Genomic DNA, 57,671 nt, shown 5'->3' on the forward strand with positions numbered 1-57,671 from the left:
GCTGGCCGTGCTACTGCTACTTGGCTGGTTTGGCCTGCGCAAGCGTGCCGCACAGGTGAAACTGGAACAACAGGCTCACGAGCAACAGATCGGCCAATAAAGGTTAACTTATCGGGTTTACCCAGCACTTTCGCTGGGTAAACCTGACGACGACACGTCACAGATCTACCAGTAGCATCGTTATTTAGGCAAAGCGTGATTTCATCCATTCGCGCAGCCGTTGAATATGCAGGTACAGCGCAGGAATAAAGAAGATCCCGACCAGCGTTGCCAGTAACATCCCGCCAAACACGGTAATACCGATGATTTGGCGGCTCATCGCCCCGGCTCCGGTGGCAAACACCAGCGGCATCACCCCGAGAATAAAGGAAATGGCCGTCATCATCACCGCCCGGAAACGTTGCCGGGCACCGTCCTGCGCGGCTTCGCGAATGCTGGCTCCCTCTTCACGCCGCACCTTGGAGAACTCAACGATCAGGATGGCATTCTTGGCCGCCAGGCCGATCAACAGGACCAGCCCGATTTGGGCGTAAACGTCGTTGGCGAACCCCATCATGCGTAACCCCGCGACCGCCCCCGCCACCGCGAATATCACCGACAGCATCACCACCAGCGGGACGCTCCAGCTTTCATACTGTGCCACCAGGAACAGATAGGCGAACACCAGCGCCGCCAGATAGATCAGCAAGGCTTGGTCACCGGTTTGTTGTTCCTGCCAGGACAGGCCGCTCCAACTGTAGCCGTAACCCTTTGGCAACTGCTCGGCCAATAAAGACTCCATGGTTTTCATCGCCTGCCCAGAGCTAACCCCCTCAGCAGCAGAACCGTTCACCGATACCGCCGGAAACTGGTTGAACTGGCTGATAAAAGGCGCGCCGATAGAAGGCGTGAGCCGCACCAGATTGGCAAGGCTCACCAAAGCACCGGTGTCGCTGCGCACGTTCAGGCGATTAATTTGTTCGGTGCGTTGCCGGAAATCCATATCGTTTTGCAACTGCACCCGGAACATGCGGTTATTAACCGAAAAATCCCCCACGTTCAGGCCGCCAAGCGAAACTTGCAGCGTATTGAAGATCCGGCTGACCGGCACCTGCAACAGCGCGGCCCGTTCACGATCGACCGCCAGGTCGATATCCGGCACCACGGCACTGAAAGTAGTAAATACCCGGCTCAGCTCTGGCCGCTGGTTGGCCGCAAAAATAATCCCCTGGGCCACCTGAGCCATCTGCTGCGGCGTTTGCCCCTCCAGCGCCAGCAGGCGTAAATCAAAACCGGCGGCGTTGCCTAGCCCGGCGATGGCCGGTGGATTAACCACCATGATCATCGCCGAGGGGATCGCCGCCAGCCTGCCCTGAAGATCGGCTAACACCCGGTCAACATGCTCGCGTTGGCCCCAGGGTTTGAGCATCACGATGGCGAACCCCGCATTAGGTGAATTCCCCCCGCTCAGCAGACTGAAGCCGGTAATTTTGATCACATCTTCCACCGCCGGGTTTTGTATCACCTGCTGATGCATCTGATCCATCACCGCTTGGGTACGTTCAAGGGAAGCCCCATCCGGCAGTTGTACGTTGACGAAGAAGTAGCCCTGATCCTCCTCCGGCAGGAAAGAGGTTGGCAGGCGGCTGTAGCCATACCAGGTGGCCAAGCCAACGACTAAAAGTGCAATCACCGTGGTTAATGCCCGCTTGCTGGCCAATGCGGCCAAGCGAACATAGCCATCGCGCATCCGGTCCATACCCCGGTTGAAACCACCAAAAAAACCGGTTTGCGCCAGCTCACGCCGCCGGATCAGCGTGGCACAAAGCGCCGGGGACAGCGTCAGCGCGTTGATGCTCGACAGGATCACCGCCGCCGATAGGGTCACGGCAAACTGACGATACAGCTCACCGGTAATGCCCGGCAGCACCGCAATCGGCACAAACACCGCCATCAGCACTAACGTCGTGGCGACGATCGGCCCGGCAATCTGGCTAATCGCCTTGCGGGTCGCTTCTGCCGGGCTAAGAGAGGGATCTTGAGCCAGCAGACGCTCTACGTTTTCCACCACCACGATGGCGTCGTCCACCACAATGGTCAGCGCCAGGATAATGGCGAACAGGCTCAAGGTGTTGGCGGAGTAGCCGAAAGCGTACAGCACGGCGAAGGTACCGAGCAGCGATACTGGAATGGTCAGCGCCACGATAAAGGTGGCCCGCAGGCTCTGTAAGAACAGATAAACCACCAGCAACACCACCGCCAAGGTTAACGCCAGCGAGAGGGCAATTTCATGCAGCGTTGCCGTTACCGGGCGGGTGGAGTCATATTTGATGTCATAGCTCATATCGCTGGGGAAGGATTGCGACAAACGTGCCATCTCCTGGCGTACCGCATTGGCAACATTCAGTGCGTTAGCTCCCGGCGTGGGGTAAACCACCAAAAATGCCGATTCCTGTTGGTTAATCGAAGCATTAACCTGGTAGTTTTGCGCTCCCAACTCGACCCGCGCCACGTCGCCCACCCGCACCGTGCCCCCATTGGCACCGCTGCGGATAATCACTCTGGCGAACTCCTGCGGATCGGTTAAACGCCCCTGCCCGCTGATGGTCAAGGTTTGCTGCTGTCGGGAAGGAGAAGGCGCGGAACCGATCTGGCCTGCTGCGGCCTGCACGTTCTGCTGCTGCAACGCCTGTACGATGTCCTGCACGCTGATATTGAGCGACTCCATACGCTGCGGATCGAGCCAGACACGCATGCTGTAATCGCGGGCACCAAACACCTGCACATCCCCCACACCGCTGATGCGGGCCAAGGCATCACGCAGTTGGATACTGGTGTAATTGCTCAAAAACAGCGTGTCACGGCTGCCCTTGGGAGAGAACACGCTTACGCCCAACAGCAGATTCGAGGCCCGCTTGCGCACCGAAACCCCGTTGTTATTCACCTCCGCCGGTAGCTGCGCGCTAACCTGTGAAATACGGTTTTGCACCTCCACGGCGGCCATATCCGGATCGGTGCCGCTGGCAAAGGTAATGCTCAGTTGATAACCGCCGTTGTTGGCGCTGGTCGATTCCATGTACAGCATGTTGCTGACGCCGTTGACCTGAGCCTCGATGGGCGATGCCACCGCCTGAGCCACGTCGCGGGCGCTGGCTCCAGGGTAGAGCGCGCTGACGGAAACGACCGGTGGTGTGATATCGGGGTACTGTTCCACCGGGATCACCTTGAGGGAAACGATCCCCACCAGAGTGATCACCAGAGCAATCACGATGGCGAATTTTGGCCGCCGGATAAAGAAATGCAGCATCAACGTCCCCTTATGGTTGCGCGTTGGCGCTGGAGAGAATGGCGTTCACCTGCATACCGGGCCTGACGTGCTGTACACCGGCGATAATCACCCTTTCGCCAGCGCTGAGCCCGGCGTTCACCTGATAATATTGTTGATGTTGTTCACCCAGCGTCACCGCTCGGACTTCCACAATATTCTCAGGCGTGACCACCAGCACAAAGTGGCCCTGCTGGTTTTGCTGAAGCGCAGCAATGGGCACCAGCGTGACCGTCTGCGGTTGCTCGGCGGTCAGGATCACGTTCACCACGCCCCCGGGCAGCAGTAGATGATTTGGATTGGCAAAACGGGTGCGCAACGTAACGGTACCAGTATGGGCATCAATCTGGTTATCTACCGATTCAAAACTGCCCAGCTCTGGGTAGGACTTGCCGTTGGCCAGTTCAAGACGGGCGGAAAACTGCCCTTCGGCGAGCTTCCCCTCCCCACGCTGACGCTGATAGGCGGCGGTAATATAGTCCCGCTCATTGATAGAGATCGCCACGCGGATCGGATCGAGCTGCACAATGTTGACCAGTGCACCACTTGCCGCGTTGACCAGGCTACCCACATGAAAGCGGCTGTGGCCGATGCGCCCGGCAATCGGCGCATAAATACGGGTATAGCTGAGCTGTAGCTGCTGCGTATTTAGCGCTGCCCGAGCTTGGGCCACTGCTGCCCGGGTGGTATCCCGTTCGGCTGCCGCAGCGTCAATATCCGCTCTGCTGACCGCACGGTTATTACCTAGCTGTTGCAGACGCGTCAGGTTTACCTGCGCCAGATTTGCCGCTGCAGTGGCGCTATCCAGCTGCGCCTGAGCCTGTGCCACGGCAGAATGGTGTAAGGACGGCTCAATTTCGTACAGCAGGTCACCGGCCTTGACCATCTGCCCTTCGGTAAACGGCCGTTTGGCGATAAACCCTTCGGTACGGGTTTTCACCTCCACGGTTTGAATGGCCTCGATGCGGCCAAGATAGTGCAATGCGCGTTCGGGTTGGCTTTGTTCAATCATCGCCACGGTCACCGCAGGCAGCGGTGCAGCAACGCTCGGAGTGGCTATGGCCAGCAGCCACAGTGCCATACAACGGGATAGCGAAGGTTTAGTCATCGACGGCAGGACCACTCATTAATTAGTTACCAAGCTAAATTAATGAAAATTATAGTTCACCTATAGCAAGTCAGAATGGGCTCTGTTAACGATTTCTTGCAAGGACGCAAGCCCGCCCACCAGCGGTTTACTGCGCCGTATAGCCGCCATCAATGCTGTAAAAAGCCCCGGTGGTGAAACTGCTGTCTGTAGAAAGCAAAAAAACCACCGTTTTCGCCACCTCCTCACGCGTAGCCATACGCCCCATCGGGTGGGAAGCGGCCATTTTTTCCCGCACCTGGGTGGGTAATCTGGCCATCGAAGGCGTATCGACATAGCCAGGCCCGACAGCGTTGATGCGTATCCCTTTATTGGCAAACTCTAGAGCTGCGGCCCGCGTCAAACCGATAATGCCGTGCTTGGCCGCAGTATAAGGCGCAATACCGGCAATGCCGACTATGCCATTGGCGGAAGAGAGGTTCACTACCGCGCCACCGCCTGCTGCCACAATAGCGGGCAACCCGTACTTCATCCCATAGAAAGTGCCGCTGAGATCGGTTTCAATCACCGCGTGCCAATCATCAATGGAATATTCATTCAGCGGCACATCGTGCGGCCCGGTAATACCGGCATTGTTGACCAGCAGATGCAATTGCCCGCCAAGGGCCAGCGTCTGCGCTACCGCACTGCGCACCGATTCAGGATCGCGAGCATCCATAACCAACGGAAATACCGATTTGCCTGTCGGATCGATACGTTGCGCCGTTGCTGCCAACCTTGCGCGATTTCTGGCGGTTATCGCTACCTTCGCCCCTCGTTCGACCAACTCTTGAGCAATAGCTTCACCAATACCGGTGGAAGCACCGGTCACCAATGCCACTTTACCCGTAAAATCTTGCATAACGCCTCCCGATCGCTTTGAGTTAGGCGTTCAGGCTAAGGCTTGGGCATGACAGTTTCTGGCAGTGGCTATCCTCCAAAAATGCTGAAGCATCACCCCAATGGCAAAAGGATAAAACGAAAAAGCCCTGACAATATTTGCCAGGGCTTTTAGGTTACTGCATATTTAAAATTCAACATTAATCAACTTACTAACTGGGTACTACTTTCGATACTGCTTAAAATGTACTTGTTTATCACAGATAATATTGGGTATTAAAAAGCTAACTACATCCTCCCCTATACTGACTGATTTACAAATTCTGACTCACCTACCTCATAATAATTAGCCAAGGTAAAGCAAGCTAAACTGGTACATTCCCCCTCGCGATATAAACTATTGACGCATGGCTTTACTTTCATTGCAACAAACTTACAGGATAAAATTAACAAGTTGCAACATTAACACTTGAGAAACAGAGCCTTACATCATCGCGTATGGTACACACCCTGCGATCGTCGGTACTGACTACGTGGCCTTAAATCGTTGTCCTTGAGTCCGAACTGGCTACTCAACGACGACTTCCCCATACAACATAACTTCGTGGCCTTTATCGCAATATCACTAAACAACTTATTAAAGATAACCTTTTAATCTGTTATTTAGCTAAGCAGCTAACTATCAATTTCCTGCTGCTGGATACTAATCTACGACTTTTTCAAACTATGTCAATACTGTTTTTAACAACATACGTTTATTGGCTAAATCGCTAATTTTAAACGGACTGAAATCGATACGCATTTGTCTTTCTGGTTAATTACAGACGGCTTTCACATGCTTGCAAGCTCGGTGGCCACGACCAGTCAGGAAGACGAGTGTAATGCATTTGCACAAGCGGCTTTACACCAGCGATTTTCAGCACCGCACATATTGCTTCCCCGACGGCCACAATTCCCGCTAATTTATGCAAAATTTCCCGTATAGCGAGAATTCTGGTGGACATACCACGCTATCTGCAACACATCGGTTTCACAGGCACACCACAGGCCGATCTGCAAACGCTGCAACAGCTGCATCGCTGCCATATGCTGGCGGTGCCCTTCGAGAATTTAAGCATTATCTATCATCAGGGGATCGATCTTAGCGAGGGCGGGCTGTTCAGCAAAATCGTCGAGCATAATCGCGGGGGGTTTTGTTATGAATTGAACCGGATATTCGCCCTGCTGTTGCAGCAGATCGGCTTTAAGGTGGCGTTTATATCCGGGGAAGTCCACGCCAGAGACGGCTCTTTTGGCCCGCCGTTTGACCATATGGCGCTAATGGTGACCTTGGATCAGCCGTATCTGGTCGATGTAGGTTTTGGCGATTCTTTCCTCGCCCCGCTGAAAATCACCACTACCGAGCAACAACCACAGGCCAGCGGCACCTTTCATCTTGAGCAAGATGGCGAGTGGTATCATCTGGAGCGCCGCAACGGCGATCGGACCTCCCACGCCAAGACGCTGTATCGCTTTACCCTGCAACCCCGGCAGCCGGAAGAATTTAACGACATGTGCCACTATCACAGCACTTCGCCACAGTCGCACTTTACCCAAAAGCTGGTGTGCTCCCGCCCCACAGAGGATGGCCGCATCACCCTCAGCGAGTTAAAGCTGATCGTGACCCAAAACCATCACCGTAAGGAGTCGACGCTGCATTCAGAAGAAGAACGGCTGGAAGCGTTGCGGCACTATTTTGCTATTGAACTCAGTAGTTAGCGGCAAATCACCCGCGCAATATCCTTGGAGTTGTTTAACGTGCGGATCTCGGTAAACAGCTCCGTGGCTTCCTGATACTCTTTGCGCAAGTAACTGAGCCACTGTTTGATGCGGGCGACGTGGTATAAACCGGTATCGCCCTGCTTTTCCAGATGCACGTACTTTTGCAATAGCTGTACCACCTGCGGCCAAGGCATACGCGGTTCGTTATATTTCACCACCCGGCTCAGGTTGGGGATGTTCAACGCGCCACGCCCCAGCATTACCGCGTCGCAGCCGGTGGCCTGCATACACGCCTGCGCACTTTGATAGTCCCAGATTTCCCCGTTGGCGATCACCGGGATGCTCAAACGTTGGCGGATCTCACCGATCGCCTGCCAGTTGATGCGATCGGCTTTATAACCGTCCTCTTTGGTACGGCCATGGATGGTGATTTCGGTCGCGCCCGCTTGCTGCACCGCATCGGCAATTTCAAAGCTGCGGGAATCTGAATCCCAACCCAAGCGCACTTTTACCGTCACTGGCAGATACGCTGGCACCGCAGCGCGCATCGCTTTGGCCCCCTGATAAATCAGTTCGGGATCTTTGAGCAAGGTGGCCCCGCCGCCGCTGCCGTTGACATGTTTGGACGGGCAACCGCAGTTCAGATCGACACCGTAAGAACCCAGTTCGACCGCTTGAGCGGCGTTCTCCGCCAGCCATTCGGGATACTGGCCAAGCAGTTGCACCCGCACCTGGGTGCCAGATGGCGTTTTGCTGGCATGGTGCAGTTCCGGGCACAGCCGGTAGAAGGATTTGGCCGGCAACCGTTGATCGACGACCCGCAGGAATTCGGTGATGCAGAGATCGTAATCGTTCACCTCGGTGAGCAATTCCCGCACCAGAGAGTCGAGTACCCCCTCCATTGGAGCCAATAATACGCGCATGCCTACCCCTGCAATCAAAGAGGGCGCAATGATACGGGCGAAAGGCGGTGCCAACAAGCCTCCCGCCGATAAAATTACCCCAGCTTACGCACCGGCTCACCGGCAATAAACGCCTGGATATCGGCAATCGCTTCCCGGAAATAGGTGCGGTAGTTATCATCCGCGACGTAACCCACATGCGGCGTAGCCAGCACGTTGGGCAAGCGGCGCAATGGGTGATCGGCGGGCAGTGGCTCTACTTCAAACACGTCCAGCCCAGCACCGGCGATCTGCCCGGTTTGCAGCGCTTCAACCAGCGCTTGCTGATCGACAATCGCTGCGCGCGAGGTGTTAATCAGGAAGGCGCTGTTTTTCATCTGCGCCAACGCCTGGCGGTCGATCAGCCCACGGCTGCGATCGCTTAACACCAGATGCACCGAAACAAAGTCACTCGCTGCCAACAGCGCCTGTTTTGACTCGGCAAGTTGCACACCGAATTCCTGTGCCCTTTCAGCCGTCAGATTTTGGCTCCAGGCCACGACGTTCATGCCAAATGCCTGAGCCACCTTCGCCATCTGGCCGCCGATCTTGCCCAGCCCCAGTAAGCCTAACGTTTTGCCATGCAAGGTGATGCCAACATGTTGCTGCCAAGGTCCGTTGGCACGTAATCCGCTGCTTTCAGCCAGCAGATGCTTGGCCAAACCGAGGATGAGCGCCCAGGTCAGTTCCATCGGCGCTTCAGAACCGCTGGCGGTGCCGCAAACGGTGACGCCTTGCCGGGTTGCCGCTGGCAAGTCGATCGAAGCGTTACGCATGCCTGAGGTGATCAGCAGTTGCAGTTTCGGCAAGCGAGCAAGCAATGCGGCGGTGAACGGCGTGCGCTCTCGCATTATCACCACGATCTCGCAGTCTTTGATGCGGCTCACCAGTTGGTCTTCATCGTCAATATGATCACGCAGGGAGAAAACCTCAACCTGCTCGCCTAGGACGGACCAATCCGCCATCTTCAGCGCTACACCTTGGTAATCATCAAGAATTGCACACTTCAATTTCATCTGGATCTCCTGAAACAGGCGAAAAAAAACCGCCAATAAATGGCGGTTCAGTATAGATCATCAATCGAGGATCACTCAGACGGTTTACGGCTATGCGGACGGCGCGATGGAGCACCTGAACGTGGTTTGCCTTCACCCTGTGGGCGAGCACTGCCGCCGCCGCGATTTTCACGCTGACCGCCACCATTGCCACTACGCTGGCCGCCACCGTTACCGGTACGCGGAGCGCCGCCGCCGTTGCCACGTGGAGCACCACGGCCACCACCAGCCTGACGGCCATTGATGATCGGTTCGGCTTTGATGCTTGGGTCCGGCTCATAGCCTGGCAGGGCAATGCGTGGAATCTCACGCTTGAGCAGGCGCTCAATATCACGCAGCAGTTTGTGTTCATCCACACAGACCAACGAGATCGCCTCGCCGGTACGTTCGGCACGGCCGGTACGGCCAATGCGGTGGACGTAATCTTCCGGTACGTTTGGCAGTTCGTAGTTCACTACGTGTGGCAACTGATCAATATCCAGGCCACGTGCAGCGATATCAGTAGCTACCAGCACGCGGATTTTGCCGTCTTTAAAGTCTGCCAATGCGCGGGTACGTGCGCCCTGGCTTTTGTTGCCGTGGATAGCCGCAGCGGTGATGCCATCTTTATTCAGCTGTTCGGCCAAATGGTTGGCACCGTGCTTGGTACGGTTAAATACCAGCACCTGCTTCCAGTCACCTTCGCCGATCATCTGGGAAAGCAGTTCACGCTTGCGCTTCTTATCGACAAAGTGAACGCTCTGTTCAATTTGCTCGGAAGCGGTGTTGCGGCGAGCCACTTCTACCGAGGCCGGGTTGGTCAGCAGTTTACTGGCCAGCCCTTTGATCTCATCGGAGAAGGTCGCGGAGAACAGCAGGTTCTGACGCTTGGCAGGCAGCTTGGACAGCACGCGGCGGATATCATGGATAAAGCCCATATCCAGCATGCGGTCGGCTTCGTCCAGCACCAGAATTTCAATTTTAGACAGATCAACCGCGTTCTGATGTTCCAGATCCAGCAGGCGACCCGGCGTTGCCACCAGGATATCGACTCCGCCGCGCAGCTTCATCATCTGCGGGTTGATGCTCACACCACCAAACACCACCAGCGAACGCAGGCGCAGATGTTTGCTGTAAGCCTCAACGTTTTCACCGATTTGCGCAGCCAGTTCACGGGTTGGCGTCAGGATCAACGCGCGCACCGGGCGGCGACCTTTGATTGGGTGATCGTGTTTGCTCAGCAGCTGCAATAGCGGCAAGGTAAAACCAGCTGTTTTACCGGTACCGGTCTGGGCGCTGGCCATCAGGTCACGGCCTGCCAATACCACCGGGATTGCCTGGCGTTGAATTGGCGTAGGTTCGCGATAGCCCTGTTCTTCAACAGCGCGCAGAATTTCAGCACTTAAGCCGAGGGTTTCAAATGACATAGTAGAGAAAAACTCCAGATCCCCCCTAACCTAAACAAATGTTCGGTGCAGTTTCCGGGAGGATTATCAGACGGGGCATAAGGAAGTGCTCGCACTTTTTTGCGGCAGATCCTCGGCATGACCTCGAGGGATTGGCACAAACTGCAGTGCACCAAGCGCGAGAGTGTAGCAGAAATCGAACAAGAATAGGCAATTTTACGTGTTCACCGCACTTTTCGCCGAGCAAGCTCACGGAAAAGCAAAATGTTCTGGCCTGTGGTTTACATTTTAGCCCGCCCGGCCTAAAGTTAATCATATGATTGATTAACTTATTGGGTCAACCTATGTCCACTGCAGAAAATCCGCCGCTAAGCCCTCTCAAACGGGGTGAGCAAGCGCGCCAACAACTGCTCACCTCCGCGATTGAAGTGTTCGGCGAATATGGCCTTTCGGGCGCCACCACGCGGCAAATCGCCCAGCGTGCGGGGCAAAACATTGCCGCCATCACCTATTATTTCAACTCGAAAGAGGGGTTATATCTGGCGGTAGCCCAGTGGATTGCCGACTTTATCCAACAAAACTTCCGCCCACTGAGCGAAGAAATCGAACGTTTCTACCTGCTGCCCGCGGAGCAACGCCAGCCAGAACACTACCTATACCATCTCAAAAGCGGGTTGCTGGCCTTCAGCCAACTGATGACTCAACCCCACACGCTCAACCTGAGCAAGATCATGTCTCGCGAACAGCTTTCGCCAACGGATGCCTATCCGCTGATCCACCAGCAGGTGATAGCCCCGCTGCATCACGTACTTTGTCGCCTGTTAGCGGGCTACACCGGCATCGATGAGCGCTCCACCAAAATCGTCTTGCATACCCATGCGCTGATCGGTGAGGTACTGGCATTCCGCGTTGGCCGTGAAACCTTGCTACGACAGGCAGGCTGGCATCAGATCGCGGCAGAAGAAGCCCAGCAGATTAGCGAGGTGCTGGCCGAACATATCGACATTCTGGTTAACGGGCTACGCCAGCGTTATGCCGTCTAACTTTCCGTCTTGCAGTCAAGGAATATTATGAACAAGAAAAGAGTTGCCATTGTGGGTGTAGCGATCGTGCTGATCGCCGCTGCGACCTATGGTTTCTGGTCTTATCAACGCCAGCAGGACAAGCCTTTGACGCTGTATGGCAATGTGGATATCCGCACGGTGAACCTGGGCTTCCGCGTTAATGGCCGGTTGGCCTCGCTGGCGGTAGACGAAGGGGACAGCGTGCAACAGGGGCAGTTGCTGGGTAAACTGGACGATGCGCCTTACCAGAACGCGTTGCTACAGGCACAGGCCAACGTTGCCAGCGCCAAAGCCAAGCTGGATTTATTGCAGGCAGGCTACCGCAACGAGGAGATTGCCCAGGTGCGATCCGAAGTTGCGCAACGCCAGTCGGCCTTCAGTTATGCCGACAGCTTCTTCCAACGCCAGCAGGGGCTATGGGCGAAAAAGGCCACCTCAGCCGACGCCCTGGAAGATGCCCGCACCGCGCGTAATCAGGCGCAGGCAAATTTGCAGGCGTCGAAAGACAAACTGTCGCAATACCTGACCGGTAACCGCCCGCAGGAAATCGAAGAGGCTAATGCCAATCTGGCACTAGCCGAGGCGGCACTGGCGCAAGCCCAGTTGGATCTGCATGACACCACCCTGCTCTCTCCGTCCGTTGGTACGGTTATGACGCGGGCCGTGGAGCCAGGCACCATGCTCAGCGCTGGCAGCACAGTGTTTACCCTATCGTTGACCCGGCCGGTATGGGTTCGTGCCTACATCAATGAAACCAGCCTGGGTAGCGCTACGCCAGGTACCGAAGTCTTGATCGAGACCGACAGCCGCCCTGGCAAGCCTTATCACGGCAAGATCGGCTTTGTTTCCCCCACTGCGGAGTTCACCCCCAAAAGCGTAGAAACGCCGGATCTGCGTACCGACCTAGTCTACCGCTTGCGGATCATTGTCAACGATGCCGATGACGCCTTGCGTCAGGGGATGCCGGTAACCGTCCATTTCACAAAACCGTAAGGAACCGTGATGGCACAGGCACATACGATTGAACTGGTGGCGTTGGAAAAACGCTTTCCATCACTCGATAAACCGGCGGTGGCCAGCTTGACGACCACGTTGCGCAGTGGCGCGGTGACCGGACTGGTTGGCCCCGATGGCGCAGGCAAAACTACCCTGCTGCGCATGTTGGCAGGTTTGCTGCTCCCCAGCAGCGGCAAGCTGACCGTCGCGGGGTTGGATCCGATCGCACAAGATCGCCAGTTGCACGCCATTCTCGGTTACATGCCGCAAAAGTTTGGGCTGTATGAAGATCTGACGGTAATGGAAAATCTCACGCTGTATGCCGATCTGCGCGGAGTCACCGGCGATCTGCGTAAGCAAACCTTTGAGCGGTTGCTGACGTTTACCGATCTGACCCGCTTTACCGAACGGCTGGCGGGCAAGCTTTCCGGCGGGATGAAACAAAAGCTCGGGCTGGCCTGTACGCTGCTTGGCCAACCCCAGGTATTGCTGCTGGATGAGCCCGGCGTCGGCGTCGATCCCATTTCACGTCGTGAACTCTGGCGAATGGTGCATGAGCTGGCCAACGACGGCATGCTGATCCTGTGGAGTACCTCCTATCTTGACGAAGCCGAGCAGTGCCGCGAAGTGCTGCTGATGAACGAAGGCGAACTGCTATTTAGCGGTGCGCCACAGGATCTTACCCAGCGTATGGCTGGCCGTACCATCTTGATCGATACCCCAGCGGGTAGCCACCGGGCGCTGTTGCAACGGGCGATCTGTCTGCCTGCGGTTAGCGACGGTGTGATCCAGGGGAAATATCTGCGGTTGATCCTCAAACAGGGCGAAGATCATCAGCAAGTATTGCGGGATCTGGATCTGCCTCAGGCCGAATTAACCGAGGCCGATCCGCGTTTTGAGGATGCGTTTATCGATCTGCTGGGCGGTGGCCCGAACAGCAAATCCGCCCTGGCCGAGATCATGCCCACGGTAACGGGCGACAGCTCGGAAACGGTGATCGAAGCGCAGGGGTTGACCAAAAAATTCGGTGACTTTGCGGCTACCGACCATGTGGATTTCAAGGTGCAGCGCGGCGAGATTTTTGGCCTGCTTGGCCCCAACGGCGCGGGCAAATCCACCACCTTCAAGATGATGTGTGGCCTGCTGGTGCCTAGCGATGGCAAAGCGCTGGTGCTCGGTATGGATCTAAAAACCAGCTCGGGCAAGGCGCGCCAGCATCTGGGCTATATGGCCCAGAAATTTTCGCTGTATGGCAACCTGACGGTGGCGCAGAACCTGAAGTTTTTCTCCGGTGTTTATGGGCTGAGTGGCAAGAACCAGCGCGATAAAATCGACGAGATGTCTCGCGCCTTCAACTTCGCCCCGATCCTCAACCAAACGCCGGATTCGCTACCGCTCGGTTTCAAACAGCGGCTGGCGCTGGCCTGCGCGCTGATGCATGAGCCAGACATTCTGTTTCTTGATGAGCCCACCTCGGGCGTCGATCCGCTGACCCGGCGCGAGTTCTGGCTGCATATCAACGGCATGGTGGATAAAGGCGTGACGGTGATGGTCACCACCCACTTTATGGATGAAGCGGAATACTGCGATCGCATCGGCCTGGTATATCGCGGCAAAATTATCGCCGCCGGTACACCGGACGATCTCAAACAGCAGATAGCCAGCGAGCAAAACCCCAACCCTTCGATGGAAGAGGCGTTTATCGAACTGGTGCAGGGCTACGATCGGGAGGAGACAACATGAGCAGCGACAACGGCTTTTCCTGGCGGCGACTGCGGGCGTTATGCCTGAAAGAAACCCGGCAGATCCTGCGTGATCCCAGCAGCGGGCTGATTGCTTTTGTCATTCCACTGATGCTGCTGTTTATCTTTGGCTACGGCATCAACCTGGATTCCAGCAAGCTGCGGCTGGGTATCCTGATGGAACAGCAAAGCGAAGAGGCACGAGATCTGGCCAATGCCTTTATCGGCTCGCCCTATATCGAACCCACCGTCAGCGATAATCGCCAGCAACTGATCCAGATGATGCAGGCTGGCAGTATCCGTGGTCTGGTGGTGATCCCTAATGATTTTGCCGAGCATCTGGCAAGACCCAACGACCGCGCTCCGTTGCAGGTGATTACCGATGGCAGCGAACCCAATACCGCCAACTTTGTGCAAGGCTATACCCAAGGGATCTGGCAAATCTGGCAGCAACAGCGCGCCACCGATCTGGGGCGTGATGACAAGCCGCTGATTGAAGTCCAGATGCGCTACTGGTTTAACCCGGCGGCCATCAGCCAGCACTTTATTATTCCAGGGGCCATCACCATTATCATGACGGTCATCGGTGCCATTCTTACCTCGTTGGTCATCGCCCGCGAATGGGAGCGTGGCACCATGGAGGCGCTGCTTTCCACCCAGGTCACGCGCAGCGAGCTGCTGCTGTCCAAACTGGTGCCGTACTATTTCCTGGGCATGATCGCCATGGTGCTGTGTATGGTGGTTTCGGTATTTGTACTCGGCGTGCCCTACCGTGGCTCCCTGCTGCTGTTGTTCGTGATCAGCAGCCTGTTCCTGGCCAGCACGCTCGGCATGGGGCTGTTAATCTCGACCATTACCCGCAACCAGTTTAACGCGGCAATGGTGGCCCTGAACGCCGCCTTTTTACCTTCAATTATGCTGTCTGGGTTTATCTTCCAGATCGACAGCATGCCCGCCGTGGTACGTGCGGTGACCTATATCATTCCGGCGCGCTACTTTGTCAGTACGCTGCAAACGCTGTTCCTGGCAGGCAACATCGGCACCGTGCTGGTGATTAACCTGCTGTTTTTGATCGCTTCGGCGGTGGTGTTTATCGGCCTGACGGCCTGGAAAACCCAGCGGCGGCTGGATTAAGGGGAAGCCATGTTTCACCGTCTCTGGACGTTGATCGTTAAAGAAATGCAGTCTCTACTGCGCGATCCGCAGACCCGCGCGATCCTGATTATGCCAGTGTTGTTGCAGGTGGTGCTGTTCCCGTTCGCCGCCACGCTGGAAGTCACCAACGCCACCATCGCGGTGTACAGTGAGGACAGCGGCCAGCACTCTATTGAACTGACTCAACGCCTTGCCAAGGCCAAAGCCTTTTCTCACGTGCTGTTGTTGCGCAGCCCGCAGGAGATAAGAACCACTATTGATAATCAGAAAGCGCTGCTGCTGGTCCGCTTCCCGGCCAACTTCTCACGGGATATCGCCAGCGGTAATACCGCGCCGTTGCAGTTGATCCTCGATGGCCGTAACTCCAACAGCGCGCAGATCGCCGCCAACTATGTGCAGCAGATCGTACAGGACTACCAGAATGAGCTGATTGGGCAGCGTACCAAGCCCAACAACAGCGAACTGGTGGTACGCAACTGGTATAACCCGAATCTGGATTACAAATGGTTCGTCGTGCCTTCGCTGATCGCGATGATCACCACCATCGGCGTGTTGATCGTTACCTCGCTTTCCGTCGCGCGTGAACGTGAGCAAGGCACGTTAGAGCAGTTGTTGGTTTCGCCTTTAACCACCTGGCAGATTTTTATCGGCAAGGCGGTACCGGCCCTGATCATTGCCACCTTCCAGGCTTCGATCGTGCTGTTTATCGGTATCTTTGCCTACCAGATCCCGTTTGCCGGTTCGTTGCTGCTGTTCTACGGCACCATGCTGGTTTACGGGTTGTCTTTGGTGGGCTTCGGGCTGCTGATTTCTTCGCTGTGCGCGACGCAGCAGCAGGCGTTTATCGGGGTGTTTGTGTTTATGATGCCGGCGATATTGCTTTCTGGCTATGTCTCGCCGGTGGAAAACATGCCGGTTTGGCTTCAGCATCTCACCTGGGCCAACCCTATCCGCCACTTCACCGATATCACCAAGCAGATCTACCTCAAGGATGCCGGTTTCAGCATCATCTGGCACAGCCTATGGCCACTGTTGGTGATTACCGCCACCACCGGTAGCGCGGCCTATGCCATGTTCAGACGGAAGATTGCCTGAACGGATCCGCCGGTTCATCGATTGATGATGGTGGAAACGTAGCTAAGGCCGGGGAGTTAACCACTCTCCGGCTTTTAATATTTGCGTCTGGGGGATCGCGTTTTATTGGTGATCCAGCCCGTTTTATCCCTCACCCCAACCCTCTCCCAAAGGGCGAGGGAGCTAGTACAGCGCTAGAGCTAACTACGAGAGTAAAACTGAGGCACCTTCGGTTCCCTCTCCTGAGGGAGAGGGTTAGGGCGAGGACACCGACTTTCCGCTTTTAGCGGCGGTTGCCGAAGATACGCAACAGCATCAGGAACAGGTTGATAAAGTCGAGATACAGCGTCAATGCGCCAACGATGGCGTATTTGCGGAAGCTGTCTTTATCATCGGCATTCAGCTGTTCACCCATCGCTTTCAGTTTCTGGGTGTCATACGCCGTCAGGCCCACAAATACCAGCACGCCGATATAGGTGATTGCCCACATCAGCGCCGGGCTTTTCAGCCAGATGTTCACCAGTGACGCCAGCACAATACCAATCAGCCCCATAAACAGCATGCTGCCGAAACCGCTCAAATCGCGTTTGGTGGTGTAGCCGTACAGGCTCATCGCACCGAACATCCCCGCAGTGACCACGAAGGTGCTGGCGATAGAGCTATAGGTGTAAGCAATGAAGATGCTCGATAGCGTTAGCCCGGTCAGCGCCGAGTAGAGCATAAATAGCCCAGTGGCCATGGTTCCGCTCAGGCGGTTAACCATGCCGGAAATCACAAACACCAGGCCCAACTGCAGGATAATCAACCCAAAGAAGGTGATCTGGCTAGAGAAAATAAAGTTGATGATCGCAGGCGTATGCGCTGCATACCAGGAAACAAATGCGGTCAACAGCAAGCCACAGGTCATCCAGCCATACACCTGCGCCATATAAGCCTGAATGCCGCTGTTGGCACGTTCAACGATCGAACCATTACGTGGATATCGGTCCATGACGGTTACCTTTTACATGTGAGCCAAGTTTCGGGGAACTTCCCCTGCCAACAGTAAGCGTATCACAGAAAACGCTACGCGAAACGGGCAAAGGTATTGATTTATTTCCGCTGTTGAAGCTCGATTTACCAACGTTTGGCGGCTTGTTTATCCGTATCACGAGCCTCTACCCAGCGCTCTCCCTGCCCGGTCGCCTCACGTTTCCAGAAGGGAGCTCGGGTTTTCAGGTAATCCATAATAAATTGTGCCGCCTCGAAGGCCATGCTGCGGTGGGCGCTGGTCACGCCGACAAACACAATTTCATCACCAGGGAAGAGATCACCGATGCGATGGATCACCGTTGCCCGCTGCAATGGCCAACGGGCCCGCGCTTGTGCAACAATCTCTTCAAGGGCTTTTTCAGTCATGCCAGGGTAATGCTCCAACGACAGCGCGCTGACCTCATCCCCCAGATTGTGATTACGTACCTTGCCGGTAAAAGTCACCACTGCGCCGTCATCATCACACTGTGCCAGCCACTGGTATTCTTCACCTACGCTAAAGGTTGCCTGGCCAACGCGGATACGAGTATTTTCCACTGTTAACCTCCGGTTACCGGTGGAAAGAAAGCCACTTCATCACCGGCTTGCAGCGGATGCTCTGCGGCCACCAGCGATTGGTTGACCGCCGTCAGCAATTTACCGGGCTCCAGCGCCAGCGCCCAACGATCGCCACGCTCGCACAGCGATTTACGCAACTCTTCAACCGTAAGGTACTGCGCCGGCAGGCTCAGCATATTGGTACCGACCAGTTCACGCACCTGCGCGAAAAACAGAATAGTGATCATGATTCCACCTTAAAATCACCGGACTTGCCGCCGCTTTTTGCCAGCAGCCGCACCGGGCCAATTACCATATCTTTCTGCACCGCTTTGCACATGTCGTAGATGGTGAGTGCGGCCACCGAAGCGGCAGTCAACGCCTCCATTTCAACCCCGGTTTTACCGGTCAAACGGCAGCAGGTTTCGATACGCACGCGGTTAAATTCCGGCTGCGCTTCGAGCTGTACTTCCACCTTGCTTAACATCAACGGATGGCAAAGAGGGATCAGTTCCCAGGTGCGCTTCGCCGCTTGAATTCCGGCAATACGTGCCGTGGCAAATACGTCGCCTTTATGGTGGCTGCCGTCGATAATCATCGCCAGCGTTGCCGCCTGCATTTCTACAAAAGCCTCGGCACGGGCTTCACGTACCGTCTCCGCTTTGGCAGAGACATCGACCATATGGGCCTCGCCAGCGGCGTTAATGTGGGTTAGCTGCGTCATAGATTATTTCTTTAAATGGGGTAAGAAGTTGCACGGGCGATGGCGCGCGTCCAACTGTTCTTCAATAATACGTTCCCAGGCGGTGCGACAGGCGCGGGTGGAACCCGGCATGGCGAAGATCACCGTCTGATTGGCAATACCGGCCAAAGCGCGGGACTGGATGGTCGCGGTGCCGATCTCTTCGTATGACACCATGCGGAACAGTTCGCCAAACCCTTCCACTTCACGGTCAAACAGCGGCAATAACGCTTCTGGCGTATTGTCCCCGGAGGTAAAGCCGGTGCCGCCGTTAATCAACACGGCCTGCACGTCATCGCTGGCAATCCATGCGGAAACCTGCGCACGGATCTGATAAATATTGTCTTTGACCAGGGCACGTGCCACCACCTGATGGCCGGTTTCCTGCGCGGCTTCTTGTAGATATTGCCCGGAGGTATCTTCCGCTTCAGTGCGGCGATCCGAAACGGTCAAAATGGCAATCTTTGCCGCAATAAATTCACTGCTGGTTTGGCTCATTGTGTGTTGTGCTCCTGATTGTCGATGGCCCCTCACCCTAACCCTCTCCTTTAGTGAGAGGGGGACCGTTCGAGCTGGTATTCATCATCTGACGTTCCCCATTGCTACAGGAAATCGTATCAACCGCCGATAAACGAGAGGTTCTGCGTGAGACCGCTATTGCCCTGATGCAGGAAGTGGGTCTGCTTTTTGGTTTGCAGCCCGCTTTGAATGCGCATTTTCAGCTGTTCCAACTGGCCGTCATCCGCCAGCAGATCGCGCAGGGTAATCCCTTGCTCACCAAACAGGCACAAATGCAGATTGCCAATGGCGGAAACCCGCAGGCGGTTGCAACTGGCGCAGAAATCTTTTTCGTACGGCATGATCAGCCCTATCTCGCCCTGATAATCCGGGTGGCTGAATACCTGCGCCGGGCCATCACTGCGGCCACGAACTTGGCGCTGCCAACCCTGCTGCTCCAACTGCAGGCGGATCACTTCGCCAGACACATGGTGCTTGCGGAACAGATCGCTGCCATCACCGGTTTCCATCAGTTCGATAAACCGCAGTTGGATTGGCCGATCCTTGATCCAGTTAAGGAAGCTGCCCAGTTGCTGGTGATTGACATCACGCATCAGCACCGCATTCACCTTTACCTTGCTGTAACCGGCGGTAAAGGCGGCATCGATGCCCTCCATCACCTGGCGGAACTTGTCCTGGCCGGTGATGGCATGAAACTGGCGCGCATCAAGGCTGTCTACGCTGACGTTAATCGCCGTGAGGCCCGCATCACGCCAACTGGCAACATCACGTGCCAGGCGATAGCCGTTGGTGGTCACAGCCAGGGTTCGGATCGCCGGGTTTTCGCGCACGGCGGCAATGATGTCGGTAAAATCGCGGCGTAAAGAAGGCTCACCGCCGGTCAGGCGGACCTTTTCGGTACCCAGTTCGGCAAAGGCACGGCTGACGCGCCGAATTTCATCCAGAGAGAGAAAGGCCTTGGGGCTGCCGCTCGGTTTATAGCCATCCGGCAGACAGTAGGTGCAACGAAAGTTACACACGTCGGTGATCGATAGGCGCAAATAGTAAAAATTGCGCTCAAAAGCATCAATAAGTTGCGGCACCTGTAACACCTTCCAAATACGGGAGATGCGAGCGTTTCCACTCTGCACCCTGGTGGCTGACTTCGCCACGGCCAAGATACCCTATCGCTCCAAAGAACAACGTAGGTACCAAGGCTAGGAGTTTTGATCCCATCCCCGCTACCTCAAGTAGCCGGAACGAAACCGTGGTTTTCCTGAGAATTCTAGCGCTAAACAGCCGCGATAGCCAATGTGGATTAACGCTATATAGTTGTGTATACAGCGTTTTTTCACCTTCTCAAGTCTGGATAACCATAATAAACAACCGTTATGCCAGCGAATTGACCAGAATCACGCAAATCGCACTCTTTATCGCGTTTTTGTGCCAAATCCGCTACTTTATGCAGGCAGTCTACCTACCCTGAGTTAAGGAATTTTATGCGCAACCGTACCCTGGCCGATCTTGATCGCGTCGTGGCATTAGGTGGTGGTCACGGTCTTGGCCGTGTGATGTCTTCACTGTCCTCGTTGGGTTCTCGCCTGACCGGCATTGTCACCACCACCGATAACGGCGGTTCTACCGGCCGTATCCGCCGTTCTGAAGGCGGCATTGCCTGGGGTGACACCCGTAATTGCCTCAATCAGCTGATTACCGAGCCTAGCGTCGCCTCGGCGATGTTTGAATACCGTTTTAGCGGCAACGGGGAGTTGGCAGGGCATAACCTGGGAAACCTGATGCTAAAGGCCTTGGATCACCTGAGCGTACGCCCGTTGGAGGCGATCAATCTGGTACGTAGCCTGCTGAAAGTGGACGCTGCGCTGATCCCGATGTCGGAACAGCCGGTCGATCTGATGGCCCACGATCATGAAGGGCACCAGGTCTACGGTGAAGTGAATATCGACCAGCTAAGGATCATGCCGCAAGAGCTGATGCTCTCCCCGCCGGTACACGCCACCCGTGAAGCGGTTGAGGCGATCGCGCAGGCCGATCTGATCCTGATCGGGCCAGGCAGTTTTCTTACCAGCCTGATGCCACTGTTGCTGCTTGAGGATCTGACTCAGGCCCTGCGACGCAGCAGCGCCAATATGGTGTATATCGGTAACCTGGGCCGCGAACTGAGCGTCGCCGCAGCCGCACTGACGCTGCAAGACAAACTGACGCTGATGGAAGAAAAGATTGGCCGTAAAATGATTGACGCGGTGATCGTTGGCCCGGCGGTGGATACCAGCGCCATGCGGGATCGCATTGTGGTGCAACAACCGCTGGAAGCCAGCGATATCCCGTATCGCCACGATCGCCAGCTATTACGCCAGGCGCTGGATACCGCGTTGGTGCAGCTAGCTAGCCGCGATTAATCTTGACCACGGAGCCAAGGATTATCGCTAACGCTGTCGATGTAGAGATCTTCCACCTGCTTGCGTGCCCACGGGGTGCGGCGCAAGAACTTGAGGCTGGATTTGATGCTCGGATCGCTGCTGAAGCAGTTAATGCGAATACGCTCTGCCAGCCCGTTCCAGCCATATTGGGCTACCAGCTTGTTCAGCAATTGCTCCAGCGTAATGCCGTGTAACGGGTCTTTGGATGGGGTTGCGGTCATGGCGGCTACTCATCTCAATACTTGGGGCGCACACCTTAATCAGCAAACGGGCATACGGCAAGAAAATTTACCGGGGCGCGCATACCACGCCCCTTGGGTTCACTATGATAGCGCGATAAACTGCTCGCGCAGTTGGTGGATTTCATCACGCACCGCAGCGGCCTGTTCGAACTCCAGATTCTGCGCATGAGAATACATCTGTGCCTCCAATTCCTGGATTTTTTGCTCCAGCGCTTTGGGGGTGAGCAGTTTGTATTGCGCCGCGCTCTCTGCCGCTTTACCCTTCCCTTTGTGCTTGCCACGGCTGCTTGGTTGCCCAAGTTGCAGAATATCCGAAACCTTCTTGTTCAGGCCCTGAGGTACGATACCGTTGGCTTCGTTATGCGCCTGCTGCTTGGCGCGGCGGCGTTCGGTTTCACCGATCGCCTTGGCCATGGAGTCGGTGATCCTGTCGCCATACAGGATCGCTTTACCGTTGAGGTTACGCGCCGCTCGGCCAATGGTCTGGATCAGTGAGCGCTCAGAACGCAGGAACCCTTCCTTGTCCGCGTCCAGGATCGCCACCAGCGATACCTCTGGCATGTCCAGGCCTTCCCTTAACAGGTTGATACCCACCAGCACGTCAAACTCGCCCAGGCGCAAATCACGGATGATTTCGACACGTTCTACCGTATCGATGTCCGAGTGCAGATAACGCACCCGCTCCCCGTGCTCTTCCAGGTATTCCGTCAGGTCTTCTGCCATACGCTTGGTCAACGTGGTGACCAGTACGCGCTCGTTGATGGCCACGCGCTTGCGGATCTCGGAAAGCAGATCGTCCACCTGAGTAGTGACCGGGCGCACTTCGACGATCGGATCCAGCAGGCCGGTTGGGCGCACCACCTGATCGATAATATCGCCGCCGGATTTCTCCAGCTCATATTTGCCCGGCGTGGCGGACACGTAGATAGTTTGCGGTGCCGCAGCGGCAAACTCTTCAAAACGCATCGGCCGGTTATCCAGCGCCGAAGGCAAACGGAAGCCGTACTCCACCAGCGTCTCTTTACGCGAGCGGTCGCCTTTGAACATACCGCCGATCTGCGGGATGGTGACGTGGGATTCATCCACCACCAGCAATCCGTCTGCGGGCAGGTAGTCGAACAGGGTTGGCGGTGGCTCGCCCTCACCGCGCCCGGAAAGATAGCGCGAGTAGTTTTCGATACCGGAGCAGTAACCCAGCTCGTTCATCATTTCCAGATCGAACTGGGTACGCTGCGTCAACCGCTGTTCTTCCAACAGCTTGTTGTTTTCCAGCAGCACTTTACGCCGCTGGGCCAGTTCCACCTTGATCTCTTCCATCGCCTGCACGATACGTTCACGCGGGGTAACGTAGTGAGATTTGGGGTAAATGGTAAAGCGTGGCACCACCTGCTCAATCTGGCCGGTTAGCGGATCGAACAGCGACAGGCGTTCGACCTCTTCGTCGAACAGCTCAACGCGCAGCGCCAACTCGTCCGATTCTGCCGGGAAAATGTCGATCACTTCGCCACGCACGCGGAAGGTGGCACGCTGGAAGGCCTGATCGTTGCGGGTATATTGCAGCTCGGCCAGACGGCGCAGGATCGAACGCTGATCGATGATCATGCCCTTGGTCAGGTGCAACATCATTTTCAGGTACAGATCCGGATCGCCCAGGCCGTAGATCGCGGAAACCGAAGCCACCACCACTACGTCACGCCGCTCCAGCAGCGCTTTGGTGGCCGACAGGCGCATCTGCTCGATATGTTCGTTGACCGAGGCATCTTTCTCGATAAAGGTATCGGAGCTAGGCACATAGGCTTCTGGCTGGTAGTAATCGTAGTAGGAGACAAAATATTCCACCGCATTCTCGGGAAAGAACTCTTTCATCTCGCCATACAGCTGCGCCGCCAGGGTCTTGTTGGGCGCCAGCACCATGGTGGGCCGGTTGAGGTCGGCGATCACATTGGCGATGGTAAAGGTTTTACCCGAGCCGGTAACCCCCAGCAGCGTTTGATGCGCCAGGCCGTCTTCCAGGCCCTCTTCCAGCTTTTGGATGGCTTGTGGCTGATCGCCGGCCGGTTTGAATTCGGAATGCAGTTTGAAATGTTTGCTCATATCCCCATCATCTTTCAGGTTTGCGGCCAGACGGTAGCGGCCTAATTATGGAAAGACCGGAAGATTTCCGCCAGTGCCCATGATACTGGATATAAAACCAGCTTCAAGCGGATTTACTCTATTGCGTCCGTTAACGGGGCGCGAACGCACCGGCAAGGTGACAATACCATGACATTTTTATTGTCAATCACTCTGTTATCCCCAGATTGCGTCACGAATTAACTTTTGGCCGTCAATACGCTAAAAAATCGCCCATCGGTACGTTAACGGTATCCGTTGGCTTGATTTTAATTAACTTATTGATATTAAATATTTTTAATAAAAAGACGAGAATGCGGACAACCTGCATACAACCCGCGCCCGCTCTCTGTTCACACCGCTTTTCTAAGTATAATGCACAAGGTTATCCACAGGAATAGTGGATAACTCTCACTACCCCACGGGGGGCGGGAGTTGCGGAAAGAACGCTTTTCCCAATGAAACGTCAACGGAGCCGGTTTTTTAGTTATTTTTTGACAATATTATCGCTTTGGTTATGCCGATTAATGCTAAAAGCCGTGATAACAAAATTCTTCTTTTACCTATTTCGCTTGCCAGGGGTTGCAAGTTGCGGCAACAACCTTTAGGGCTTGCACCAACAGCTTGCCCTGCCGCACGGTAACGGTGCAAAAAACGCCCAAGTTAACCTTCAGGCCCTGGCAGAGCCCTCGCTCACCGGGCTCAATTCAATTAACAAAACAGTAACAAACTGACTTTTTCGTTGCGCAACGCCTGATGGCCTGGTAATTGCATTTACTTATTCAGGGGCGTGACCTTGCGGAAGAACTGGCAAATTTTGGCCAAAACCGGCTGGAGCCTACAAGGTTATCTTCGGCGAAAAAGTTCATTGCATACCAAAAAGCCCCCCTAGAGCCGCCAAACGACCGGTAGCGGCCATTTTTCAATTTTTTAGCCTGAGCCGCGATTAAGGTAATCAGCACAGCATTTGCCACACCCGGGAGAGACACCGCTTGCTGCGGTCAACGTTATCCATACGTGAATATCGGTCTTGGAGGAGATGCCAAATGTTAAGCTTACGGGCGGTAAACCAATATTATGGACAACAGCATACGCTGTGGGATGTCAGCCTTGAGTTGCCTCGTGGGCAATGCACCCTGTTGCTTGGCCGTAATGGGGTGGGCAAAACCACGCTGATCAATTGCATCATGGGACACCTGCCGATCGTCAGCGGCAGTATGACCTGGCAGTTGGCGGATGAGCCACCGCAAAACCTGTTGCCACAGCCGGTAGAAAACCGGGCATTACTGGGCATTGGTTACGTGCCACAAGGGCGGCAAATCTTTTCCCAACTGAGCGTAGAAGAGAACCTGCAGGTAGCCTTGCTGGCCGGGCGTGGCAAGGTCCGCCGTATGCCCCCTATTATTTACAATCTGTTCCCACGGCTGCAGGCGATGCGTATGCGCCGTGCGGGCGACCTGTGCCAAAGTGAACAACAGCAGTTGGCGTTAGGCCGCGCTCTGATGCTGGAACCGGAACTGCTGATCCTGGATGAACCCACCGCCGGTATGTCACCTTCCCTGGCGACGGAGATCGGCCTGGTGCTCCGTAAGCTGAATCAGGAGCTGGGCATGACCATTTTGCTGGTTGAGCACCAACTCCCCTTTGCCCGCCATCTGGCTGACCGCTTCTGTCTGATGGATAAAGGCCGTAACGTGGCCAATGGCACGCTGGGGCAGTTGGATGAGGGGCTGATTGATGCCTATCTGACGGACTGATTCTGGCCCCTCCGTGGGCCATCAGGTTAAGGGTTCAACCTGGTTAAATCGAGATACTGTCCCAATGCCTGCTGCTCTACCTGCGGTAAATGTGGGATCTCGCCCAACAGGGGCGCGGGCAATAGGCGGCAAAGAGTGGCAAGGTACTCTTGATGTCGTTTTCCCGGCGGGGTGACGTCATTGGCGATCCAGCCTGCCAGGGTCAGACCTGACTGTTGGATCGCCAGCGCAGTCAATAGAGCATGATTGATGCAGCCCAGTTTGATGCCCACCACCAGGATCACCGGCAGTTGCTCCTGCTGCACCCAGTCGGCAAAGGTTTCATGCTCAGAAAGCGGGGTAAACCAACCGCCTGCGCCCTCGACTAAAAGCCAGTCTGCACGTTGCTCAAGATGACGTAAACCGGTGGAAAGCCGTGTCAGCGAGATGGGCCGCCCTTCGGCCTGGCTGACGATATGCGGCGAGGTCGGTTCTGCAAAGGTGTAAGGGTTCACTACGGCGTAATCCAGCGCTACACTGCTGTTTCTCTGCAGTGCCAACGCATCGCTGTTACGTAACCCTTCATCGGTCATCTCACTGCCTGACGCTACCGGTTTATAACCAGCACAGCGCCATCCTGCCGCGCGGGCGGCCTGTAGCAAGGCACTGCTGGCCACGGTTTTGCCCACTTCGGTGTCGGTTCCGGTGACGAACCAGCGCTTAATCACGATAAATCACTCCATAAGCCAGATGATAACTGAGAGGAAACTGCCCATCCCGGCAAGGATAAGCAGCCTGCAACGCGGCAAGCCGTTGGCGTGAAAGCAGGCCAGCCTCGCGCCCTTGATGCAGGTGAGTCGCACCGATGCCCTTTAGCGATCGCATCAGCGTCATCACGTCGGGATAATTAAGCGTTTGCCAATCTGCCGTAAGCTGGTGCCGGTAGGGATGACAGGCGGCAGAGATGTGAGCTGGCGGCAGGAAGTTATTAACATGACGCTCACCATCGACTTGCTGCCAGGCGTCGCCTAACTCGTGTAAAGCCCCTTCAGCCAAAGTAGAAAACAGGATCAGTCCGCCGGGCCGCGTCACCCGATACAACTCTGCCAGCGCAAGAGGCAGATCGCTGCACCACTGCACCACCAGGCTGCTAAAACAGATATCCACCGAGGCGGTCGGCAAAGGGATGTGTTCGATATCCCCCAGCAGATAGCGATCCGCCGCTTGCTGCTGACGGGCAAAAGCCAGCATCCCCGGAGCCAAATCCAGTGCGCTGACCTGCTTGCCCAGCTCGCGCCAACGACGGCTGAAATACCCCGTGCCGCAACCGGCATCCAATACCTGCTGGCCTGGATGAGACAGCCCCATCCCCAGTAAGCGTTCACCAACCTCCCGTTGCAGCACCGCTGCGGTATCGTAGCTCGCCGCTGCCCGGCTGAAGGCCGCCGCCACCGCCTGCTTGTTCACCGTATCAATGGCAGACGTCATACAGTACCTCCAGCAAGCGATCGATATCCTGTGGCTGGTGGGCCGCAGTGAGCGTAATGCGTAACCGTGCGCCCCCCGGCGGTACCGTAGGCGGACGGATGGCGCTGACCCACAATCCCTGCTCTCGCAGGCGCTGCGCCAAATCCAGCGCCTGTTGGTTATCCCCCACCAGCAACGGTTGGATAGCGGTATCCGACGCGGTTAGCGTTAACGGCAGACCCACCACTCCGGCACGAAAATGCTGAATGTGTTTTTGCAGCCGACTACGTAATTCATCCCCTTGCTGAATACAGCTTAACGCCGCTTGCAAGGCACAGGCTTGAGCGGGCGGCATCGCGGTGCTGTAAATCAGATGACGGGCGAATTGCAGCAGATACTCAGCCAACGGTTCATCGCAGAGGATCGCCGCACCGCTGACGCCGAATGCTTTGCCAAAGGTGACGACCAACACCTCTGGGCGTACACCTTGCTGCCAGCAACTGCCGCGCCCTTGCTCGCCACGAACACCAATGCCGTGCGCATCATCCACCATCAGCCAGGCCCCCGCCTGCTGCGTCAACCGCTGTAGTTCGGCCAACGGTGCGCTATCGCCGTCCATGCTGAACACCCCTTCGGTGATCGCCAACTGTTGGCCTGCACAGGTTTTTTGCAGCAAGGTGGCCAACGCCTGGGGCTGGTTATGGCGAAAACGCCGCAGTTGCGCCGGTGAGTGAGTGGCCGCTTCCAATATAGAAGCGTGGCTGAGCTTATCCGCCAAGATGCGATCGTCGGCCTGCATCAGGGCAGCAAGCAATGCCTGATTGGCCGCATAGCCGGAAATAAACAATAGCGCACGCGGGTAGCCGAGCCACTCCGCCAGTTGCTGCTCCAGCTCATGATGAGCATGGCAAAAACCGGTAACGTGGCCGGAACCGCCACTGCCAACACCGTACCGTTGTGCACCCTGCTGCCAGGCGGCGATCACCTCAGGATGTTGGCTCAGGCCCAGATAGTCGTTACCGGAAAAATTCACATAGCGCTGGCCGTCAAGTTGCAGATAACGGCCATTGCCGCCTTGATTCACTTGACGTTGTCGATAAGCGGCTGCTCCTCGCCGCTCCTCCAGCGCCTGTTCGATCCGTTGCTGCCAGCTCATTACAGCGCCGCGTTGTAGAATTCAGCGGTATCGGCGTGCAGCAACTGCTCGGTCAGCACCTGCTGCTGCTGATTGTCACCCTGTTCGGTGGCAGTTTGCTGCGGATTCAGGCCCAGCTTACGGAACAATTGCAGATCCTTGTCCTCTTCCGGGTTGGGCGTGGTTAACAGCTTGCAGCCATAGAAGATGGAGTTGGCTCCGGCCATAAAGCACATCGCCTGAGTCTGCTCGCTCATCTGTTCACGGCCTGCCGAAAGGCGGACATAGGACGTTGGCATCATGATGCGGGCAATGGCAATGGTGCGGATAAAGTCGAACGGATCGACGTCGTCATTATCGGCCAATGGCGTACCTTTCACCTTTACCAGCATATTGATCGGCACGCTTTCCGGCGGCTTGGGCAGATTGGCCAATTGCACCAACAGCCCAGCGCGATCACGTACCGTTTCGCCCAGCCCGACAATCCCACCGGAGCAGACTTTGATCCCAGCGTTACGCACCTTATCCAAGGTATCCAGGCGTTCCTGATAGCTGCGGGTAGTGATGATGTTGCCGTAAAATTCCGGCGAGGTGTCCAGGTTATGGTTGTAATAATCCAGCCCCGCTTCGGCCAGCCGTTCGGCCTGCGCACCATCCAGCGTGCCCAGCGTCATGCAGGTTTCCATCCCCATCGCCTTGACGCCCTGCACCATCTGTTGCAGATAAGGCATATCGCGCTCGTGCGGGTTTTTCCAGGCGGCTCCCATACAGAAACGGCTGGAACCGGCCGCTTTAGCCTTGCGCGCCGATTCCAGCACCTGTTCCACCTGCATCAGCCGTTCGGATTCCAGGCCAGTTTTATAGCGCGAGCTTTGCGGGCAGTACTTACAGTCTTCCGGGCAGGCACCGGTTTTGATCGACAGCAGTGTGCTGACCTGCACCTGTTGCGGATCAAAATGTTGGCGATGAACGGTTTGTGCCTCAAACAGCAGTTCGAGTAAGGGTTTGTCAAACAGGGCCTGGGCTTGCCCCACTGTCCAGCGAATGCGATCGGCCATTTACGGCGTCTCCAAAAGGGAAAAAAGTGTCGTCAGTGTAAAGTTTGCGATTATACTGTCAACCATTCTATTAAAATTTGGTTTACGGTTAATGTCTGTTTCTCCCTGCGATATTGAATTCGATCGACGCCACATCTGGCACCCTTACACCTCCATGGCCCAACCCTTGCCTTGCTATCCGGTGGTATCCGCCAACGGCGTCGAGCTGCAACTGGACGATGGCCGCCTGCTGGTGGATGGCATGTCTTCCTGGTGGGCGGCGATCCACGGTTACAATCATCCGCACCTGAATCAGGCAGCCGTGCAACAGTTGGAGAAAATGTCGCACGTGATGTTCGGCGGCATCACTCATCCCGCCGCTATTGAACTGTGCCGCAAGCTGGTAGCTATGACGCCGGAGGCTTTGCAGTGCGTATTCCTGGCAGATTCTGGCTCGGTGGCGGTTGAAGTGGCGTTAAAAATGGCGCTGCAATATTGGCAGGCCCGTGGCGAACGGCGGCAGCGGATCCTGACCTTACGCCACGGCTATCATGGCGATACCTTTGGCGCGATGTCGGTCTGCGATCCAGATAACTCCATGCACAGCCTGTATCAGGGCTATTTGGCCACCCATCTGTTTGCTACCGCACCGCAGTGTCGTTTTGACCAGCCTTGGGACGAACAGGACATTGTCCCGTTTGCCGAATTACTGGAGCAGCACGCCGGGGAAATAGCCGCCGTGATCCTGGAGCCGGTGGTGCAAGGAGCCGGTGGGATGCGCATCTATCATCCAACCTATCTGCAACGCGTGCGGGAACTGTGCGATCGCTACCAGATCCTGCTGATCGCCGACGAGATCGCCACCGGTTTTGGCCGCACCGGCAAACTGTTTGCCTGTGAACATGCCGACGTGGTGCCGGATATTCTCTGCCTGGGCAAAGCGCTAACCGGTGGCTATATGACCCTTTCAGCCACCCTGACCACGCGCCACATTGCAGAAACGATCAGTAACGGGGCCGCAGGCTGCTTTATGCATGGTCCAACCTTTATGGGTAACCCGCTGGCCTGTGCCGTCGCCTGCGCCAGCCTGTCCTTGCTGGAGGAAAATCGCTGGCAACATCAGGTCGCCGCCATTGAAGCACAGCTTAAACAGCAGCTCTTACCGCTGGTAGTTTCACCCAAAGTGGCCGACGTGCGGGTGCTTGGGGCAATTGGCGTGGTGGAAATGTATCAGCCGGTGGATGTGGCGTTGCTGCAACGCGGATTTGTCGAACGCGGCGTGTGGATCAGGCCCTTCGGTAAACTGATTTACCTGATGCCGCCTTATATTATCACGCCAGAACAGCTCACCCGGCTAACGGGAGCGATCGCCGCGGCGGTGGAGTAACGGTTTTAAGGTTGTATTGTGTCGGCAAACCGATCTAGCTTAGGGGTTCGGTATTTCAGACAACTGGGAGTCATTATGGCTTTTCGTTTGTACAGCAACGATCTGCAAGACGGCGCAAAAATGCCTGAACGGCAGGTATTTAACGGTATGGGCTACCACGGGGATAACCTCTCCCCTCATCTGGCCTGGGAAGATGCACCTGCGGGCACCAAGAGCTTTGCCATCACGGTTTACGATCCCGATGCCCCTACTGGCTCCGGCTGGTGGCACTGGGTGGTGGCCAATATCCCGGCAAACGTGCATGAACTGCCACAAGGTGCGGGTTCCGGCAAACCGGGGCTACCGGCTGGCGCAGTGCAAACCCGTACCGATTTTGGAAAGGCAGGCTATGGTGGCGCGGCTCCGCCGCAGGGTGAAAGCCATCGTTATCAGTTCACCGTGCATGCGTTGGACGTGGAAAGCATTCCAGTGGACGCAGAGGCGAGCGGCGCAATGGTCGGTTTTAACATCCACTTCCATAGCCTTGGCAAAGCGACGTTGACGGTAAAATACAGCTGAGAAACCTTGAGGGGCGAAGCACTTCGCCCCATTTTTTAACCCACTATTTTGCCAGCACGCTCACCCACATTGGGCCTTTCCCCACCGGGTAACGCGCCACGTCCGTCAGCTCACCGCTGTCTTGGTCAATCTGATGCACACCGATATGGCCAGATTTCTGCCCTGCCGCAATCACGAAGCGACCGCTGTGATCAATATTGAAACCACGCGGCTGTTCTTCTGTGGCATGGTGGCCAACCACCGCAATCTTGCCGCCGTCTTCCGAGACGCTGAATACGGTCAGGATGCTGGCGGTGCGATCGCTGGTATACAGGAAACGGCCGTTTGGCGTGAGGTGGATATCCGCCGCCCAACGGGTGCCGGTGAAATCGGCAGGCATCATGTCCAGGCTTTGCACCAGCGTATATTTGCCACCGTTGGCTTCGATGGCGAACACGTCCACCGTGCCATCCAGTTCATTGACGCAGTAAGCGAATTTATCGTTGCCATGGAATGCCATATGGCGCGGGCCTGCTCCGCTTGCCGTCGCTACGGCTTCTTGGCCGTGTGGCGTCAGTTGGCCCTGCTGGCTCAGATTAAACAGGCGGATGCGGTCCTCTTTCAAGCACGGCACCAGCAGCAATTGATTGGTAGGGTCAATATTGGCCGAATGCGGCGCGGTCAGGCCATCGATCTGCTGGGTAGGCGCCAGCACTACGCCATCATGGCCAATCGGGCTGATGCTGGCACAGTTGCCGCTGTAAGACGCCGAGAACAGATAACGCCCCTGCAAATCGGTGGAAATATGGGTTGGGCTGCCTGGCAAAGGTGCCATCCCTGCCTCATGCAACGTGCCATCTTCCGCGATACGGTAGCTGACAATGCCAAACGCCGGGCGTACCCCAACATACAGATGGGTGTTATCCGGATGGATCGCCATCGGCTGTACCTGCCCCGCCACCTCGACCGTTTGTAGCAGTGCCAGTGCGCCCTTGTCGTCTAACTGCCATACGTGGATCTGCTGGCTCTCCGGGCTGGCGACATAAACGATTTGCTTCATTTGCTCTCCTTAATGAGAAAGGGTAACCGGTTTCAGTTTGTTCTAGCTTACGCGACATTTGTGACATGGCAACCCTAGGCTGCGTCCCTCAACGCGGTTTTATCGAATGGTTATCCGGTGTACCATCGAGGTAATTTTGTTGCTAACTATAATGAGACCGCTATGAGCTACCGTGTTATTGCCCTCGATTTAGACGGCACTTTGCTAGACAACCAGAAACGTATCTTACCGCAGTCGCTGGCCGCGCTGGAGGAAGCCCGTGCCGCCGGAGTGAAAGTCGTGGTGGTCACCGGCCGCCATCACGTAGCTATTCACCCGTTCTATCAGGCGCTGCAAATCGATACGCCAGCCATTTGTTGTAACGGCACCTATCTGTATGACTTCCAGCAGAAAAAGGTACTGGCCTCCGATCCGCTGGCAAAAGAGCAGGCCAAGCAGGTACTGCAACTGCTCAAGCAAAACGATATTCACGGCCTGATGTATGTGGACGACGCCATGCTGTATCAGGAGACAAGCGGTCATGTGATCCGTTCGCTGGCTTGGTCAGAGACTTTGCCGGTAGCCCAGCGCCCAACGTTGTTGCAGGTCAACAGCCTGATGCAGGCGGCGGATGACGCGCAGGCCATCTGGAAGTTTGCCACTTCACATAGCGATCTCCCGGCGCTGCGCAGCTTTGCCGAAATGGTAGAAAAAGAGCTGGGCCTGGCCTGCGAATGGTCCTGGCACGATCAGGTGGACATTGCCAAAGGCGGCAACAGCAAGGGCAAACGCCTGCAGCAGTGGGTGGAGTCACAGGGGTTGAGCATGGATCAGGTGGTCGCCTTTGGTGACAACTACAACGACCTGAGCATGCTGGAAGCCGTTGGGCTGGGCGTTGCCATGGGGAATGCCGATAATGCCATCAAGGAACGTGCGGATCTGGTGATTGCCGATCACCTGCAGCCGGGGATTGCCGAAGTGATCCGTTCTCGCGTGCTGAATTAGCAAGATACCCCTCACCCTAACCCTCTCCCACAGGGAGAGGGAACCGATCGAGTTGGACTGAAAGTATCGTGATTCTTCATGAGCACCGGCAGATTCAGCTTGGTTGAAGGGGCGATCGAGTTTGCTGAGGTGACCTCTTTATTTCCAAAAGAGCAGGGGCTAATAGCTCCCTCTCCTTTTTGGGAACCGATCGAGTTTGCTGAGGTGACCTCTTTACTTCCAAAAGAGCAGGGGCTAATAGCTCCCTCTCCCTGTGGGAGAGGGTTGGGGTGAGGGGCCATCGCGGCTGATCGACACGCTCTTGACCTGTGCATACAGCCACTGGCCGGGCCTGATAGCCAGATCGTCACGAGCCCATGGGGTGATCCGCGCCCAGAGAATGTTTTCCCCGACCGTCAGCTTCACCTCAACCTGCCCTGCTACATCGAGACACTCCACCACCTTGGCGGGCAGAATATTACGGATGCTGCTGTTGGCTGGCGGTTGCAACACTAAAGAAACGTCGGCGGCGTTGATACGAATACGCATTTGGCTGCCCACCGGCGCTTCAATACCGCCGACCCACAGCCGCTGATCGCCCAGTGCCAGCGCGGTCATGGCATAGCGTGGGTGATGCTCAATCACGCTCACACTCAACACGCTGCTCTGATCTTCACGCTGTAGCCAAGGCCGCAGCGCGCTGCTGGCCCAAACCTCCTCCAACCCACCGTACGCCCGCACCTGGCCGTGATCCAACACCATCACCTGCTCTGCAAGGCGCAAGATCTCGTCCATGCTGTGGCTGACATAGAGGATGGGGATGTTGACGTCCTGCGCCAGCCGTTCCAGATACGGCAGCAGTTCACGCTTGCGCGGCATATCGAGCGAGGCCAGCGGTTCATCCATCAGCAACAGTTCCGGCGCGGTCAGCAGCGCCCGACCAATCGCGACGCGCTGTTTCTCACCGCCGGACAGGGTCAAAGGCAAGCGGTTCAGCAAGGGCGCAATTCCTAACAGCTCGACAATGCTGTCAAACTGGCCGCGCATACTGGCCGCCATACCGTATTGCAGATTGCCGCGTACGCGATAATGCGGGAACAGGCGCGCATCCTGGAAAACATAGCCAACCCGGCGTTTTTCCGGTGGCAAACAGACACCGCTGGCGGTATCCACCAGCGTGCGGCCATTCAGCACAATACGCCCCTGCTGCACCAGCGTCAGGCCACCGATGGCATTGATCAAGGAGGTTTTACCGGCCCCGGAAAGCCCGAAGATCGCCGTGATCCCCTGAGCCGGCAGATTAGCCTGCACATTGAGATTGAGATCGCCAAGCTGCTGGGAGAAATCCAGTTCTAACATCTATAAGCCCATACGCTTGCGGCCCCAGCGGGCCAGCCATTCAGAAACCATCAGGGCAGCCAGTGCCAACACGATGGCAATCACGCACAAACGCGCCGCCGCCGCCTCGGCCCCTGGCGTTTCGATCAGGGTGTACATTGCCAGCGGGATGGTACGGGTTTCACCAGGGATATTGGAAACAAAGGTGATAGTAGCGCCAAACTCGCCCAAAGAGCGGGCAAAGGCCAGCACCACGCCAACGATCACACCGGGCAGCGAAAGCGGTAAGGTGATGGTGAAAAACACCCGCCACGGATTGGCGCCCAAGGTGCGGGCTGCCTGTTCCAAACGGGTATCCACCGCTTCCAGCGACATGCGGATAGCCCGCACCATCAGCGGGAATGCCACCACCGCCGAAGCCAAGGCAGCACCACGCCAGCTGAAACTGAAGCTGAAACCAAACCAGTTGTAAAGCCATTCGCCAATGAAGCCGCGCCGCCCCATGGCGATCAGCAGCAGATAGCCCACCACCACCGGTGGCAGGACTAACGGCAGATGAATAATGCTATCCAACAACGATTTACCGGGAAAATTGCAGCGAACCAGGATCCAGGCCATCAAAATACCCAGCGGCAAACTGCAGATCACCGCCAGGCTGGACACTTTCAGGCTCAGTTCAACCGCCTGCCACTCATACTCACTTAATATCATTTACGCGGGGTGAATCCATAACGTTCGAAGATAGCCGCAGCGGCCGGAGTCTTCAGGTAATCGTAGAAAGCCGTCACGGCTGGCGTCTGGTGATCTTTAACGATGGCCATTGGATACTCAACCGGCTTGTGGCTGTCTTCCGGGAAGATGGCAATCACTTTGACCTTGTCGCTGGCCACGGCGTCAGAGCCGTAAACGATGCCCAACGGGGCTTCTTCACGCTCAACCATTGCCATGGCGCTACGCACATTATTAGCCCGCGCCAGCTGAGGTTCCAGCGTGGTCCATGCCCCCAGGTTCTGCAACGCTTCTTTGGCGTAGATGCCCGCAGGTACATGATCCGGATCGCCTACGGACAGGCGGCCACCGTTGAGCAATTTGGCCCAGTCGGTTTGCTTGTTGATAGTGATTTTATCTTGTTTGGCTGCTTTGGCGGCGATCAGCACCAGTTCGTTTCCCAACAGGGTATAACGGGTGTCTTTCACCATCTGCTGCTTATCGATGGCGTAATCCATCCATTGCTGATCGGCAGAGATAAACATGTCCGCAGGCGCCCCTTGCTCAATCTGGCGTGCCAGCGTTGAGGAGGAAGCAAAAGAGGAGACGACTTCGACGTCTTTGCCTTTCTGGTATTCGGTGGCGATATCTTGTAAGGCGTTGGTCAGCGAAGCCGCGGCAAACACGGTGATTTTCTCTGCCGCAGAAACCTGTGCCACTAGCCCGCAAGCCAATGCCACACCGCCAACCCAGTTAATCCATTGCTGTTTCATTGTTTTCTCCGCAAGTTAACTCTCATCACATCGCTATGTAAAAAATAATATAACGCAGCGAGAACGATTGTCATGCGGTTTATCGGCAAAGCGAGAGATAACTTGAGAAATACCCGCCAAGAGAGCTCAGCGGGCATTTGGGAGGGGGATTAGCTGCGGTTTTCTTTAGGATGGCCAACTTTGGAGAAGATGTTAAACACCTCGCCCAAGCCATAAATCAAGCCTAAAATAATGGCCATCACTACCGGCACCATTACCACGGCAAACAACAGACTTTTCAATAATTCTAACATCGTAGCCTCACTTGACTGCTTTAAACCGCTGCGTAGGTTTCACTGTAAACCAAAACGCAGGCGAAAACGCGGTTATTTTACCGACTGCGGGAAATTTGTAACCGGCTAAACGTGCTCAGTTGGCGCTTTGCGGCAAATCGGCGACAATAGCCTGACTTACTGCCTTATAAGGACCCATCATGCAGGCCGAGATCCTCCTTACCTTAAAGCTGCAGCAGAAACTGTTCGCTGACCCACGCCGCATCGCGCTGCTCAAGCAAGTGGTGCATACCGGCTCGATCAGCCAGGGAGCCAAGCTGGCGGGGATCAGCTACAAAAGCGCCTGGGATGCCATCAATGAGATGAATCAACTGGCCGAGCAAACGGTGGTCGAACGCGCTACCGGCGGCAAAGGCGGCGGCGGTGCGCAGGTGACCCGTTATGGCCTGCGGCTGATCCAACTTTACGATCTGCTGGGCCAAATTCAGCAGAAGGCCTTTGACGTGTTACAGCAGGACAATTTGCCGTTGGACAGCCTGTTGGCCGCCATCGCCCGTTTCTCGTTGCAAACCAGCGCCCGCAACCAGTTTTTCGGCACCGTGATTGAACGCGACCACCAGCAGGTCCAACAGCATATCAGCCTGCTGCTGGCCGACGGCCACACCCGCCTGACCGCTGCCGTCACTCAGCAAAGCGCCGACCGGCTACAGTTGACGCCAGGCAAAGAGGTGTTGGCCCTGATTAAAGCGCCTTGGGTGAAACTCAGTACCGATCCGGCGTCGAACGGCCTGGCCGATAACGCGTTGGCAGGTTCCGTTGCCAGCATTCAGCCTGGCAGCGATCACAGTGAGGTTCTGGTGACGCTCAACGGCGGAGAAACGCTGTGCGCCACCGTCAGCAACCAGGAACTGGCGCAGTTAAAACTGAGCGTCGGCACGCCGATACACGCCTTGTTCAACGCCGATCGGGTGATTGTCGCGACGTTGTGTTAAACGCAACGTCACGTTGCAGTATTGCCGATTGACATCTTTTCCGCTTGCGCCTATTTCTAAAGCGAAACATTGCAGAATAGGGATTAGAAGATGTCGTCGTTGCACATTTCGCAAGGTTCATTTCGTTTAAGCGATACCCGCACGCTGGAGCTGGATCGGCTTGATATTCAGTCCGGTGATAGCTGGGCGTTCGTCGGGGCTAACGGCAGTGGGAAATCTGCGCTAGCCCGGGCGCTGGCCGGTGAGCTGACGTTGCTGAAAGGCGAACGCCACAGTGATTTTCGCCACGTAGTACGGATCTCCTTTGAGCAGTTGCAAAAGCTGGTCAGCGATGAATGGCAGCGCAACAATACCGATCTGCTCAGCGCGGACGAAGACGATACCGGCCGCACCACGGCGGAAATCATTCAGGAAGATCTCAACGATCCCGCTCGCTGCGCGCAGTTGGCCGAGCAGTTTGGCATCACGCCCCTGCTTACGCGCCGTTTCAAATATCTCTCTACCGGTGAGACCCGCAAAACCCTGCTATGTCGCGCCCTGATGGCCCAACCCGATTTATTGATCCTCGATGAGCCGTTCGACGGGCTGGACGTCAATTCGCGCGCCCAGCTCGCCACCCTGCTTGGCGAGCTATCACAGCAGGGCTATACCGTGGTCCTGGTGCTCAACCGGTTTGATGAAATCCCAGGCTTCATTGAGCAGGTCGGCGTGCTGGCCGATTGCACCCTCACCAGCCAGGGGCCACGGCAACAGGTGATGGCCGATGCGCTGGTCGCCCAACTGGCACACAGTGAAAACCTCAACGGCCTGGCGCTGCCAGAAACCGAAGATCCCACCCAGGTCATCAGGCTGCCGGACGATCGGCCACTGATCGTTCTACGTGATGGCGTAGTAAGCTATAACGATCGCCCCATCCTCAACCAACTCAGTTGGCAAGTTAATCCCGGTGAACACTGGCAGATCGTGGGCCCGAACGGGGCGGGAAAATCCACCCTGCTCAGCCTGATCACCGGCGATCATCCGCAAGGCTACAGCAACGATCTGACGCTGTTTGGCCGCCGACGCGGCAGCGGGGAAACCATCTGGGATATCAAACGCCATATCGGCTACGTCAGCAGTAGCCTGCATCTGGACTACCGGGTCAGCTCCAGCGTACGTAACGTGATCCTGTCCGGCTTCTTTGATTCGATCGGCATTTATCAGGCGGTTTCCGATCGCCAACATCAGTTGACCTCACAATGGTTGGCGCTGCTCGGGCTTGGCGCTATGGGCGATACCCCCTTCCATAGCCTGTCCTGGGGCCAGCAACGCCTGGCGCTGATCGCCCGGGCGTTAGTCAAACATCCGGCGCTGTTGATCCTCGATGAGCCACTGCAAGGCCTGGATCCGCTAAACCGCCAGTTGGTAAGGCGCTTCGTGGATGTGCTGATCCAGCAGGGCTCGACGCAGTTGCTGTTTGTTTCACACCACGCAGAAGATGCGCCGCAATGCATCACCCACCGTTTCTCCTTCATTCCTGAAGGCGATGGTTACCGCTATCAGCAAGACGTTCTGGCTTAACATACTCGGGATGAGTGCTACAGCGCTCATCCTGGGGACATATCCGGCAACACTTCCTCCACAACGCATCACATTTGGCCTTTTATCATTAAAGGGTACAGAGACGTTTTTGGAGAAGGTATGTCCGCCGCGTTGATTATTATTGACCTGATTGAAGATCTGGCTGGCCCTAAAGGGCGGGCGAATCACTGCCGCGAACACATCGTAACGCGTGATGTGATCGCGCACGTCAATGCTGCTGCGGCCTACGCTCGGGTGCGTAAAATCCCGGTGATTTGGTTACGCACCGGTTTTGCCGACAATTACCACGATATTCCCCGACACTCGCCGCTGTTCAATCAGCTCAAACATATCGGTGCGCTGCGCTTAAGTAACGGGGGATGTCATTGGCTGGCCGGTCTGGAGGTAAAAACCGAGGATTTGTGCCTGGAAAAGAAAGGGCTTAGCGCCTTTGCCGGTAACAATTTGTTAACCTGGTTACAGCAGCATCGCTGCCACCACCTGCTATTGGGCGGGATCAGCACCCCGCTAGCCATTGAGAGCACCGCCCGGCAGGCGCACGATGCGGGCTTACAGGTAACGGTGCTACAAGATCTGTGCGCCGCCCCAACGGAAGAGATCCACCAGCAAAGCCTGGAGACCTTGCAGAACCTTGGGGAGGTTATGCGTTCACAAGCCTGGATGAAGGGTTAAAACCGTTTGCGCACGATTAACTACTGTCCCGACCTTTAAATTCACCCTGTTGTGCTACTATCCCAATTAGTGCTCGTTTAACCAGACATTAACACGCCGGATTTCCGGCATTGAGCGCCGTGTATCTATTTAAAGGGATAGCTATTATGTGGGGCGTACTTTCGGCTTCGTTGTTTTTTTTGCCATTTAACCGGCTGATTGCCTCGGTAGTATTGGCTGCGGCCGCCGCAATGGGGGTTTACCATCATATCCTGATGCCCGTCGGGCTGGGTTATCTGGCGGTTATCGCCATTGCCATCTGGCTTCATCAGCACTATCGCCAACAGCGCAGCATCGCGCTAGCGCTGGAAGTGTTTTTAGTCGCCTGCTCAATCGCACTGTTTTATCACCTGATACCGGGCTTCAATAACCAATTGATGGTCGATCAGGACAAAGTGGGCCCGATGAGCTCGCTGTATTCCATGTATTACAACTTCGATAAGGCACTGGTGCCCTTTCTGCTGTTAGCCTGCCTGCCAACGCTGTTTAACGCTGGCAAGCCTGACAAGCAAGTCGGCGTCAGCGCCTGGCTGATCCTGGTGCTCTGCATCCCTGCGGTGCTGCTGTTGGCGGTGGCGCTCGGTGGGTTGAAAGTTGAGCTGCACCTGCCCTCCTGGATCCTGGCTTTCATCATGGCCAACCTGTTTTTTGTTTCGATGGCCGAAGAAGCGCTGTTCCGTGGCTATTTGCAGCAGCGTCTGCGCCAGTGGCTGGGAGCCTATCCGGCACTGATTATCACCGCTCTGCTGTTTGGTGCCGCCCACTTTGCCGGTGGCATGTTGATGGTGGCATTTGCCACGCTGGCGGGGGTGATTTATGGCCTGGCCTGGATGTGGAGCGGCCGCCTGTGGGTGCCCATTCTCTTCCACTTTGGGCTAAATCTGGTCCATTTGCTGTTCTTTACCTACCCGGCTTACCAATATTAGTCCCTCTCAAGGCCGGTAGATTTCTCTGCCGGCCTGCGTTGTGTAATCGCTACCACTTAACCCACCCTGTTGTCTTCCCTACCTCAACCGTATTAAAGCCTCAATCGATGTAAGCGATTCCATTTTTCGCGCTAGATCACCTTTTTCTCACCGCGAGCATGCTATCTTCTAGCCATTATTTTCCAAAATGCACTCGGCTAAGTCGGTCACGCAGCAAGTGAAAGCGATTACAATTAGCCCCGTTGCGAGATAAAGGAAGCGCAATGCCTGATTTCAATCCTATCGATCATCCACATCGCCGTTTTAATCCTCTTACCGGGCAATGGGTGCTGGTCTCCCCGCACCGAGCAAAACGCCCGTGGCAGGGCCAGCAGGAATCCCCCGCTCAGGAAACACTGCCAGCCCACGATCCCGACTGCTTCCTTTGCCCTGGCAACACGCGCGTGACCGGTGATAAAAACCCTGACTATCCGGGCACCTACGTGTTCACCAATGATTTTGCCGCCCTGATGCAAGATACCCCGCAGGCGCCAGAAAGTGACGATCCACTAATGCGTTGCCAAAGCGCCCGTGGCACCAGCCGGGTGATCTGCTTTTCCCCCGATCACAGTAAAACGCTACCGCAGCTGACGCTACCCGCGCTGGAACAGGTGATCGCCGCCTGGCAGGAACAGACCGCCGATCTGGGGCGCAGCTATCCCTGGGTGCAGGTGTTTGAAAATAAAGGGGCCGCGATGGGCTGTTCCAATCCTCACCCACACGGACAGGTATGGGCCAACAGCTTCCTACCGAATGAAGCCGAACGAGAAGATCGCCTGCAACAGGAGTATTTCAGCCAGCATCAGTCCCCCATGCTGGTGGACTATGTTCAGCGCGAGCAGGCAGACGGCAGCCGTACGGTGGTGGAAACCGAGCACTGGCTGGCGGTTGTCCCTTACTGGGCTGCCTGGCCGTTTGAAACGCTGCTGCTGCCAAAAGCGCCGGTACAACGACTGACCGAGCTTAGTGCAGCACAAAGCCGCGATCTGGCCATCGCGCTGAAGAAACTCACCAGCCGCTATGACAACCTGTTCCAATGCTCTTTCCCTTATTCCATGGGCTGGCACGGCGCCCCCTTCAACCAGGCCGATAACCGCCACTGGCAACTGCATGCCCACTTCTACCCGCCGTTACTGCGCAGCGCCACGGTACGCAAATTTATGGTGGGTTATGAAATGCTGGCGGAAACCCAACGCGACCTGACCGCAGAACAGGCCGCTGAACGCCTGCGTGCGGTCAGTGATATCCATTACCGCGAAGCCGGAGTGAAATAATGAGTCTGAAGCAACTTACCCAAACCCTGTTTACCGAACACTTTGGCTACGCACCCACCCTGACGATCCAGGCGCCGGGCCGAGTCAATCTGATCGGCGAGCACACCGATTACAACGACGGCTTCGTCCTGCCCTGCGCCATTGATTATCAAACCGTGATCAGCGGGGCTCCACGTAACGATCGCCAGATCCGCGTATTGGCCGCCGATTACGACAACCAGCAGGATCAGTTTTCGCTGGATGAGCCGATCGTCAGCCACGCCAATCTGCGCTGGGCCGATTATGTACGCGGCGTGGTGAAACATCTGCAGACCCGCGATGCCAATTTTGGCGGTGCCGATCTGGTGATCAGCGGCAACGTCCCGCAGGGCGCTGGGCTTAGCTCTTCAGCCTCACTGGAAGTGGCTGTCGGACAGGTGTTGCAGGCACTTTATCAACTGCCGCTGGACGGCGTAGCACTGGCGTTGAATGGCCAGGAAGCGGAAAACCAGTTTGTCGGCTGCAACTGCGGCATTATGGATCAGCTGATTTCTGCGTTAGGCAAGAAAGATCACGCCCTGCTGATTGACTGCCGAACTCTGGAAACGCGCGCGGTGCCGATGCCAGCCGATGTCGCGGTGGTGATTATCAACTCCAACGTTAAGCGCGGCCTGGTCGACAGCGAATACAACACCCGCCGGCAACAGTGCGAAGCAGCGGCTCGCTTCTTCGGCGTCAAGGCGCTGCGCGACGTCAGCCCGGATCTGTTTTTCCCGATCCTGCATGAGCTGGATCCGATCGTGGCCAAACGGGCACGCCATGTGATCACCGAAAACGATCGTACCTTGGCCGCTGCCGATGCCTTGGCCGCTGGCAACCTGAAGCTGATGGGCAAACTGATGGCGGAATCGCACGCGTCGATGCGTGATGACTTTGCCATCACCGTGCCCCCTATCGATACGCTGGTCGAGATTGTTAAAGAGGTCATTGGCGAACGTGGCGGTGTGCGCATGACCGGAGGGGGCTTCGGGGGTTGCATCGTGGCCCTGATGCCGCAGGATCTGGTAGAGTCAGTACGTACGGCGGTAGCTCGCGAATATCCACTGCGGACCAACGGCCTGCAAGAAACCTTCTACGTCTGCAAAGCTTCACAAGGATCCGGTCTATGCTGAGTGATAACTCCGCCGTTGCCCCAGACGGCCAGCCCTTTATTCTCACCACCCTGAAAAATGCCGCAGGAATGACGGTCACGTTTATGGATTGGGGCGCAACCTGGCTTTCCGCCGTGCTGCCCTTGAAATCAGGGGAACAACGTGAGCTGCTGCTGGGGTGCCAAACTCCGCAAGACTATCTGCACCAAGGGGCCTATCTGGGGGCCACAGTCGGGCGCTATGCCAACCGTATTGCACATGCCAGCCTGAACATCGCTGGCAAGCCACACCCGCTGATCGCCAATCAAGGGGAGCATCAACTGCACGGCGGGCCAAACGGCTTCCACGCTCGCCGCTGGCAGATTGTGAAGCAGGATGAGCAGCAGGTGATTTATCAGCTCCATTCGCCAGATGGCGACCAGGGCTTCCCTGGCAACCTTTCCGTGACGCTGACTTATCGACTAACCGCCGATCACCGGCTGGAAATTGAGTATCAGGCACAGACCGATCGCGCCTGCCCGGTCAATCTGACCAACCATGCTTATTTCAATCTGGATGGCGCAGGCCACGACGCCCGACAACAGCGCTTGCAGCTGTTCGCCGACCGTTATCTGCCCGTGGATGGCGATGGCATTCCCAGTGCCGATCTGACGGCCGTTGCCGGTACCGGGATGGATTTCCGCCAGCCGAAAACCCTGCAGCAAGATTTATTGCGCGACCGCGATCAGCAACGGGTGAAGGGTTACGACCATGCTTACCTGTTGCACGATACCTGCCACGGGTTGGCAAGCCCGGCGGCTCACCTGTGGTCTGCCGATGGCAAGGTCGCGATGACGGTGTTCACCACCGCGCCAGCACTCCAGCTTTACAGCGGTAATTATCTGGGTGGCACACCGGCACGCGACGGCGGTAGTTACCAAAATTATGCAGGCGTGGCGCTGGAAAGCGAGTTCCTGCCGGACAGCCCGAACCACCCCGAATGGCCACAGCCGGATTGTTGGCTACAGCCTGGTCAGCGTTATCAGAGCGCAACGCACTATCAGCTTATTCCTATCTGAGCCGCCACGCCCCTTGTCATGCGGTAAGGGGCGTGATTGTTATAATTGCTTACATTGCACCCCCAGGCCGTTACCTTTCCTTATTGCCAACCCCGCACTAGAATCAGGCTACCGTGGTATGCACAAGCCCGTGAGTGATATCACAATTTTCGGCCAGTTGGCCGTTCAATAGCTGAAGGAACACCTAATGCGTCTGATCACTGCACTTCCATTACTGGCAGGTTTACTGCTGAGCACCAACCTGATGGCTGCCGACACCGCAGCAAAAACGCCTTCTCCGGCGCAGGCTGCCCAGCAAAAACGCATGACCGATTGTAATCAACAGGCTACCACCCAATCGCTGAAAGGTTCTGACCGTACCACCTTCATGAGCACCTGCCTGAAGGCCGAAGGCCACCATACCGAGAAGGCCCTGACGCCGCAGCAGCAGAAGATGAAAGACTGTAATGCCGACGCTGCTAAAAAGAGCCTCAAGGGTGACGAACGCAAAACCTTTATGAGTGGCTGCCTGAAAAAAACCGCCTGATCGCCTTAACGCCGTGGCGCGGGTGAATAGCTCTCATTCGCGCCCTGTTACCAGCCTGAACGATTCAGCTCTTTCCTTCGCGCCCCTCTTACCTTGCAGCCAAAAATTGGCTATGGTTAACACTATGCCCATGGCAGTAAGGGTTAGATAATGTCGCACGTCGTACGAAACCCTCGACTTTTAGTGGATATATTCACGGGTATATCGATTGCCGAGTGAGTAGCAGCAGAATATAATGATATTCGTTATCATTAAACCTTCAGATTATTAAGGAGTTAAGCTATGGCTGTAACTAAGCTGGTTCTGGTGCGCCACGGCGAAAGCCAGTGGAACAACGAAAACCGCTTCACCGGTTGGTATGATGTCGATCTGTCCGACAAAGGCCGTACCGAAGCAAAAGCAGCGGGCAAGCTGTTGAAAGACGAAGGGTTCTCTTTCGATTTCGCTTACACCTCCGTACTGAAGCGTGCTATCCACACTCTGTGGAACATTCTGGACGAATTGGACCAGGCTTGGCTGCCTACCGAAAAGTCCTGGAAGCTGAACGAACGCCACTATGGCGCGTTGCAGGGTCTGAACAAGGCTGAAACCGCAGAAAAATACGGTGACGAGCAGGTCAAGCAATGGCGTCGCGGCTTCGCAGTCACACCACCAGAGCTGACCAAAGAAGATGAGCGCTACCCTGGCCACGATCCGCGTTATTCAGCGCTGAGCGATAAAGAGTTGCCGCTGACCGAAAGCCTGGCGTTGACCATCGATCGCGTTATCCCTTACTGGGACGAAGAGATCCTGCCACGCATCAAAAGCGGCGAACGCGTGATCGTCGCGGCTCACGGTAACTCCCTGCGTGCGCTGGTGAAATATCTGGATAACCTGAGCGAAGACGAGATCCTCGAGCTGAATATCCCAACCGGCGTGCCGTTGGTGTATGAGTTTGATGAGAACTTCAAGCCAATCAAACGTTACTACCTGGGTAATGCCGATGAGATCGCAGCCAAAGCTGCAGCCGTCGCCAACCAGGGTAAAGCGAAGTAAGTTTTCGCCCCTGAAAAGCAACAAGCCCCCGGTGTTGAGCCGGGGGCTTTTTTTATTGATCTTTGATCCTGGCCGCTTCGATAGCCTGCAAACGCGCCTGCATCTCTGGATGGGTGCTTAACCATTCCGGAACTTCTACTGCCACGGTTGACGTGCTTGCCGCCTGTTGCAATGCGCGGTAAAGATCTTCCATCGCCAATAACGAACGCCCCTGGCGCTGCATTTCTGCGATTGCCCAGTCGTCTGCCTCACTCTCCACGCTGCGGGAGAACTGCATTTCATGCACAAATGAGGCTGATTGCAGCAAGGTATCGCCGATGCCGCTGACATCGCCTGTCATCCACATAAACGTCAGTGCCACCAGGGATGAACGCACCACCATACGCATGGGATGACGGTACGCATGGTGCCCCATTTCATGGAGCATCACCGCTGCCAGGCCGTCGTCATTGGTTGCCAACTTGGCCAGATCGTCGGTGATCACCAAAGTCCCATCAGGTAACATGAACGCATTGGCAACCTCTGGCACCGCCAGCAATTTCAACGTGAGCGGAGTGCGCTCTTGCCGCATCTGCTCCGGCATCACCTGTAAGAACAGCTTCTGTATCGCTTGCTGTTTCTCAGCGGGCAATTGCGATGGCTTGAAGCCACTGGTTTGCAGGAAATCGAGCGTATGCTTACCCAGCTTCTGTTCGGCCACGGTAGGAATACGCATGGCGATTTCACTGCTCGCCCAAGGAAGAACCAGGAAAACATAGGCCAGGGTCAACAGAACGGTTAGCAACAACGTCAGCAACACGCCACGCTTATATCGCTCTAAGCGGTGCACCAGCCCCGGTGAACGACGTTGATAAAACCACTGGCGGAATGACGCATCATCGGCAGGCACAAACCGGCCTCCGTCTGGGAAGGTCAGGGTCAGCGGAATGCGGCCCAATGACTCGGAAACGGTAATTTGCGCTAAAGAAAAATAGCGATGTTCGCCATCATATTGCAGTGTTACTCCATCGCCCATATCGTTTAACAGCAGCCGGGCCGCCTGTTGGGCGGCCCGGCCAGGGCACTGATAGTGGCCTTCAAGGATCATCAGTCTTTACTCAAAAACTGGTGCCTAAATCGAGCGCCTGTACGGCTTCTTCTGCGATAGCGGTATTCGCCGTATCGTGATGAGCCTGTACCGACAACAGCGACAGATCGCCTTCAACCTGAGTGGACTCAGCAATATAGCGAGCATGACGGACGTGGGCCACCGGAGCTGCAAGGCCCAATGAGAAGACGGTGATCAGGCTGTTGGTGATCAACAGTCCCATATACGGCAGAGTCTGCATGGAAGAACGCAGTTTAACTTCACCTTGCAAGGTGGTTTGGTTAAACACGTAGTTACGCTGAGCGACAACCATATAACTGCTGGAAACCATCACACCTAACAACAGCACCAACATCATCAAGAACAGGCTACCAATATTACTTGCCATCTGGGCTTGTAACATTGCATCGGACATACCGCCAAACAGCGCCATTTGGAATAAGCTGACAAGGAACGAGCCAACCAATACCAAGGCGATGACCAGGAATGGCAAGAAGATCAGCAGGCTGAACAGTGCAATCTTAATAAACTCTGCTTTCTTGAATTGGGCTACAAATGGTGAAGTGCCAAAACGCAGGTTGTTCACATACAGATCATGTTGCAGGGTGGCCAGGATACCATTGATAGCGGCCAGCATCGGCACAAACAGGATGACCGTGATAGCTGCCAGCACAACGATCGCAGTCGGGCTGCCCAGACTGCTGCCAATCACCCCCAATACAATCATAACCGCATACAGACCAATCACTAGCAGTATCGGGCAGAACAGTAATACCCAGTAAGCGCGCCCGGTCTGGCATAAGTAATTGAAGCGAACACCACGATAGCTAGACATAATAGCGTTATAACGCCAGCTACGGATTATAATCCAAGGGATCAACGCCAGGAGTGCCAGCATGGCAATCATGCCAAGCAACGGGTTGATAAATAGAAGAATATAGAACAGGATCACAGCGCCGATCACCAGCAGACGGCCCTTGAGGATTTGCATTGGCTGCGCGTGATAATCAAAGCGGTCGCCATTCAGTTCTGTATTGCCATAAAAATAACGACGGCGACGCACCGTTGCCCAGGCTGAGTATATCCCCAACGTAATAGCCGTCAGTAATATGTTAACCAGCCAGATTGCGAAATACTCCCCACCCGTACCACGAAAATAAATTTGATGCCGAGAACTATTGTTTTCCATCAGCTATTCATCCTGAAATTAAAGTCATTCACCATAATGCCCTTATTTTTATATTGGGTATTTTGGTTGTAAAAAACGCATCATCATAATCATACCGCGCGGTAAGAGCAAATTGTGTCTGACTAGTAACAGTTGCGCAAGATGAAAACCGCGGCGGGCCAAAATAAGATGTTTCCTGGAAATAAAAAGTATGGCCGGTAACACCAACTTATTATCATCACAAAAGGCACAGCAGAACGAGGAAAGCTCTACGAAATTAGTATAATGTCAGATTTTATTCTGGTGTTATTGTTTCAAGAGTAAATTCTTAAAATCACACTAGGCTTGGCCCCGTAGCAATGCAACAGGGCCACAAACGCGGATAGCTTATCGGCTACGGCGTGCCTTCACCGCTGCGGCCAAATCGCGCAGTACGGTTTCGGTATCTTCCCAACCAATACAGGCATCGGTCACGCTTTTGCCGTAAACCAACGGCTCGCCGCTTTCCAGGTTTTGATTTCCTTCCACCAGGTGGCTTTCGATCATCACCCCGATAATGGCTTTTTCACCACCACGCAACTGCTGGCAAACGTCCGCATTCACCTCAAGCTGTTTTTTAAACTGCTTGCTGCTGTTGGCGTGGCTGAAGTCGATCATCACGTTTGCAGGCAAGCCCGCTTTGACCAGCCCCTCTTTCACTTCTTTCACATGGGCCGCGCTGTAGTTTGGCTCTTTGCCGCCACGCAGAATAATGTGGCAATCGCCATTGCCGCTGGTGTTAACAATCGCGGAATGACCCCATTTGGTGACGGACAGGAAACAATGCGGTGCGCCAGCGGCATTAATAGCATCGATCGCCACCTTGATGGTGCCGTCGGTACCGTTTTTGAAACCCACCGGGCAAGACAGGCCAGAGGCCAGTTCACGGTGCACCTGGGATTCTGTGGTGCGTGCGCCGATCGCTCCCCAGCTCATCAAATCTGCCAGGTATTGCGGAGTGATCATATCCAGGAACTCGCCTGCAGCAGGCAACCCGCCGTCATTGATATCCAGCAGCAACTTACGCGCCAGGCGCAGGCCTTCGTTAATCTGGAAGCTGTTATCCATCTGCGGATCGTTGATCAGCCCTTTCCAGCCAACGGTGGTACGTGGTTTTTCAAAATAGACCCGCATCACCACTTCCAGCTCACCGTTGAGCTCCTGGCGCAGGGTCATCAGGCGTGCGGCATACTCTTTCGCCGCTTTGGTATCGTGAATGGAACAAGGCCCAATCACCACCAACAGGCGATCGTCATTGCCACGCAGGATGTTATGGATCGATTGGCGAGCCTGTGACACCGTCTCTGCTGCCTGAGCTGAAGCCGGAAACTTTTCCAACAGAGCCACCGGCGGCAGGAGTTCCTTGATTTCTTTAATACGTAAGTCGTCGTTTTGGTAATTCATCACTTTTCCATTCGGTATCGGGTGTATCGCACAGCGCGTAGAGTAGATTTTACCAATCTAGCCTGTGAGGCTGGCGCTGTAAATCACCTTTAGATCCCATAATCACCATCGGCAAATATTCAGCTCTCTACCAAGGCCGCCTATAATGAGCTAAGTAACGGCCAAACTTAGACTTTGGCACCTGACAAATTTTGCAAAAGGATAAGTAATGTCTGGAGCTTCCCATGTCCATCAGCCTAAAGACGGCAACAGTAAGCGCCTACTAGCCGCATTTTTAGTCACCACCCTTTTCATGGTTGTCGAGGCCGTGGGCGGATTACTTTCTGGCTCACTGGCGCTGCTGGCAGACGCCGGGCATATGCTGACGGATTCCGCAGCCCTGCTCGTCGCGCTGATGGCAGTGCACTTCTCACAGCGAAAACCCAACGCCCGCCATACTTTTGGCTATCTGCGCCTGACCACGTTGGCCGCCTTTATCAATGCTGCCGCATTACTGCTGATCGTCGTATTCATCCTGTGGGAGGCCATACGGCGTTTCTTCGAACCACAGCCAGTGATGGGTACCCCAATGCTGGTGATCGCCATAGCGGGTCTGCTGGCTAACCTGTTCGCCTTCTGGTTGCTGCACCGTGGCAATGAAGAGAAAAATATCAACGTGCGTGCCGCCGCACTACATGTTCTTGGCGACCTGCTCGGCTCAGTCGGTGCGATCGCAGCAGCCATCATCATTCTCACTACCGGCTGGACCCCCATCGATCCGATACTCTCGGTCCTGGTTTCCTGCCTGGTATTACGCAGCGCCTGGCGCCTGCTGAAAGAAAGTTTCCATGAACTGCTGGAGGGAACACCGCAGGAGGTAGATATCAATAAGCTGCAAAAGGATCTGTGCCTGAATATTCCGGAAGTGCGTAACATCCATCACGTGCATGTCTGGCAGATTGGTGAACAAAAGCTGATGACGCTACACGCCCAGGTGATCCCACCCCACGATCATGACGGACTGTTACGGCGCATCCAGGCTTATTTGCTGGAGCATTACCAGATTGGCCATGCGACGATCCAGATGGAGTACCAGCATTGTGATACCCCTGACTGCGGCATTGCGAGTGACCACTCACACTCCAGTCATCTGGGGCATCATCATTAACATCCAGGGGCGCTTGTTGCGCCCCTGGGGTACTAAGGTGCTGAAGAAAGCGGCTGGGAGTGATTCTTCGCGGCACTGCGTATCCATAGCCAAGAGCCATTGAGAGCAATCAGCGTCAAGATGACGTATTCCAGCGCCATGGCATAGACGCCCTGGTAAGCAAAGATCGCCACGCTGATCACATCAATCACTACCCATAGCAGCCAGTTTTCAACGTATTTGCGCGTCATCAGGATCATGGCGACGATAGACAGCACCATCATGGCTGAATCCCAGAACGGGAAAGCGTCCGGTTGCAGTTCTGGCATCTGTACGTTAAGGCCCAGCCCCTGCATGACCGCCACCGCAATCTGTGTCAGGTAGGCAAATACCCGGTCGATATTAAACGTCATCAACGCGATACCAACCACGCACACCGCCCCCCATGCCAATGCTTTAGGCAGCGGTAACCAACGGATCTGCAATTCGGCCTGATTATCCTGCGTCTGGCGGCTCCAGGCATACCAGCCATAAATATTGGCCACGAAGAAAAACAGTTGTAGCAACAGGCTGGCGTAGAGTTGGATCTGAAAGAAGATCACCGCAAACAGCGTGACGTTGATCAGGCCAAACAGATAGTTGATGATTTTCTCTTTACTGGCATACCAGATACAGAGTAAACCAAACAACGTGCCGATGGCCTCAATCCACGACAGATCATAACCCCCTGCACCAATCGGAATGTGGACCAGAATGTTGCCGGTGCTGAAAAAGCTCATGTGTCTTCCTTATTAAAACGTCAGCCTGGATTCAGGCATTGCCTTTAACCTGCATTTTCAACTGCGCTGCAAAATCCAGCATGCGGTTGAGCGGAATAAGCGCCTGGTCACGCAATGCGCCATCAACAAAAATCTCATGCTGTGAACCCCCTTGTTCCAGCCCTTCGGCAATAGCCTTCAGACCGTTCATTGCCATCCACGGGCAGTGGGCGCAGCTGCGACAGGTGGCACCCTCACCGGCAGTAGGGGCTTCAAACAGTTCTTTATCTGGACAAGCTTGCTGCATCTTGTAGAAGATACCGCGATCGGTGGCCACGATCAGTTGCCGGTTGGGCAAGGTTACCGCTGCCTGGATCAGTTGGCTGGTCGACCCGACGGCATCAGCCAGATCGACGATCGCCTGCGGTGACTCTGGATGCACCAGTATCGCGGCCTCCGGGTATAGGGCTTTCATACGTATCAGCGCCTGGGTTTTAAACTCGTCATGGACGATGCAGGCCCCTTGCCAGCACAGCACGTCTGCGCCGGTCTGTTTCTGCACATAGTTGCCCAGATGGCGATCCGGCGCCCAGATGATTTTCTCCCCCAGGCTATCGAGATGTTCAATCAGCTCAACAGCAATGCTGGAAGTGACCACCCAATCGGCACGCGCTTTGACGGCTGCTGAGGTATTGGCGTAAACCACCACTGTCCGATCAGGATGGCTGTCGCAGAATGCGGCAAACTCCGCCTCGGGACAACCGAGGTCCAGAGAGCACTCGGCATGCAACGTTGGCATCAACACCTGTTTTTCTGGGCTAAGGATTTTGGCCGTCTCCCCCATAAAACGCACGCCAGCAACCAGCAATGTCGACGCAGGATGTTGGCTACCGAAACGTGCCATCTCCAGTGAATCGGCGACGCAGCCACCCGTCTCTTCGGCCAGCGCCTGGATTTCGGGATCGGTATAGTAATGAGCCACCAGGACCGCATCACGCTGCTTGAGCAAGGTTTTGATCTTCTGTCGATAAAAAGCCTTCTCTGCGACGTCTAGCGGCACCGGTTTCGGCGGGAATGGGTATATCGCCGCATTGACATCAAACATTTCACTCATCGCTGTTATCTCTATGCTAGGCTGTGGGTCTGCTTTTAGGCCGTATCCTGCCGCTTGCTCAACCACCTCGTTTTATATACTAAACAAAATACCTAATTTTTAGCTAAAAGTCGCTGAACATTTCTTGATATGGGCAGATTTGTTTAATGGGCTGAAATTTTGGTTGAAATGAGAAGCTTTGGGAGTAAAAGATAACGGCTAGGAGCAGTGTTCTGTGGGAGAGTGGGCCTGGCAGGATGACCGGCTGCCGCCGTTGTCTCGCAAACGAGACTCGAACCTGAACGCAGGATCTCACCCGCACGACTGGTGCAATATGGTGCGCTGGAGTTTGGAATTTAGTACTTTGGAATTTTTAAGATGGTGGGTCTGGCAGGATGACCGGCTGCCGCCGTTGTCTCGCAAGCGAGACTCGAACCTGAACGCAGGATCTCACCCGCACGACTGGTGCAATATGGTGCGCTGGAGTTTGGAATTTAGTACTTTGGAATTTTTAAGATGGTGGGTCGTGCAGGATTCGAACCTGCGACCAATTGATTAAAAGTCAACTGCTCTACCAACTGAGCTAACGACCCACTGATGTGGTTTACTGCTTAACCGCGTTAGCAACGAGAGGAGGCTCGGCTGCAATTCTTTACCAGTTCATCAAGAATTGGTGGGTCGTGCAGGATTCGAACCTGCGACCAATTGATTAAAAGTCAACTGCTCTACCAACTGAGCTAACGACCCACTGACGTGGTTTACTTCTTAATACGAGAGCAACGAGGAAGGACTCGACTGCACATAATGGTGGTTCTAGCAGGATTAACGGCTATTGCCGTTGTCTCGCTTCGCTCGGTACGAACCTTTAACGGTTCTCATCCTCACGATTCCAGCTTTACCAACCCATTAAGAATTGGTGGGTCGTGCAGGATTCGAACCTGCGACCAATTGATTAAAAGTCAACTGCTCTACCAACTGAGCTAACGACCCACTGTCGTGGTGGGTGATGACGGGCTCGAACCGCCGACCCCCTCCGTGTAAAGGAGATGCTCTACCAACTGAGCTAATCACCCACTGTCGTGGTTACTGCTCCACTCTTTACCAATTCACTATGAATTGGTGGGTCGTGCAGGATTCGAACCTGCGACCAATTGATTAAAAGTCAACTGCTCTACCAACTGAGCTAACGACCCACTGATGTGGTTACTGCTGAACTACAAAATTCTAACTTCACAATTCGACAACGATATCTCATTACGAATTGGCGGGTTTGCAGGATTACCGGCTGTCGCCGTTGTCTCGCTGCCGCTCGGCTCGAACCTGCGACCAATTGATTAAAAGTCAACTGCTCTACCAACTGAGCTAACGACCCACTGTCGTGGTTTACTACTAATTTCCTTGCTGCTTTAACATCTTGCAAGTTGTCTTGGCAACGGCGGCATATATTACTAATTTATCTCAGCAGCGCAACCTAAATTTTGGCGCAATAGGTTCAACTGCTTGTTCTTCACGCGAATGAGCCCAGAATTCGGTCAAATCGACTAACTTCTGGGCTCAGTTTTTACTTACAAACTCGCTTCGCGTTTCTTGGCCTGCTTGGCTGCATCGCTGGTCGGGTACGATTTGATCACCTGCTGGTAAACGGCTTTGGCTTTATCAGCCTGCCCTTTTTCCTGCATGATCACCCCAACTTTATACATTGCGTCCGGCGCCTTGGGTGATTTTGGGTAACTCTTAACCACCACTGCATAATAGTATGCCGCGTCTTCCTTCTTACCCTTGTTGTAGTACAACTGGCCCAGCCAATAGTTGGCATTAGGCAGGTAAGTGGATTTCGGATACTGTTTTATGAAAGCCTGAAAAGCGGAGATCGCCTGGTCATACTGCTTTTTTTCCAGCGCCAGTGAAACAGCGGCGTTGTAATCGCTGTTTTCATCGCCCGTACTAGCCGCAGCGGCTGTCGCACCCGCAGGAGCGCTGCCAGCGCCGTCAGAGGACGCCGCGGCGGCTGTACCACCTGCGGCCCCTGCTGCTGCACCAGCGGAATTCTGTGCGCCACCCTGGCTAAGGCTATCCATCTGTTGATAGATCTGTTTCTGGCGTTCAACCACCTGATTCAACTGATACTGACTTTCCTGGATCTGCCCACGGAGCGTATCGATATCGCGTTGGTTGTCAGAGAGTTGTTGCTGGAGTTGGTTCAAAAGCTGGCCCTGAGCATTACTGATACGCTCAAGTGATGTGACACGGTCTTCGACCGAGCCGGACCCGACATTACTGATTGGCGCTTGGGCAGTAGCGGCCCATGGGACCGCTACGCCAACCAGTAACGCCAGACTCAACAAGTGACGTCTGAAGTTACTGTTCATGCGATTCTCTTAGTAAACCAGAACGGCACGACGGTTTTTAGCATAGGCTGCTTCGTCGTGGCCCAGTACTGCTGGTTTTTCTTTACCGTAAGAAACGATAGAGATTTGGTCAGCAGAAACGCCTTTGCCTTGCAGGTACATTTTAACTGCGTTAGCACGACGCTCACCCAGAGCGATGTTGTATTCTGGCGTGCCGCGCTCATCCGCGTGACCTTCAACAGTCACTTTGTAAGATGGGTTGTTACGCAGGAAAGCAGCATGCGCATCCAGCATCTGAGCGAACTCAGAGCTGACGTCATATTTGTCCAGGCCGAAGTAAACAATGTTGTTACGTTGCAGTTCTTGCATCTGCAGACGTGCTTGTTCTTCAGAAGACAGGTTGCTGCTGCCGTTTTCTGTACCAGTGCCAGCGCCCATACCGGATTGATCGTTATTAGCGCTTTTGTTAGAACTACAAGCTGCTACAGCCAGAACTGGCAGTGCCAGCAGAAGCCCTTTCAGCACTTTGTTCAGTTGCATTTCTTTGATCCTTTTATAGTTTTTGCCATACATATTTTAAACATGCATCACAGATACGGCGACCAGGCAGGGAATTTGACCTGTCCATCGGTTGCCGGAAGACGCGCTTTGAAGCGCCCATCAGTCGATACCAACTGCAGCACGGAGCCCATACCTTGCGTGGAGCTATAGATCACCATGGTGCCGTTTGGTGCGATACTAGGCGTTTCATCCAGGAACGTGTCCGTTAACATTTGAACGGCTCCCGATCCGAGATCTTGTTTGGCGATATGCTGAACCCCATTATTGGAACTCACCATCACCAGGAATTTACCGTCGAAGCTGACATCAGAGTCCTGATTCTGGGCACCTTCCCAGGTCAGACGCTGTGGTGCGCCGCCGTTGGCGCCAACCTTATAAATCTGTGGGCGACCGCCCTGGTCAGAGGTATAAGCCAGAGATTGACCATCTGGGAACCAGCTCGGTTCGGTATTGTTGCTACGACCATCGGTGATCTGGCTGATTTGGCCAGAACCGAGGTTCATCACGTACAGGTTCAGACTACCACTTTTGGACAGAGCGAATGCCAAGCGGCTACCATCTGGAGAGAAGGAAGGCGCACCGTTGTGACGTGGGAATGAAGCCACCTGACGGATTGCACCATCAGACAGATTCTGGATCACCAGCGCTGATTTACCGCTCTCAAAAGTCACGTAGGCCAGTTTGCTGCCATCCGGCGACCAGGCTGGTGACATCAGTGGCTCTGGTGAACGATGTACTGGAACCTGGTTAAAGCCGTCGTAATCCGATACGCGCAGTTCGTACGGGAATTTCCCGCCGTTGGTCTGCACCACGTAAGCGATGCGGGTACGGAATGCGCCCTTGATGCCGGTCAGCTTCTCAAATACGCCATCGCTGGCGGTATGAGCCGCATAACGCAGCCACTGTTTGGTCACTTTAAACTGGTTTTGGGCCAATATTGTGCCAGGCGAACCTGAAGTATCGACCAGTTGGTAGGAAACCAGGTAGCTGCCGTCGGCACCAGGTTGAACCTGACCAACCACTACGGCGTCGATGCCCAGCGCAGTCCAGGCCGCCGGCGTCACTTCAGACGCGGTGGTTGGCTGCTGCGGCATACGTGCCACATCAATCGGGTTGAATTTGCCACTGTTACGGAGATCTGCGCCAACGATCTGGCCAACATCTTCCGGAGGCGTGCCTGGGCCCGCCCATTTAAAAGGCACCACGCCAATCGGGCGAGCAGAGTCGACCCCTTGGGTGATTTCAATGCGAACTTCCGCGTGCAGCACGGATGCCCACAGAACAATAAGACCTAACGCTACTCGAAATGCCTGCTTCATCTCATCTCCCTTATCCAGACGGTATGCCTGCGATAATTTAGCAGAATTTTAACAAACCAACGCCAACAACACTACATATTCCCTGTTGGTTACCTTGGTACATCCATGCGTGTTACTTGGTAAAGATAATCATTATTTGGGCTCAAACCCAAGGGTAGCATTCTTAAAGTGCTGATAAACTGCATCACTTGGCGGTTTAGGAATACGCGCCTGCTTTGCTGCTATAATCGCAGCCTGACAAAGTGCTGGATCGCCTCCTGCAGACTGCACATCAATCAATAAACCATCAGGTGCAAGCTTGATGCGCAAATCGCATGTCTTACCTTCAAAACCCGCAGCATAAAATTTGCTCTGAATCGCATCTCTAATCTGGTTCTTATAACCTTCTATATCGGCACCGCTTGTACCCGCAGTCTTGGCATTACCCTCACCTTTCGCCTTGGCTGCGTCACCTTTCGTCTTGGCACCTCCGCCACCTTTCGGCGCGTTTTTACCATCGGCCAAGCTACCGAATAAGTCATCTACATCAGCAGACTGTTTGGCTGCTTCAGCAGCGGCCTTCTTCTTGGCATCTGCGGCTTTCTTGGCGGCAGCAGCCTTCTCGGCAGCGGCGGCTTTTTTCGCTTCTTCTGCGGCAGCTTTTTTCTCAGCGTCGGCAGCGGCTTTCTTCTCTGCAGCCTCAGTTGCTTTCTGTTCAGCGGCCGCGGCGGCTTCTTTCTTCGCCTCTTCCGCCTGCTTTTTAGCAGCGGCGGCAGCGGCCGCTTCTTTCTTGGCTTCCGCTTCGGCTTTCTTCTGCGCGTCTGCCTGCGCCTTGGCTATTTTATCCGCCTCGGCTTTGGCTTTCGCCGCAGCCTGTTCGGCTGCCTTCTGTTGTTCTTTGGCCTTCGCCGCAGCGGCTTCTGCTGCTTTTTGCTGCTCAGCGGCCTGCTGTTGCTGCTCAGCGGCTTTCTTCTGCTGTTCGGCCTGGGCCTTGGCGTCCTGCGCGGCTTTTTCCTGCGCGGCCAAACGCTCTTGTTCCAGTTCTTTCAGGCGCTGCTGT

Annotated in this window: 54 protein-coding genes, 6 tRNA genes and 1 riboswitch (2 of these 61 only partly in view); of the genes, 22 read left to right on the forward strand and 38 right to left on the reverse strand. The window is 55.2% G+C overall.

Annotation, left to right across the window (positions count from 1 at the left end):
• Positions 1-100, forward strand: partial view of an L-asparagine permease gene (gene ansP, locus N6G83_RS23380; protein ID WP_024527403.1) — the 3' end only. 1,367 nt of this gene lie to the left of the window's left edge; 100 of the gene's 1,467 nt are visible here — the last part of the coding sequence; its start codon lies beyond the left edge, outside the window; it ends in the stop codon at positions 98-100.
• 84 nt (positions 101-184) lie between these two features.
• Here the strand turns inward: ansP and N6G83_RS23385 are convergent, their stop codons facing one another.
• The 3 genes from N6G83_RS23385 to N6G83_RS23395 form a co-directional block, all read right to left on the reverse strand.
• Complete coding sequence (locus tag N6G83_RS23385; protein WP_211136486.1) at positions 185-3,286, reverse strand: efflux RND transporter permease subunit; 3,102 nt, start codon at positions 3,284-3,286, stop codon at positions 185-187.
• Positions 3,287-3,296: 10 nt separating this feature from the next.
• Positions 3,297-4,412 carry an efflux RND transporter periplasmic adaptor subunit gene (locus N6G83_RS23390; RefSeq protein WP_211136485.1) on the reverse strand — a complete coding sequence of 372 codons (1,116 nt, stop codon included), beginning with the start codon at positions 4,410-4,412 and terminating at the stop codon, positions 3,297-3,299.
• 127 nt (positions 4,413-4,539) lie between these two features.
• Positions 4,540-5,292 (reverse strand): SDR family NAD(P)-dependent oxidoreductase, encoded by a 753-nt coding sequence (locus N6G83_RS23395; RefSeq protein WP_211136484.1) that lies wholly within the window; start codon positions 5,290-5,292, stop codon positions 4,540-4,542.
• Positions 5,293-6,266: 974 nt separating this feature from the next.
• Here N6G83_RS23395 and N6G83_RS23400 point away from each other — a divergent pair.
• Complete coding sequence (locus N6G83_RS23400; protein WP_211136483.1) at positions 6,267-7,028, forward strand: arylamine N-acetyltransferase; 762 nt, start codon at positions 6,267-6,269, stop codon at positions 7,026-7,028.
• On the opposite strand, the gene dusC is transcribed toward N6G83_RS23400, so the two are convergent.
• From dusC to rhlE, 3 genes are all read right to left on the reverse strand, one after another.
• Entirely contained in the window at positions 7,025-7,954 is a 930-nt protein-coding gene (dusC, locus tag N6G83_RS23405; RefSeq protein ID WP_211136482.1) for a tRNA dihydrouridine(16) synthase DusC, read from the reverse strand. The two genes, N6G83_RS23400 and dusC, sit on opposite strands and share 4 nt — an antisense overlap.
• 74 nt (positions 7,955-8,028) lie before the next feature.
• Complete coding sequence (locus tag N6G83_RS23410) at positions 8,029-8,988, reverse strand: D-2-hydroxyacid dehydrogenase family protein (protein WP_211136481.1); 960 nt, start codon at positions 8,986-8,988, stop codon at positions 8,029-8,031.
• A gap of 71 nt (positions 8,989-9,059) precedes the next feature.
• Positions 9,060-10,433, reverse strand: a complete 1,374-nt coding sequence (rhlE, locus tag N6G83_RS23415) for an ATP-dependent RNA helicase RhlE (protein ID WP_024530562.1) — start codon at positions 10,431-10,433, stop codon at positions 9,060-9,062.
• 323 nt (positions 10,434-10,756) lie between these two features.
• Between rhlE and cecR the strand changes: the two genes are divergently transcribed.
• Genes cecR through N6G83_RS23440 form a run of 5 tightly spaced genes read left to right on the forward strand, consistent with a single transcriptional unit; the run spans position 10,757 to position 16,464 of the window.
• Entirely contained in the window at positions 10,757-11,455 is a 699-nt protein-coding gene (gene cecR, locus N6G83_RS23420) for a transcriptional regulator CecR (RefSeq protein WP_074027968.1), read from the forward strand.
• Positions 11,456-11,482: 27 nt separating this feature from the next.
• Positions 11,483-12,469 (forward strand): secretion protein HlyD, encoded by a 987-nt coding sequence (gene hlyD / locus N6G83_RS23425; protein WP_024530560.1) that lies wholly within the window; start codon positions 11,483-11,485, stop codon positions 12,467-12,469.
• A 9-nt stretch (positions 12,470-12,478) separates the two neighbouring features.
• Complete coding sequence (locus N6G83_RS23430) at positions 12,479-14,215, forward strand: ATP-binding cassette domain-containing protein (protein WP_074027967.1); 1,737 nt, start codon at positions 12,479-12,481, stop codon at positions 14,213-14,215.
• Complete coding sequence (locus N6G83_RS23435; protein WP_024530558.1) at positions 14,212-15,348, forward strand: ABC transporter permease; 1,137 nt, start codon at positions 14,212-14,214, stop codon at positions 15,346-15,348. Before N6G83_RS23430 ends, N6G83_RS23435 begins: the two co-directional genes overlap by 4 nt.
• A gap of 9 nt (positions 15,349-15,357) precedes the next feature.
• Positions 15,358-16,464, forward strand: a complete 1,107-nt coding sequence (locus tag N6G83_RS23440; protein ID WP_024530557.1) for an ABC transporter permease — start codon at positions 15,358-15,360, stop codon at positions 16,462-16,464.
• A 262-nt stretch (positions 16,465-16,726) separates the two neighbouring features.
• Here N6G83_RS23440 and N6G83_RS23445 read toward each other — a convergent pair whose 3' ends face one another.
• The 6 genes from N6G83_RS23445 to moaA form a co-directional block, all read right to left on the reverse strand.
• A complete protein-coding gene (locus tag N6G83_RS23445; RefSeq protein ID WP_021180400.1) occupies positions 16,727-17,434 on the reverse strand; it encodes a Bax inhibitor-1 family protein in 708 nt (235 codons plus the stop codon).
• A 125-nt stretch (positions 17,435-17,559) separates the two neighbouring features.
• Positions 17,560-18,012, reverse strand: a complete 453-nt coding sequence (gene moaE / locus N6G83_RS23450; RefSeq protein WP_199063022.1) for a molybdopterin synthase catalytic subunit MoaE — start codon at positions 18,010-18,012, stop codon at positions 17,560-17,562.
• Between the two features lie 2 nt (positions 18,013-18,014).
• Positions 18,015-18,260 carry a molybdopterin synthase sulfur carrier subunit gene (gene moaD / locus N6G83_RS23455; RefSeq protein ID WP_024530555.1) on the reverse strand — a complete coding sequence of 82 codons (246 nt, stop codon included), beginning with the start codon at positions 18,258-18,260 and terminating at the stop codon, positions 18,015-18,017.
• A complete protein-coding gene (gene moaC / locus N6G83_RS23460) occupies positions 18,257-18,736 on the reverse strand; it encodes a cyclic pyranopterin monophosphate synthase MoaC (protein WP_024530554.1) in 480 nt (159 codons plus the stop codon). Before moaC ends, moaD begins: the two co-directional genes overlap by 4 nt.
• Positions 18,737-18,739: 3 nt before the next feature.
• Positions 18,740-19,252 carry a molybdenum cofactor biosynthesis protein B gene (moaB, locus tag N6G83_RS23465; RefSeq protein WP_024530553.1) on the reverse strand — a complete coding sequence of 171 codons (513 nt, stop codon included), beginning with the start codon at positions 19,250-19,252 and terminating at the stop codon, positions 18,740-18,742.
• Between the two features lie 119 nt (positions 19,253-19,371).
• Positions 19,372-20,355: a GTP 3',8-cyclase MoaA gene (gene moaA, locus N6G83_RS23470; RefSeq protein ID WP_211136476.1), complete on the reverse strand. Its 984-nt coding sequence runs from the start codon at positions 20,353-20,355 to the stop codon at positions 19,372-19,374.
• Positions 20,346-20,488, reverse strand: a riboswitch (molybdenum cofactor riboswitch). (Overlaps the previous gene by 10 nt.)
• 263 nt (positions 20,489-20,751) lie before the next feature.
• Between moaA and yvcK the strand changes: the two genes are divergently transcribed.
• Entirely contained in the window at positions 20,752-21,669 is a 918-nt protein-coding gene (yvcK, locus tag N6G83_RS23475) for a uridine diphosphate-N-acetylglucosamine-binding protein YvcK (RefSeq protein ID WP_211136475.1), read from the forward strand.
• Here yvcK and N6G83_RS23480 read toward each other — a convergent pair.
• Positions 21,666-21,911, reverse strand: a complete 246-nt coding sequence (locus tag N6G83_RS23480; RefSeq protein ID WP_021180393.1) for a VF530 family DNA-binding protein — start codon at positions 21,909-21,911, stop codon at positions 21,666-21,668. The two genes, yvcK and N6G83_RS23480, sit on opposite strands and share 4 nt — an antisense overlap.
• Before the next feature lie 102 nt (positions 21,912-22,013).
• The gene (gene uvrB / locus N6G83_RS23485; protein ID WP_024530550.1) at positions 22,014-24,026 is read right to left on the reverse strand and encodes an excinuclease ABC subunit UvrB; all 2,013 of its coding nucleotides are present in this window, start codon (positions 24,024-24,026) and stop codon (positions 22,014-22,016) included.
• Between the two features lie 1,064 nt (positions 24,027-25,090).
• Here uvrB and N6G83_RS23490 point away from each other — a divergent pair.
• On the forward strand, positions 25,091-25,801 hold the full coding sequence (locus N6G83_RS23490; RefSeq protein WP_024530549.1) for an ABC transporter ATP-binding protein: 711 nt from the start codon (positions 25,091-25,093) through the stop codon (positions 25,799-25,801).
• Between the two features lie 26 nt (positions 25,802-25,827).
• On the opposite strand, the gene bioD is transcribed toward N6G83_RS23490, so the two are convergent.
• From bioD to bioB, 4 genes are read right to left on the reverse strand one after another with little or no spacing between them, the layout of a single operon-like run.
• Positions 25,828-26,508 (reverse strand): dethiobiotin synthase, encoded by a 681-nt coding sequence (gene bioD, locus N6G83_RS23495; RefSeq protein WP_074027962.1) that lies wholly within the window; start codon positions 26,506-26,508, stop codon positions 25,828-25,830.
• Positions 26,501-27,268: a malonyl-ACP O-methyltransferase BioC gene (gene bioC, locus N6G83_RS23500; RefSeq protein ID WP_024530547.1), complete on the reverse strand. Its 768-nt coding sequence runs from the start codon at positions 27,266-27,268 to the stop codon at positions 26,501-26,503. The genes bioD and bioC overlap by 8 nt, the downstream gene beginning before the upstream one ends.
• Positions 27,252-28,403, reverse strand: coding sequence for an 8-amino-7-oxononanoate synthase (bioF, locus tag N6G83_RS23505; RefSeq protein WP_211136474.1), 1,152 nt, complete (start codon positions 28,401-28,403; stop codon positions 27,252-27,254). Before bioF ends, bioC begins: the two co-directional genes overlap by 17 nt.
• Complete coding sequence (gene bioB, locus N6G83_RS23510; RefSeq protein WP_024530545.1) at positions 28,403-29,440, reverse strand: biotin synthase BioB; 1,038 nt, start codon at positions 29,438-29,440, stop codon at positions 28,403-28,405. The genes bioF and bioB overlap by 1 nt, the downstream gene beginning before the upstream one ends.
• A gap of 91 nt (positions 29,441-29,531) precedes the next feature.
• Between bioB and bioA the strand changes: the two genes are divergently transcribed.
• Positions 29,532-30,806, forward strand: coding sequence for an adenosylmethionine--8-amino-7-oxononanoate transaminase (bioA, locus tag N6G83_RS23515; RefSeq protein ID WP_211136473.1), 1,275 nt, complete (start codon positions 29,532-29,534; stop codon positions 30,804-30,806).
• A 75-nt stretch (positions 30,807-30,881) separates the two neighbouring features.
• Positions 30,882-31,364 carry a kinase inhibitor gene (locus tag N6G83_RS23520; RefSeq protein ID WP_024530543.1) on the forward strand — a complete coding sequence of 161 codons (483 nt, stop codon included), beginning with the start codon at positions 30,882-30,884 and terminating at the stop codon, positions 31,362-31,364.
• A gap of 43 nt (positions 31,365-31,407) precedes the next feature.
• Here N6G83_RS23520 and pgl read toward each other — a convergent pair whose 3' ends face one another.
• Positions 31,408-32,403: a 6-phosphogluconolactonase gene (pgl, locus tag N6G83_RS23525; protein WP_211136472.1), complete on the reverse strand. Its 996-nt coding sequence runs from the start codon at positions 32,401-32,403 to the stop codon at positions 31,408-31,410.
• Between the two features lie 162 nt (positions 32,404-32,565).
• Here pgl and N6G83_RS23530 point away from each other — a divergent pair, with 162 nt between their 5' ends.
• Positions 32,566-33,387 carry a pyridoxal phosphatase gene (locus N6G83_RS23530; RefSeq protein ID WP_074027957.1) on the forward strand — a complete coding sequence of 274 codons (822 nt, stop codon included), beginning with the start codon at positions 32,566-32,568 and terminating at the stop codon, positions 33,385-33,387.
• A 234-nt stretch (positions 33,388-33,621) separates the two neighbouring features.
• Here the strand turns inward: N6G83_RS23530 and modC are convergent, their stop codons facing one another.
• The 4 genes from modC to N6G83_RS23550 form a co-directional block, all read right to left on the reverse strand.
• Positions 33,622-34,725 carry a molybdenum ABC transporter ATP-binding protein ModC gene (gene modC, locus N6G83_RS23535; protein WP_024530540.1) on the reverse strand — a complete coding sequence of 368 codons (1,104 nt, stop codon included), beginning with the start codon at positions 34,723-34,725 and terminating at the stop codon, positions 33,622-33,624.
• Entirely contained in the window at positions 34,726-35,415 is a 690-nt protein-coding gene (modB, locus tag N6G83_RS23540; protein ID WP_024483123.1) for a molybdate ABC transporter permease subunit, read from the reverse strand.
• Entirely contained in the window at positions 35,412-36,185 is a 774-nt protein-coding gene (gene modA / locus N6G83_RS23545) for a molybdate ABC transporter substrate-binding protein (protein ID WP_065686457.1), read from the reverse strand. Before modA ends, modB begins: the two co-directional genes overlap by 4 nt.
• Positions 36,186-36,334: 149 nt before the next feature.
• Positions 36,335-36,478, reverse strand: coding sequence for an AcrZ family multidrug efflux pump-associated protein (locus tag N6G83_RS23550; protein ID WP_021180335.1), 144 nt, complete (start codon positions 36,476-36,478; stop codon positions 36,335-36,337).
• Between the two features lie 179 nt (positions 36,479-36,657).
• Here N6G83_RS23550 and modE point away from each other — a divergent pair, with 179 nt between their 5' ends.
• From modE to gpmA, 9 genes are all read left to right on the forward strand, one after another.
• On the forward strand, positions 36,658-37,449 hold the full coding sequence (gene modE, locus N6G83_RS23555; RefSeq protein WP_024530538.1) for a molybdenum-dependent transcriptional regulator: 792 nt from the start codon (positions 36,658-36,660) through the stop codon (positions 37,447-37,449).
• Positions 37,450-37,539: 90 nt separating this feature from the next.
• On the forward strand, positions 37,540-39,009 hold the full coding sequence (gene modF, locus N6G83_RS23560; protein WP_199063556.1) for a molybdate ABC transporter ATP-binding protein ModF: 1,470 nt from the start codon (positions 37,540-37,542) through the stop codon (positions 39,007-39,009).
• A gap of 120 nt (positions 39,010-39,129) precedes the next feature.
• Entirely contained in the window at positions 39,130-39,702 is a 573-nt protein-coding gene (locus tag N6G83_RS23565) for a cysteine hydrolase family protein (protein WP_074027954.1), read from the forward strand.
• Between the two features lie 146 nt (positions 39,703-39,848).
• A complete protein-coding gene (locus N6G83_RS23570) occupies positions 39,849-40,667 on the forward strand; it encodes a CPBP family intramembrane glutamic endopeptidase (RefSeq protein ID WP_024530535.1) in 819 nt (272 codons plus the stop codon).
• A gap of 263 nt (positions 40,668-40,930) precedes the next feature.
• A complete protein-coding gene (gene galT, locus N6G83_RS23575; protein WP_074027953.1) occupies positions 40,931-41,980 on the forward strand; it encodes a galactose-1-phosphate uridylyltransferase in 1,050 nt (349 codons plus the stop codon).
• Complete coding sequence (gene galK / locus N6G83_RS23580) at positions 41,977-43,131, forward strand: galactokinase (RefSeq protein ID WP_211136724.1); 1,155 nt, start codon at positions 41,977-41,979, stop codon at positions 43,129-43,131. The genes galT and galK overlap by 4 nt, the downstream gene beginning before the upstream one ends.
• On the forward strand, positions 43,125-44,168 hold the full coding sequence (gene galM / locus N6G83_RS23585) for a galactose-1-epimerase (RefSeq protein WP_074027951.1): 1,044 nt from the start codon (positions 43,125-43,127) through the stop codon (positions 44,166-44,168). Before galK ends, galM begins: the two co-directional genes overlap by 7 nt.
• A gap of 187 nt (positions 44,169-44,355) precedes the next feature.
• The gene (locus N6G83_RS23590) at positions 44,356-44,694 is read left to right on the forward strand and encodes a PsiF family protein (protein WP_024530531.1); all 339 of its coding nucleotides are present in this window, start codon (positions 44,356-44,358) and stop codon (positions 44,692-44,694) included.
• A gap of 282 nt (positions 44,695-44,976) precedes the next feature.
• A complete protein-coding gene (gene gpmA / locus N6G83_RS23595) occupies positions 44,977-45,729 on the forward strand; it encodes a 2,3-diphosphoglycerate-dependent phosphoglycerate mutase (RefSeq protein ID WP_024483132.1) in 753 nt (250 codons plus the stop codon).
• Positions 45,730-45,781: 52 nt separating this feature from the next.
• Here gpmA and N6G83_RS23600 read toward each other — a convergent pair whose 3' ends face one another.
• From N6G83_RS23600 to aroG, 3 genes are all read right to left on the reverse strand, one after another.
• Positions 45,782-46,816 carry a M48 family metallopeptidase gene (locus tag N6G83_RS23600; RefSeq protein ID WP_211136722.1) on the reverse strand — a complete coding sequence of 345 codons (1,035 nt, stop codon included), beginning with the start codon at positions 46,814-46,816 and terminating at the stop codon, positions 45,782-45,784.
• A gap of 10 nt (positions 46,817-46,826) precedes the next feature.
• On the reverse strand, positions 46,827-48,005 hold the full coding sequence (locus N6G83_RS23605; RefSeq protein ID WP_037435425.1) for a YjgN family protein: 1,179 nt from the start codon (positions 48,003-48,005) through the stop codon (positions 46,827-46,829).
• 366 nt (positions 48,006-48,371) lie between these two features.
• Positions 48,372-49,427 carry a 3-deoxy-7-phosphoheptulonate synthase AroG gene (aroG, locus tag N6G83_RS23610; RefSeq protein ID WP_024530528.1) on the reverse strand — a complete coding sequence of 352 codons (1,056 nt, stop codon included), beginning with the start codon at positions 49,425-49,427 and terminating at the stop codon, positions 48,372-48,374.
• Positions 49,428-49,635: 208 nt separating this feature from the next.
• Here aroG and zitB point away from each other — a divergent pair, with 208 nt between their 5' ends.
• The gene (gene zitB, locus N6G83_RS23615; protein WP_211136723.1) at positions 49,636-50,574 is read left to right on the forward strand and encodes a CDF family zinc transporter ZitB; all 939 of its coding nucleotides are present in this window, start codon (positions 49,636-49,638) and stop codon (positions 50,572-50,574) included.
• 32 nt (positions 50,575-50,606) lie between these two features.
• Here the strand turns inward: zitB and pnuC are convergent, their stop codons facing one another.
• The 12 genes from pnuC to tolA all read right to left on the reverse strand — a co-directional run.
• Positions 50,607-51,332 (reverse strand): nicotinamide riboside transporter PnuC, encoded by a 726-nt coding sequence (gene pnuC, locus N6G83_RS23620; RefSeq protein WP_024530526.1) that lies wholly within the window; start codon positions 51,330-51,332, stop codon positions 50,607-50,609.
• 31 nt (positions 51,333-51,363) lie between these two features.
• The gene (nadA, locus tag N6G83_RS23625; protein WP_037375120.1) at positions 51,364-52,425 is read right to left on the reverse strand and encodes a quinolinate synthase NadA; all 1,062 of its coding nucleotides are present in this window, start codon (positions 52,423-52,425) and stop codon (positions 51,364-51,366) included.
• A gap of 496 nt (positions 52,426-52,921) precedes the next feature.
• A tRNA-Lys gene (locus N6G83_RS23630) sits at positions 52,922-52,997 on the reverse strand.
• 78 nt (positions 52,998-53,075) lie between these two features.
• Positions 53,076-53,151: transfer RNA gene (locus N6G83_RS23635), tRNA-Lys, on the reverse strand.
• Between the two features lie 167 nt (positions 53,152-53,318).
• Positions 53,319-53,394 (reverse strand) — tRNA-Lys (locus tag N6G83_RS23640).
• Between the two features lie 7 nt (positions 53,395-53,401).
• Positions 53,402-53,477, reverse strand: a tRNA-Val gene (locus N6G83_RS23645).
• A 44-nt stretch (positions 53,478-53,521) separates the two neighbouring features.
• Positions 53,522-53,597: transfer RNA gene (locus tag N6G83_RS23650), tRNA-Lys, on the reverse strand.
• Between the two features lie 69 nt (positions 53,598-53,666).
• Positions 53,667-53,776 (reverse strand) — tRNA-Lys (locus N6G83_RS23655).
• A gap of 193 nt (positions 53,777-53,969) precedes the next feature.
• Positions 53,970-54,773 (reverse strand): cell division protein CpoB, encoded by an 804-nt coding sequence (gene cpoB / locus N6G83_RS23660; protein WP_021805256.1) that lies wholly within the window; start codon positions 54,771-54,773, stop codon positions 53,970-53,972.
• Between the two features lie 9 nt (positions 54,774-54,782).
• Positions 54,783-55,292, reverse strand: coding sequence for a peptidoglycan-associated lipoprotein Pal (gene pal / locus N6G83_RS23665; RefSeq protein ID WP_021805257.1), 510 nt, complete (start codon positions 55,290-55,292; stop codon positions 54,783-54,785).
• Positions 55,293-55,339: 47 nt separating this feature from the next.
• The gene (gene tolB / locus N6G83_RS23670) at positions 55,340-56,632 is read right to left on the reverse strand and encodes a Tol-Pal system beta propeller repeat protein TolB (RefSeq protein ID WP_024529349.1); all 1,293 of its coding nucleotides are present in this window, start codon (positions 56,630-56,632) and stop codon (positions 55,340-55,342) included.
• A 132-nt stretch (positions 56,633-56,764) separates the two neighbouring features.
• Positions 56,765-57,671: the 3' portion of a cell envelope integrity protein TolA gene (gene tolA / locus N6G83_RS23675; protein ID WP_211135481.1), read on the reverse strand. The gene runs 302 nt beyond the window's last position; 907 of the gene's 1,209 nt are visible here — the last part of the coding sequence; the start codon falls outside the window, past its right edge — the gene reads right to left on this strand; the stop codon is at positions 56,765-56,767.

Source organism: Serratia sp. PL7, assembly GCF_945957435.1.

Bases quoted from the DNA above. Each gene is read 5' to 3' on its own strand.
- N6G83_RS23385 (WP_211136486.1), bottom strand. From the start codon at position 3,286: ATGCTGCATTTCTTTATCCGGCGGCCAAAATTCGCCATCGTGATTGCT.
- N6G83_RS23390 (WP_211136485.1), bottom strand. From the start codon at position 4,412: ATGACTAAACCTTCGCTATCCCGTTGTATGGCACTGTGGCTGCTGGCC.
- N6G83_RS23395 (WP_211136484.1), bottom strand. From the start codon at position 5,292: ATGCAAGATTTTACGGGTAAAGTGGCATTGGTGACCGGTGCTTCCACC.
- dusC (WP_211136482.1), bottom strand. From the start codon at position 7,954: ATGCGCGTATTATTGGCTCCAATGGAGGGGGTACTCGACTCTCTGGTG.
- N6G83_RS23410 (WP_211136481.1), bottom strand. From the start codon at position 8,988: ATGAAATTGAAGTGTGCAATTCTTGATGATTACCAAGGTGTAGCGCTG.
- rhlE (WP_024530562.1), bottom strand. From the start codon at position 10,433: ATGTCATTTGAAACCCTCGGCTTAAGTGCTGAAATTCTGCGCGCTGTT.
- cecR (WP_074027968.1), top strand. From the start codon at position 10,757: ATGTCCACTGCAGAAAATCCGCCGCTAAGCCCTCTCAAACGGGGTGAG.
- hlyD (WP_024530560.1), top strand. From the start codon at position 11,483: ATGAACAAGAAAAGAGTTGCCATTGTGGGTGTAGCGATCGTGCTGATC.
- N6G83_RS23430 (WP_074027967.1), top strand. From the start codon at position 12,479: ATGGCACAGGCACATACGATTGAACTGGTGGCGTTGGAAAAACGCTTT.
- N6G83_RS23435 (WP_024530558.1), top strand. From the start codon at position 14,212: ATGAGCAGCGACAACGGCTTTTCCTGGCGGCGACTGCGGGCGTTATGC.
- N6G83_RS23440 (WP_024530557.1), top strand. From the start codon at position 15,358: ATGTTTCACCGTCTCTGGACGTTGATCGTTAAAGAAATGCAGTCTCTA.
- N6G83_RS23445 (WP_021180400.1), bottom strand. From the start codon at position 17,434: ATGGACCGATATCCACGTAATGGTTCGATCGTTGAACGTGCCAACAGC.
- moaD (WP_024530555.1), bottom strand. From the start codon at position 18,260: ATGATCACTATTCTGTTTTTCGCGCAGGTGCGTGAACTGGTCGGTACC.
- moaC (WP_024530554.1), bottom strand. From the start codon at position 18,736: ATGACGCAGCTAACCCACATTAACGCCGCTGGCGAGGCCCATATGGTC.
- moaB (WP_024530553.1), bottom strand. From the start codon at position 19,252: ATGAGCCAAACCAGCAGTGAATTTATTGCGGCAAAGATTGCCATTTTG.
- yvcK (WP_211136475.1), top strand. From the start codon at position 20,752: ATGCGCAACCGTACCCTGGCCGATCTTGATCGCGTCGTGGCATTAGGT.
- N6G83_RS23480 (WP_021180393.1), bottom strand. From the start codon at position 21,911: ATGACCGCAACCCCATCCAAAGACCCGTTACACGGCATTACGCTGGAG.
- uvrB (WP_024530550.1), bottom strand. From the start codon at position 24,026: ATGAGCAAACATTTCAAACTGCATTCCGAATTCAAACCGGCCGGCGAT.
- N6G83_RS23490 (WP_024530549.1), top strand. From the start codon at position 25,091: ATGTTAAGCTTACGGGCGGTAAACCAATATTATGGACAACAGCATACG.
- bioC (WP_024530547.1), bottom strand. From the start codon at position 27,268: ATGACGTCTGCCATTGATACGGTGAACAAGCAGGCGGTGGCGGCGGCC.
- bioF (WP_211136474.1), bottom strand. From the start codon at position 28,403: ATGAGCTGGCAGCAACGGATCGAACAGGCGCTGGAGGAGCGGCGAGGA.
- bioB (WP_024530545.1), bottom strand. From the start codon at position 29,440: ATGGCCGATCGCATTCGCTGGACAGTGGGGCAAGCCCAGGCCCTGTTT.
- bioA (WP_211136473.1), top strand. From the start codon at position 29,532: ATGTCTGTTTCTCCCTGCGATATTGAATTCGATCGACGCCACATCTGG.
- N6G83_RS23520 (WP_024530543.1), top strand. From the start codon at position 30,882: ATGGCTTTTCGTTTGTACAGCAACGATCTGCAAGACGGCGCAAAAATG.
- pgl (WP_211136472.1), bottom strand. From the start codon at position 32,403: ATGAAGCAAATCGTTTATGTCGCCAGCCCGGAGAGCCAGCAGATCCAC.
- N6G83_RS23530 (WP_074027957.1), top strand. From the start codon at position 32,566: ATGAGCTACCGTGTTATTGCCCTCGATTTAGACGGCACTTTGCTAGAC.
- modC (WP_024530540.1), bottom strand. From the start codon at position 34,725: ATGTTAGAACTGGATTTCTCCCAGCAGCTTGGCGATCTCAATCTCAAT.
- modB (WP_024483123.1), bottom strand. From the start codon at position 35,415: ATGATATTAAGTGAGTATGAGTGGCAGGCGGTTGAACTGAGCCTGAAA.
- modA (WP_065686457.1), bottom strand. From the start codon at position 36,185: ATGAAACAGCAATGGATTAACTGGGTTGGCGGTGTGGCATTGGCTTGC.
- N6G83_RS23550 (WP_021180335.1), bottom strand. From the start codon at position 36,478: ATGTTAGAATTATTGAAAAGTCTGTTGTTTGCCGTGGTAATGGTGCCG.
- modE (WP_024530538.1), top strand. From the start codon at position 36,658: ATGCAGGCCGAGATCCTCCTTACCTTAAAGCTGCAGCAGAAACTGTTC.
- modF (WP_199063556.1), top strand. From the start codon at position 37,540: ATGTCGTCGTTGCACATTTCGCAAGGTTCATTTCGTTTAAGCGATACC.
- N6G83_RS23565 (WP_074027954.1), top strand. From the start codon at position 39,130: ATGTCCGCCGCGTTGATTATTATTGACCTGATTGAAGATCTGGCTGGC.
- N6G83_RS23570 (WP_024530535.1), top strand. From the start codon at position 39,849: ATGTGGGGCGTACTTTCGGCTTCGTTGTTTTTTTTGCCATTTAACCGG.
- galT (WP_074027953.1), top strand. From the start codon at position 40,931: ATGCCTGATTTCAATCCTATCGATCATCCACATCGCCGTTTTAATCCT.
- galM (WP_074027951.1), top strand. From the start codon at position 43,125: ATGCTGAGTGATAACTCCGCCGTTGCCCCAGACGGCCAGCCCTTTATT.
- N6G83_RS23590 (WP_024530531.1), top strand. From the start codon at position 44,356: ATGCGTCTGATCACTGCACTTCCATTACTGGCAGGTTTACTGCTGAGC.
- gpmA (WP_024483132.1), top strand. From the start codon at position 44,977: ATGGCTGTAACTAAGCTGGTTCTGGTGCGCCACGGCGAAAGCCAGTGG.
- N6G83_RS23600 (WP_211136722.1), bottom strand. From the start codon at position 46,816: ATGATCCTTGAAGGCCACTATCAGTGCCCTGGCCGGGCCGCCCAACAG.
- N6G83_RS23605 (WP_037435425.1), bottom strand. From the start codon at position 48,005: ATGGAAAACAATAGTTCTCGGCATCAAATTTATTTTCGTGGTACGGGT.
- aroG (WP_024530528.1), bottom strand. From the start codon at position 49,427: ATGAATTACCAAAACGACGACTTACGTATTAAAGAAATCAAGGAACTC.
- zitB (WP_211136723.1), top strand. From the start codon at position 49,636: ATGTCTGGAGCTTCCCATGTCCATCAGCCTAAAGACGGCAACAGTAAG.
- pnuC (WP_024530526.1), bottom strand. From the start codon at position 51,332: ATGAGCTTTTTCAGCACCGGCAACATTCTGGTCCACATTCCGATTGGT.
- nadA (WP_037375120.1), bottom strand. From the start codon at position 52,425: ATGAGTGAAATGTTTGATGTCAATGCGGCGATATACCCATTCCCGCCG.
- cpoB (WP_021805256.1), bottom strand. From the start codon at position 54,773: ATGAACAGTAACTTCAGACGTCACTTGTTGAGTCTGGCGTTACTGGTT.
- pal (WP_021805257.1), bottom strand. From the start codon at position 55,292: ATGCAACTGAACAAAGTGCTGAAAGGGCTTCTGCTGGCACTGCCAGTT.
- tolB (WP_024529349.1), bottom strand. From the start codon at position 56,632: ATGAAGCAGGCATTTCGAGTAGCGTTAGGTCTTATTGTTCTGTGGGCA.